Source organism: Limnohabitans sp. Rim8, assembly GCF_945901735.1.
Taxonomy (GTDB): Bacteria; Pseudomonadota; Gammaproteobacteria; order Burkholderiales; family Burkholderiaceae_C; genus Limnohabitans_A.
On sequence record NZ_CAMDLM010000017.1, the window covers coordinates 1 to 56842 of the forward strand.

Annotated in this window: 50 protein-coding genes, 1 tRNA gene and 1 other annotated feature (1 of these 52 cut by a window edge); of the genes, 37 read left to right on the forward strand and 14 right to left on the reverse strand. The window is 60.4% G+C overall.

The window, feature by feature from the left end:
• Nucleotides 1-51 precede the first annotated feature (51 nt).
• Nucleotides 52-1289 (forward strand): IS3 family transposase gene (locus Q0O99_RS09830; protein WP_293750895.1). Its coding sequence is split into 2 segments (ribosomal slippage): nt 52-337 and nt 337-1289, totalling 1239 coding nucleotides; the frame shifts between segments, so codons are not numbered across the junction.
• Nucleotides 333-449: a sequence feature (AL1L pseudoknot), on the forward strand. Its footprint overlaps the gene before it by 117 nt.
• Before the next feature lie 234 nt (nt 1290-1523).
• On the opposite strand, the gene Q0O99_RS09835 is transcribed toward Q0O99_RS09830, so the two are convergent.
• Nucleotides 1524-2108, reverse strand: a complete 585-nt coding sequence (locus Q0O99_RS09835; RefSeq protein WP_293750896.1) for a TetR/AcrR family transcriptional regulator — start codon at nt 2106-2108, stop codon at nt 1524-1526.
• A 142-nt stretch (nt 2109-2250) separates the two neighbouring features.
• On the opposite strand from Q0O99_RS09835, the gene Q0O99_RS09840 reads away from it, so the two are divergent.
• The 6 genes from Q0O99_RS09840 (at nt 2251) to Q0O99_RS09865 (ending at nt 7512) form a co-directional block, all read left to right on the forward strand.
• Entirely contained in the window at nt 2251-3456 is a 1206-nt protein-coding gene (locus Q0O99_RS09840) for an acyl-CoA dehydrogenase family protein (RefSeq protein ID WP_293750898.1), read from the forward strand.
• Nucleotides 3457-3460: 4 nt separating this feature from the next.
• Nucleotides 3461-4588: an acyl-CoA dehydrogenase family protein gene (locus Q0O99_RS09845; protein ID WP_293750900.1), complete on the forward strand. Its 1128-nt coding sequence runs from the start codon at nt 3461-3463 to the stop codon at nt 4586-4588.
• Nucleotides 4588-4764: a hypothetical protein gene (locus tag Q0O99_RS09850; protein WP_293750902.1), complete on the forward strand. Its 177-nt coding sequence runs from the start codon at nt 4588-4590 to the stop codon at nt 4762-4764. The genes Q0O99_RS09845 and Q0O99_RS09850 overlap by 1 nt, the downstream gene beginning before the upstream one ends.
• Before the next feature lie 9 nt (nt 4765-4773).
• Nucleotides 4774-5382, forward strand: coding sequence for a glutathione S-transferase family protein (locus Q0O99_RS09855; RefSeq protein WP_293750904.1), 609 nt, complete (start codon nt 4774-4776; stop codon nt 5380-5382).
• Nucleotides 5383-5651: 269 nt separating this feature from the next.
• Nucleotides 5652-6455, forward strand: a complete 804-nt coding sequence (locus Q0O99_RS09860) for an enoyl-CoA hydratase (RefSeq protein ID WP_293750906.1) — start codon at nt 5652-5654, stop codon at nt 6453-6455.
• A gap of 55 nt (nt 6456-6510) precedes the next feature.
• Nucleotides 6511-7512, forward strand: a complete 1002-nt coding sequence (locus tag Q0O99_RS09865; RefSeq protein WP_293750908.1) for a nitronate monooxygenase family protein — start codon at nt 6511-6513, stop codon at nt 7510-7512.
• A gap of 302 nt (nt 7513-7814) precedes the next feature.
• On the opposite strand, the gene Q0O99_RS09870 is transcribed toward Q0O99_RS09865, so the two are convergent.
• Complete coding sequence (locus tag Q0O99_RS09870; RefSeq protein WP_293750910.1) at nt 7815-8723, reverse strand: LysR family transcriptional regulator; 909 nt, start codon at nt 8721-8723, stop codon at nt 7815-7817.
• Between the two features lie 204 nt (nt 8724-8927).
• On the opposite strand from Q0O99_RS09870, the gene Q0O99_RS09875 reads away from it, so the two are divergent.
• From Q0O99_RS09875 to rng, 8 genes are all read left to right on the forward strand, one after another.
• Nucleotides 8928-10172: a glycine/sarcosine/betaine reductase selenoprotein B family protein gene (locus Q0O99_RS09875; protein ID WP_293750912.1), complete on the forward strand. Its 1245-nt coding sequence runs from the start codon at nt 8928-8930 to the stop codon at nt 10170-10172.
• A complete protein-coding gene (locus Q0O99_RS09880; RefSeq protein WP_293750914.1) occupies nt 10165-11007 on the forward strand; it encodes a TauD/TfdA family dioxygenase in 843 nt (280 codons plus the stop codon). Before Q0O99_RS09875 ends, Q0O99_RS09880 begins: the two co-directional genes overlap by 8 nt.
• Nucleotides 11008-11077: 70 nt before the next feature.
• The gene (locus tag Q0O99_RS09885) at nt 11078-12052 is read left to right on the forward strand and encodes a tripartite tricarboxylate transporter substrate binding protein (RefSeq protein WP_293750916.1); all 975 of its coding nucleotides are present in this window, start codon (nt 11078-11080) and stop codon (nt 12050-12052) included.
• Nucleotides 12053-12230: 178 nt separating this feature from the next.
• Entirely contained in the window at nt 12231-13790 is a 1560-nt protein-coding gene (locus tag Q0O99_RS09890; RefSeq protein WP_293750918.1) for an acetolactate synthase large subunit, read from the forward strand.
• Nucleotides 13791-13841: 51 nt separating this feature from the next.
• Nucleotides 13842-15119, forward strand: coding sequence for a CaiB/BaiF CoA-transferase family protein (locus Q0O99_RS09895; protein ID WP_293750920.1), 1278 nt, complete (start codon nt 13842-13844; stop codon nt 15117-15119).
• 151 nt (nt 15120-15270) lie between these two features.
• The gene (locus Q0O99_RS09900) at nt 15271-15975 is read left to right on the forward strand and encodes a hypothetical protein (RefSeq protein WP_293750922.1); all 705 of its coding nucleotides are present in this window, start codon (nt 15271-15273) and stop codon (nt 15973-15975) included.
• Nucleotides 15976-16827: 852 nt separating this feature from the next.
• The gene (locus Q0O99_RS09905) at nt 16828-17430 is read left to right on the forward strand and encodes a nucleoside triphosphate pyrophosphatase (protein ID WP_293750924.1); all 603 of its coding nucleotides are present in this window, start codon (nt 16828-16830) and stop codon (nt 17428-17430) included.
• 79 nt (nt 17431-17509) lie between these two features.
• Nucleotides 17510-18982 carry a ribonuclease G gene (gene rng / locus Q0O99_RS09910; RefSeq protein ID WP_293750926.1) on the forward strand — a complete coding sequence of 491 codons (1473 nt, stop codon included), beginning with the start codon at nt 17510-17512 and terminating at the stop codon, nt 18980-18982.
• A gap of 6 nt (nt 18983-18988) precedes the next feature.
• Here the strand turns inward: rng and msbA are convergent, their stop codons facing one another.
• Complete coding sequence (gene msbA / locus Q0O99_RS09915; RefSeq protein WP_293751032.1) at nt 18989-20743, reverse strand: lipid A export permease/ATP-binding protein MsbA; 1755 nt, start codon at nt 20741-20743, stop codon at nt 18989-18991.
• A gap of 239 nt (nt 20744-20982) precedes the next feature.
• Between msbA and tolB the strand changes: the two genes are divergently transcribed.
• The 12 genes from tolB (at nt 20983) to Q0O99_RS09975 (ending at nt 31590) form a co-directional block, all read left to right on the forward strand.
• Nucleotides 20983-22212, forward strand: coding sequence for a Tol-Pal system beta propeller repeat protein TolB (gene tolB / locus Q0O99_RS09920; protein WP_293751034.1), 1230 nt, complete (start codon nt 20983-20985; stop codon nt 22210-22212).
• 40 nt (nt 22213-22252) lie between these two features.
• Nucleotides 22253-22801, forward strand: a complete 549-nt coding sequence (gene pal, locus Q0O99_RS09925) for a peptidoglycan-associated lipoprotein Pal (RefSeq protein ID WP_293750928.1) — start codon at nt 22253-22255, stop codon at nt 22799-22801.
• Between the two features lie 8 nt (nt 22802-22809).
• Nucleotides 22810-23619, forward strand: a complete 810-nt coding sequence (gene ybgF, locus Q0O99_RS09930) for a tol-pal system protein YbgF (protein WP_293750929.1) — start codon at nt 22810-22812, stop codon at nt 23617-23619.
• Between the two features lie 6 nt (nt 23620-23625).
• The gene (locus Q0O99_RS09935) at nt 23626-24738 is read left to right on the forward strand and encodes a YeeE/YedE family protein (protein ID WP_293750931.1); all 1113 of its coding nucleotides are present in this window, start codon (nt 23626-23628) and stop codon (nt 24736-24738) included.
• A gap of 44 nt (nt 24739-24782) precedes the next feature.
• Nucleotides 24783-25574, forward strand: coding sequence for a tRNA threonylcarbamoyladenosine dehydratase (locus Q0O99_RS09940; protein ID WP_293750933.1), 792 nt, complete (start codon nt 24783-24785; stop codon nt 25572-25574).
• Between the two features lie 44 nt (nt 25575-25618).
• A tRNA-Lys gene (locus Q0O99_RS09945) sits at nt 25619-25694 on the forward strand.
• 465 nt (nt 25695-26159) lie between these two features.
• The gene (locus Q0O99_RS09950) at nt 26160-26954 is read left to right on the forward strand and encodes a helix-turn-helix domain-containing protein (RefSeq protein WP_293750935.1); all 795 of its coding nucleotides are present in this window, start codon (nt 26160-26162) and stop codon (nt 26952-26954) included.
• Nucleotides 26951-27700, forward strand: a complete 750-nt coding sequence (locus Q0O99_RS09955) for a hypothetical protein (RefSeq protein WP_293750937.1) — start codon at nt 26951-26953, stop codon at nt 27698-27700. Before Q0O99_RS09950 ends, Q0O99_RS09955 begins: the two co-directional genes overlap by 4 nt.
• A complete protein-coding gene (locus Q0O99_RS09960) occupies nt 27697-28908 on the forward strand; it encodes a CoA transferase (RefSeq protein ID WP_293750939.1) in 1212 nt (403 codons plus the stop codon). The genes Q0O99_RS09955 and Q0O99_RS09960 overlap by 4 nt, the downstream gene beginning before the upstream one ends.
• A 10-nt stretch (nt 28909-28918) precedes the next feature.
• Nucleotides 28919-29905, forward strand: a complete 987-nt coding sequence (locus tag Q0O99_RS09965) for a tripartite tricarboxylate transporter substrate binding protein (RefSeq protein WP_293750941.1) — start codon at nt 28919-28921, stop codon at nt 29903-29905.
• A 13-nt stretch (nt 29906-29918) separates the two neighbouring features.
• A complete protein-coding gene (locus tag Q0O99_RS09970; RefSeq protein ID WP_293750943.1) occupies nt 29919-31085 on the forward strand; it encodes an acyl-CoA dehydrogenase family protein in 1167 nt (388 codons plus the stop codon).
• Nucleotides 31086-31104: 19 nt separating this feature from the next.
• Nucleotides 31105-31590 (forward strand): acyl dehydratase, encoded by a 486-nt coding sequence (locus Q0O99_RS09975; protein ID WP_293750945.1) that lies wholly within the window; start codon nt 31105-31107, stop codon nt 31588-31590.
• 121 nt (nt 31591-31711) lie between these two features.
• Here Q0O99_RS09975 and Q0O99_RS09980 read toward each other — a convergent pair whose 3' ends face one another.
• From Q0O99_RS09980 to dapC, 4 genes are all read right to left on the reverse strand, one after another.
• Entirely contained in the window at nt 31712-33790 is a 2079-nt protein-coding gene (locus Q0O99_RS09980) for an ABC-F family ATP-binding cassette domain-containing protein (protein ID WP_293750947.1), read from the reverse strand.
• A gap of 156 nt (nt 33791-33946) precedes the next feature.
• Nucleotides 33947-34834, reverse strand: a complete 888-nt coding sequence (gene prmB / locus Q0O99_RS09985) for a 50S ribosomal protein L3 N(5)-glutamine methyltransferase (protein WP_293750949.1) — start codon at nt 34832-34834, stop codon at nt 33947-33949.
• Nucleotides 34831-35994 carry a succinyl-diaminopimelate desuccinylase gene (dapE, locus tag Q0O99_RS09990; RefSeq protein WP_293750951.1) on the reverse strand — a complete coding sequence of 388 codons (1164 nt, stop codon included), beginning with the start codon at nt 35992-35994 and terminating at the stop codon, nt 34831-34833. Before dapE ends, prmB begins: the two co-directional genes overlap by 4 nt.
• 2 nt (nt 35995-35996) lie before the next feature.
• On the reverse strand, nt 35997-37211 hold the full coding sequence (dapC, locus tag Q0O99_RS09995; protein ID WP_293750953.1) for a succinyldiaminopimelate transaminase: 1215 nt from the start codon (nt 37209-37211) through the stop codon (nt 35997-35999).
• A gap of 161 nt (nt 37212-37372) precedes the next feature.
• On the opposite strand from dapC, the gene smc reads away from it, so the two are divergent.
• The 3 genes from smc to ligA are packed head-to-tail and all read left to right on the forward strand — an operon-like array spanning nt 37373 to nt 44135.
• Entirely contained in the window at nt 37373-40900 is a 3528-nt protein-coding gene (gene smc, locus Q0O99_RS10000) for a chromosome segregation protein SMC (protein WP_293750955.1), read from the forward strand.
• 19 nt (nt 40901-40919) lie between these two features.
• Nucleotides 40920-41993, forward strand: a complete 1074-nt coding sequence (locus Q0O99_RS10005) for a cell division protein ZipA C-terminal FtsZ-binding domain-containing protein (protein WP_293750957.1) — start codon at nt 40920-40922, stop codon at nt 41991-41993.
• On the forward strand, nt 41994-44135 hold the full coding sequence (gene ligA, locus Q0O99_RS10010) for an NAD-dependent DNA ligase LigA (protein ID WP_293750959.1): 2142 nt from the start codon (nt 41994-41996) through the stop codon (nt 44133-44135).
• 38 nt (nt 44136-44173) lie between these two features.
• On the opposite strand, the gene serB is transcribed toward ligA, so the two are convergent.
• The gene (serB, locus tag Q0O99_RS10015) at nt 44174-44890 is read right to left on the reverse strand and encodes a phosphoserine phosphatase SerB (protein WP_293750961.1); all 717 of its coding nucleotides are present in this window, start codon (nt 44888-44890) and stop codon (nt 44174-44176) included.
• Nucleotides 44891-44985: 95 nt separating this feature from the next.
• Nucleotides 44986-45675 carry a response regulator gene (locus Q0O99_RS10020; RefSeq protein ID WP_293750963.1) on the reverse strand — a complete coding sequence of 230 codons (690 nt, stop codon included), beginning with the start codon at nt 45673-45675 and terminating at the stop codon, nt 44986-44988.
• A 117-nt stretch (nt 45676-45792) separates the two neighbouring features.
• Here Q0O99_RS10020 and Q0O99_RS10025 point away from each other — a divergent pair, with 117 nt between their 5' ends.
• The 7 genes from Q0O99_RS10025 to Q0O99_RS10055 all read left to right on the forward strand — a co-directional run bounded on the left by Q0O99_RS10025 (nt 45793) and on the right by Q0O99_RS10055 (nt 53314).
• Nucleotides 45793-47298 carry a sigma 54-interacting transcriptional regulator gene (locus Q0O99_RS10025; RefSeq protein ID WP_293750965.1) on the forward strand — a complete coding sequence of 502 codons (1506 nt, stop codon included), beginning with the start codon at nt 45793-45795 and terminating at the stop codon, nt 47296-47298.
• 210 nt (nt 47299-47508) lie between these two features.
• Nucleotides 47509-48696 (forward strand): substrate-binding domain-containing protein, encoded by a 1188-nt coding sequence (locus Q0O99_RS10030; RefSeq protein ID WP_293750966.1) that lies wholly within the window; start codon nt 47509-47511, stop codon nt 48694-48696.
• A 171-nt stretch (nt 48697-48867) separates the two neighbouring features.
• Entirely contained in the window at nt 48868-49632 is a 765-nt protein-coding gene (locus Q0O99_RS10035) for an ABC transporter ATP-binding protein (RefSeq protein WP_293750967.1), read from the forward strand.
• Nucleotides 49629-50354: an ABC transporter ATP-binding protein gene (locus Q0O99_RS10040; RefSeq protein ID WP_293750968.1), complete on the forward strand. Its 726-nt coding sequence runs from the start codon at nt 49629-49631 to the stop codon at nt 50352-50354. Before Q0O99_RS10035 ends, Q0O99_RS10040 begins: the two co-directional genes overlap by 4 nt.
• Nucleotides 50351-51337 (forward strand): branched-chain amino acid ABC transporter permease, encoded by a 987-nt coding sequence (locus Q0O99_RS10045; protein WP_293750969.1) that lies wholly within the window; start codon nt 50351-50353, stop codon nt 51335-51337. Before Q0O99_RS10040 ends, Q0O99_RS10045 begins: the two co-directional genes overlap by 4 nt.
• A 10-nt stretch (nt 51338-51347) precedes the next feature.
• The gene (locus Q0O99_RS10050) at nt 51348-52451 is read left to right on the forward strand and encodes a branched-chain amino acid ABC transporter permease (RefSeq protein WP_293750971.1); all 1104 of its coding nucleotides are present in this window, start codon (nt 51348-51350) and stop codon (nt 52449-52451) included.
• Nucleotides 52448-53314, forward strand: coding sequence for an alpha/beta hydrolase (locus Q0O99_RS10055; RefSeq protein WP_293750973.1), 867 nt, complete (start codon nt 52448-52450; stop codon nt 53312-53314). The genes Q0O99_RS10050 and Q0O99_RS10055 overlap by 4 nt, the downstream gene beginning before the upstream one ends.
• A gap of 78 nt (nt 53315-53392) precedes the next feature.
• On the opposite strand, the gene Q0O99_RS10060 is transcribed toward Q0O99_RS10055, so the two are convergent.
• The 5 genes in view from Q0O99_RS10060 to kdsA are tightly spaced (at most 53 nt apart) and all read right to left on the reverse strand, a layout consistent with a single transcriptional unit that may run on beyond the window.
• Entirely contained in the window at nt 53393-54073 is a 681-nt protein-coding gene (locus tag Q0O99_RS10060; RefSeq protein ID WP_293750975.1) for an ATP-binding protein, read from the reverse strand.
• A 34-nt stretch (nt 54074-54107) separates the two neighbouring features.
• Nucleotides 54108-54383, reverse strand: coding sequence for a cell division protein FtsB (ftsB, locus tag Q0O99_RS10065; RefSeq protein ID WP_293750977.1), 276 nt, complete (start codon nt 54381-54383; stop codon nt 54108-54110).
• A 10-nt stretch (nt 54384-54393) separates the two neighbouring features.
• The gene (eno, locus tag Q0O99_RS10070) at nt 54394-55677 is read right to left on the reverse strand and encodes a phosphopyruvate hydratase (protein WP_293750978.1); all 1284 of its coding nucleotides are present in this window, start codon (nt 55675-55677) and stop codon (nt 54394-54396) included.
• Between the two features lie 53 nt (nt 55678-55730).
• Nucleotides 55731-56018: a DUF1330 domain-containing protein gene (locus tag Q0O99_RS10075; RefSeq protein ID WP_293750979.1), complete on the reverse strand. Its 288-nt coding sequence runs from the start codon at nt 56016-56018 to the stop codon at nt 55731-55733.
• On the reverse strand, nt 56015-56842 hold the 3' portion of the coding sequence (kdsA, locus tag Q0O99_RS10080) for a 3-deoxy-8-phosphooctulonate synthase (RefSeq protein WP_293750980.1). The gene runs 27 nt beyond the window's last position; 828 of the gene's 855 nt are visible here — the last part of the coding sequence; the start codon falls outside the window, past its right edge — the gene reads right to left on this strand; its stop codon occupies nt 56015-56017. Before kdsA ends, Q0O99_RS10075 begins: the two co-directional genes overlap by 4 nt.

Here is a 56842-nt window from a genome sequence, read left to right on the forward strand (position 1 = left end):
CTGAGTCGCCCCGGATTTTGAGGAGGCTCCACACTTTGAGAAGATGGAGCCATGAGCAAGAAATCAAACCGTTTTTCACCCGAGGTGCGCGAACGCGCTGTCCGCATGGTGCTCGAACACCGAGGCGAGTACCCCTCCCTTTGGGCCACCATTGAGTCCATTGCCCCAAAGATTGGCTGCGTGCCGCAAACCCTCAACGACTGGGTTCGACAGCACGAGGTTGACGAAGGCAGGCGCGATGGTGTCAGCTCTGACGAGCGAGCCCGCATCAAAGACCTCGAGCGCGAAGTCAAGGAACTGCGCAAAGCCAACGAAATCCTCAAGCTGGCGAGCGCTTTTTTTGCCCAGGCGGAGCTCGACCGCCGACTGAAGTCTTGAGGGCGTTCGTCGACAAACATCGCGATATCCAAGGGGTCGAGCCGATTTGCAAAGTGCTGCAAATCGCCCCGTCTGGCTACAGGTGCCACGCTGCCCGCAAACGCAAGCCCGAACTGCTTTGCGCCCGGGCCAAACGCGATGAAGCCCTAATGCCGCAGATCCAAGCCGTCTGGCAGGCCAACATGCAGGTCTATGGGGCCGACAAGGTCTGGCACCAGATGAACCGTGAAGGCACCAAGGTGGCACGTTGTACGGTCGAGCGGCTGATGAAGCGTCTGGGGTTACACGGTGTGCGCAGGGGCAAGGTCGTGCGCACCACGGTGCCGGACAAAGCAGCGCTTTGCCCTCTGGACAGGGTTAATCGCCAGTTCAAGGCCGATCGGCCCAACCAACTGTGGGTGTCGGACTTCACATACGTCAGCACCTGGCAAGGCTGGCAATACGTGGCCTTTGTGATTGATGTGTTTGCCCGGCGCATCGTGGGCTGGCGTGTCAGCAGTTCGATGCGCACGGACTTTGTGCTCGATGCGCTGGAGCAGGCTTTGTTTGACAGGCAACCCGGACGCTCGGATGCCTTGATTCATCATTCGGACAGGGGGTCGCAATATGTCTCCATTCTCTACACCGAACGCCTTGCCCAAGCAGGGATAGAACCCTCGGTGGGCAGCCGTGGTGACAGTTACGACAACGCCTTGGCCGATACGATCAATGGGCTGTACAAGGCTGAATTGATCCACCGCCGTGCGCCTTGGAAAACCAAGGAGGCACTGGAACTGGCGACCCTGGAATGGGTGGCCTGGTTCAACCATCACCGGCTGCTCAGCTCGATTGGGTATATTCCACCGGCTGAAGCTGAGGTGAACTACTACCGGCAGCTAGCCGGGCAGAACGAGACCGAGGTCTCAACTTAAACCAACTGGCCTCCATGAAACCCGGGGCGATTCAACAGAAAAGCCTTTGAAATCATTGGCTTACTGAAACACACCTACGCCAATGCTTGCTCTCCAACCGCCACTTATTGCACTGAAAACGAGAGGACCCCAAGCTGAATGACGGATTCCTGGCACCTCACCTGGCCTCCCCGACGCCGGCAGCGGCTACAAGCTCAGAATCCAGTGCCTCGCCGCTTGGGGCGGACATGTCAGTCATTCGATGTTGCCACGGACAAAACGAAAGGTCGTGGCGATGGTTTGAAGGTTCTGCGCCTCGGGCAGACGGCGGCGGCTGGACACGCGGACACCCTCATTGAACAGCACCAGCATGGCAGCCAACTCCTCGGCGCGCGCCGGTGTTGCGCCTGCATCCTCAAGGCAGGCCTGAAAGATGGGTTGCAAGTCGTCTATAAGCCGGCTGGCGCGCGAGGCGAGGTCATCATCGACTCCAGCCATCTCCAACACAGTGTTCACCAGCATGCAGCCCCAGTGCCCCCTGGCGCTGCCGGCGCCGCGCAGGCTGGTGAAACTGCGCTCGAAGAAGCTCTGCAAGGCGTCGATCGGCGGCATCTCGGCGCAGGCGCTTTGCAGCATCCCCAAGGTGCGCTTTGAAAACAGTTCGAGACACTCGATGAAGAGGCTGCGCTTGTCGGTGAACGTGGTGTAGAAGCTGCTGCGGGCAATGCCCATGGCCGTCAGAAGGTCGGCCAATGACGTGGCTTGGTAGCCTTTGCGCCAGAACAGTACCAATGCGCGGTCTACGGCTTTGGATCGATCGAATTCGAGGGGGCGTGCCATGTTGACATTCTGAACCATTTGGTACAGAATGCAAGCCAGCCCCAAACAAGGCTTGCCACGTATCGGCGGGTGTCACTTGCGCAATACCCACCGCCCGTCGCCTTCGGAACAATGCCCGGGCCAGAACTCGCGGAGAACCACGATGACACTGATGTTGAGCAAGGCGAACCAGGACTTCCGCGACGAGGTGCGGCGCTTTCTCGACGCCGAGCTCACCGACGAGCTGCGCACAGCGGGGCGACGTGGCACGGGCATCTTCTCCGAGATCGGCCCGGGCATGCAGTGGTTCCGCATCCTCGGCCGACGCGGATGGAACGTGCCGCACTGGCCGGTGGAGTGGGGCGGCACCGGCTGGACGCCGGTGCAGCACTACGTGTTCGCCAGTGAACTGGCGGCGGCCGATGCGCCGACCTTCGCCCCGCAGGGGCCGCGCATGGTCGCACCGGTGGTGCTGGCGTTTGGCACGCCCGAGCAGAGGGCAAACCTTCTGCCGCGCATCCGCAGCGGCGAGGACTACTGGGCGCAGGGATACTCCGAGCCCGGCTCGGGCTCGGACTTGGCCTCGCTGCAATGCCGTGCCGTGCGCGATGGCGACCACTACATCATCAATGGCAGCAAGATCTGGACCACGCACGCGCAGTACGCCAACAGGATCTTCTGCCTGGTGCGCACTGACGCGCAGGCCAAGGCGCAGAGCGGCATCAGCTTCCTGCTGTTCGACATGAAGCTGCCCGGCATCACCATCCGGCCGATCATCAGCATCTCCGGCGACCACGAGCTAAACCAGGTGTTTTTCGACGACGTGCGCGTGCCGACAAGTGCATTGCTGGGCGAGGAGAACCGCGGCTGGACGGTGGCCAAGTACCTGCTGCAGCACGAGCGTGGCGGCATGCATTCGCCGATGCTGCGCGCGCGGCTGCGCCGCCTTTACCAAGCGCGCGATGAGGCCTTCGTCGGACGGCCGACGGACGACACCGAGCGGCGCGACATCGGGCTGAAGCTGGCCGACGCCGCATGCCGCGTCGACGCCATCGAGGCGCTGGACTTGCGCACACTCGCGGCTAGCACGCGTGGCGAGGCGCCGAACCCGATTCAACCGTCGATCGGCAAGCTGCTGGGCTCCGAAACGCGGCAGCGGCTCACAGAGCTGAGCCTGCAGATCGCCGGCCTGGCTTCAGCGGCGCGCGTGAATCTTGCCGACGCATCCACGGGCGAGTTGTCGCTGCCTGAGGCGGCGGTGTTCGCGATGAGCAGCTACCTCAACGACCGCGCCGCTTCGATCTACGCTGGCACCAACGAGATCCAGCGCAATCTCATCGCCGGCCAGCTGCTGGGTCTTCGCGGTTGACACCATGAACACACCGCACGACTTCGACGAAACACAAACGCTTCTGCGCGACAGCCTGCAGCGTTGGCTGGAGCAGCGCTTCGCGTTCGAGCAGCGCCTCGCGCTGTTGCAGCGTCCTGACGGGCTTCAGAAGCTTTGGCAAGGCCTGGCGCAGGATCTGGGCGTGCTCGGTTGCGCGTTCCCCGAGCGCGTTGGCGGCACCGGCGGCAGCGCCGCCGAGCACCTGCTGGTGATGCAGGCGTTGGGCAACGCGCTCGCTGGCGAGCCTTATCTCGGTGCCGTGGTGATCTGCGGTGGGCTGCTGGCACGCTGCGGCGCCGACGAGCGGCTGGCCGCGCTGATCGATGGCCGCATCAGACCGGCCTGGGCCGGCGACGAAGCGGCGGCGCGGCATGACCGGCTGCCGACCCAGACTATGCTTAGGGCCCAGGGGCCAGGCTGGCGCCTGCGGGGGCGCAAGTCACTGGTGCTGGCGGCGCCAGGCGCGACGCACTTCATTGTGAGTGCGCAGCTCCACGGCGCCGTTGGCCTGGCCTGGGTGGCGTCAGACACGCCGGGCATCGCGCGCCGCGACTACCGCACAGTGGATGGCGGCTGGGCCAGTGAGCTGGCCTTCGACGTGACCCTGCCGGCCGACGCGCTACTGTGCGAACCCGGAATTGCGGCGCAGCAGGCGCTGGAGCGTACGCTGGACGAGGCCACGCTGGCGCTGTGCGCCGAAGCGCTGGGTGTGATGCACCAATTGCAGCACGCGACCACCAACTACGCGCGTCAGCGCAAGCAGTTCGGGCAGCCGATCGCCGCGTTCCAGGTGCTGCAGCACCGCGTCGCCGACATGCACATCGCACGCGTGCAGGCCGAAGCGTTGACCTGGACGTCGCTGCTGCAGCTCGACGCCGACGCGGTGCACCGCGAACGCGCGGTTTCATCGGCCAAGGTGATGACCTCTCGCGCATGCCGTCTCGTAGGCCAGGGCGCGGTGCAGATCCACGGCGGCATGGGCATGACCGAGGAGTTGGCGGTGGGTCACTACTTCCGCCGCGCGACGATGATCGAGGCGCAGTTCGGTTCCGTGGACTGGCACCTGCGGCGCGTGGAGCAGCGGGCCGACGGCGATCCGCGAAGTGCATGATGAACAAGCCCGTATGCCCGATCCTTGGAGCCGGCGCCGGCGTCGGTACCGAATTGGCCAACACCTGCTTCCACATTGCGCACCAGCACCGCTCGGCTTTGACTTTCGAGATGGATCTGCGCGCGCACTCTGACCTGGCCTGGTGGAACCGTGCCGGCAACCCGGACCTGAAATAGGAAACACCCGTGCTGAAACTGCACCATGCCCCCAACAGCCGCGCCGGGCGCATCGTCTGGCTGCTGGAAGAACTGCAATTGCCCTACGAACTCAATCGTATGGAGTTCAGCCCCAAGGCGTTGAAGTCCGACGAGCATCGCGCGCGCCACCCGTTGGGCCGGGTGCCGGTATTGGAGGACGGCGAGGTGATGATCTATGAGTCGGGTGCGATCGTCGAGTACCTCATCTCACGCCACAGCGACGGCACGCTGAAGCCGGCCGTGAATTCACCGCTGTTCCCGAAGTATTTGCAGTGGTTCCACTACTGCGAGGGCATGGTGATGCCGCCGATCAATACCATCGTCGTCCACACCTTGTTGCTGCCTCCAGAGCGGCGAAACGAAGAGACTCTCGGGCAAGCCAAGCGTCTGTTGGTCAAGGCATTGGAGCCATTGAACGAGAACATGGCCGGCAAGGATTACATGATCGGTGACCTGTCCGGCGTGGACTTCATGCTGGGCCACGCTTGCTACATGTCACGCCGGGTGGGCTGCATGCCCGAAGACATGACCCAACTGCATGCCTACGTCAAGCGCCTGGAGGCGCGGCCGGCGTTCGAGAAGGGTATCAAGACGTGACCAGTGTACAGCATGATGTCGCATCGGCGCGTGAGCGTAGGCCTTGCCCAGTGAGTCCTCCGGAGGATGATTGTGACCAGAACGATTGAACCAATCTTTGACTTTGTCAGCCCCAATTGCTACTTGGCCTGGCAGCCTCTGCGTGCGGTGACCGCACGGCAGGGCGCGCATCGAGATCACGCTGCTGGAAAACAGCTGATCGGTTCAGCATGTCTGCTGGCAGTCCTGAGGTCCCCTTACGAACCCCAATGCAGTTGCGAAGGAACCTTATGAGCCAAGACCTGTTGGAAACGATCGAAGGCGGCATCGCCACGCTGACCATGAACCGCCCAGAGACGCGCAACGCGCTGTCGCTGGCCATGTTTGACGGCCTGTCCGAGGCCCTGCCTCGACTGGCCAACGACCCTGCGGTGCGCTTGGTGGTGCTCACCGGCGCCGGCGCGGCCTTCTGTTCTGGCGGCGACGTCAAGGGCTTCGCCCAGCGCGCTGGCGGCGAGGTATCGGCTACCAGCTTCGACCACAAGGTCACAGATCTACGCACCCGAATGGAAGTCAGCCGGTGGCTGCACGAGATGCCCAAGCCGACGTTGGCGGTGATCCCTGGCCCTGCGGCGGGTGCAGGCCTGTCCTTGGCCCTGGCCTGCGACCTTCGCATCGCCTCCGACGATGCCAAGCTGACCACCGCGTTTTCCAAGATTGCCCTGTCCGGTGATTTCGGTGGCAGCTACTTCCTCAGCCACCTCGTCGGCGCTGCCAAGGCACGTGAGATGTACTTCACCGGCAACGTGATCACCGGAGCTGAAGCCCAGTGCATCGGCCTGGTCCACCGTGCGGTGCCTTCTGCCCAGCTGCCAGAAGCGGCCCGATCATGGGCGGCCGAACTGGCCGCTTTGCCCACCATTGCCGTGGGCTACATGAAGCGCAATCTGAACACCAGCTTGCGTGGAGGCTCGCTGTCCGATGTGCTGGACTGCGAAGCGATACACATGATCCGCACGTTCGAGACGTCCGATCACAAGTCAGCCGCGCAGGCCTTCGTCGGAAAGCGGGCGCCGAGCTTCCAGGGTCGATGAGCGCTGGTTGGCCCGACCCTAACTTTCCATCTTGTTCAACCCTAGTCCTCTGTCCATGACCGCACCTGCCCGCTACCTACCCCCGATCCTCGAGAACCTGAGCTTCCCCGTGATTGGTTCCCCGTTGTTCATCATCAGCAACCCCAAGCTGGTCATCGCGCAGTGCAAGGCAGGGGTAGTGGGCGCGATGCCCGCGCTCAATGCCCGGCCCGCTTCGCAGCTTGACGAATGGCTGGCCGAGATCACCGAAGCGCTTGCCGCGCATGACAAGGCGCACCCGGAGTCGCCGGCTGCGCCGTTTGCCATCAACCAGATCGTGCACAAGAGCAATGATCGGCTTGAGCACGACATGCAGGTCTGCGCCAAGTACAAGGTGCCGATCGTCATCACCAGCCTCGGCGCGCGTGATGACGTGAACCGTGGCGTGCATGCCTGGGGTGGTGTGGTGCTGCACGACGTCATCAACAATACCTTCGCGCGCAAGGCTATCGAGAAGGGTGCCGATGGTCTGATCCCGGTGGCTGCGGGCGCCGGAGGACATGCCGGTGTGAAGAGCCCATTCGCAATCGTGGCCGAGATCCGAGAATGGTTTGGGGGCCCGGTGGCGCTGTCGGGCGCCATCTCGTCTGGCGGCGCCATCCTGGCCGCGCAGGCCATGGGTGCCGATCTGGCCTACATCGGATCGGCCTTCATCGCTACGCCGGAAGCCCGCGCCGTGGAGGGCTACAAGCAGATGATCGTCGAGAGCAACTCCGATGACATCGTGTACACCAACTTCTTCAGAGGGGTCTATGCCAACTACCTCAAAGGCAGCATCCGCAATGCGGGCATGGATCCCGACAACCTGCCGCGGATCGATACGAACAAGATGGACTTCGCAAGCGGCGAAGGCGGGGGGCCGGTCAAGGCTTGGAAGGACATCTGGGGCTGCGGCCAGGGCATCGGCGCCATTCGCGAGGTGCTGCCAGCGGGCGAACTGGTGGCGCGCCTCAAGCGGGAGTATGGCGAGGCCAGAGCGCGCATCTGCGCCCGATCAATTGCAAGGGCCCATGATTGACACGACGATCGCGGCGCAGCTCAGTGCAAACGTCATGGAGCCAGTCGCGCACTGGGAACCGCCATGCCGTAACGCTCGGGTGGACGCACCACGTTTGCCGTTGCCTCATGCACGACGCGCCACGCAGAGTTCACCTAGAAAGGGACTAGCGGCCACTGGCATTGATCGCCATCGAGACGGTGTGGATTGCGACCTTCGTGCTGGCAGCGGTTGTTTGGGTTCGGTGATAGGGTGGATCCTTCCTGCATCTGCACAATTCCGGTACCTCGCACCGTGATCAAATTCGCGTGTTCAGCGTTGCGTCATCCGGTCACGTAGAGCCTTCGAGAGTGCGTCCGCAGGAGCTCGACACACCGATCAACAATCGGCGACACCTCGTCGCTGCGACGATAGAGCGCAATCCTGCGTTGGAAGCGCGCCTGTTCCGCGCTGAAGGTAGTCAGCCCTCGTGCTTGCGGCGTCCGAGTCGCTGCCTCGCCGAACAACGTCAGGAAGTCCGTCCCGGGCAACATGGGCCAGATCTGCGACACAGACTCGGAGACCTCCAACGCGACGACCGGTGGTGGTGCGCCCGCCTCGGCCAGTCGCTCCTCAAGTGCGCGGCGAACCATCGCCCCGGGCCCAGGCAAGATCCATCGGTAGTCGCTGAGCGCGGCCAGTGAGAACTTCCGACGCTGCAACGGGTGGCCACTGCGTGCCACGATGACGATGTCGTCGTCGAACAGCGATTCGGACAAGAATCCTGCTCCGACTTGCGACGTAGAAGCGCAGACCACCAAATCGTAGTCGCCTTTCGAGAGGCCACGCAGAAGCGCGTCCCCGAGTCCCAGATTCAGGCGAATCTGCGCGAGCGGGCGCCCCTGGAGCAGTTCCATCGCGACCGGCGCGACCAGCTGTTGAATGTACTGGGTCGACGCCCCAATCCGCAGGACGCTCAAGGAGCCGAGCTGGATGGCCGCGGCCTCACGCACCGCTTCGGCCAGTCCCTGGTGGGCCAGTTGTGCCCTGCCTTGAAAGCGCCTGGCAACTTCAGTCAGCCGCATCCCGCGGGGGCCCCGCTCGAAGAGCTCGAATCCGACCTCGCTCTCGAGGCGCTTGATCGCCTTGGTGATCGTCGGCTGCGGCACATCCAGGTCCATGGACGCGCGTCGAACACCGCCGCTCGCGGCGACGGCGAAGAAGAGGTCGAGATCGTCCAGTCTGATGCCCATTGCGCCCCCGAATCAATTGCGGCTCACCCGCCAAAGTGCGAAGCGTTCCGATTCCAAAGTGTAATCGCATTCCTTTCGATTGGAATCCCAGCTGGAGGCCCTGCGGACTATGCTTTCTAATGCATAGAGGTCAGTAAAGATGGAGGTTAGTAAGACATGGTGAGGCTCTCGGATCTGTCGAGGTATGACCGCGACCATGTGCTGATGAAGCAGCTCCCGCCGCTCGAGCCTTTCTCCTGGGTCGAGCGCCCCAAACCGGTCAGCGAGATGCGGTTCGCCGTGATCACGACCGCCGGACTTCACGTCCGGGGCGAAGAAAACTTCGAACTGTCAGATGCTTCCTACCGTGTCATTGCCAGCGACCAGGACACGGCCAAGCTCATCATGTCGCACGTGTCGACGAATTTCGATCGGTCCGGATTTCGTGATGACGTGAATGTCGTCTTCCCGCTTGACCGGTTTCGTGAACTCGCGGCGGACGGTGTGATCGGCGGTCTGGCTTCGGCGCACTATAGTTTCATGGGCGGCGGGCTGATGCCGGACGCGTACGAGACATCGGTGCGCTCGCTCGCTTCCCTTCTCAAACGCGACGGTGTGGACGCGGTGTTCATCACACCGGTTTGCCCAAACTGCACGCGTGCCACCTGCGCCATCGCGCACTATCTTGAGTCCGAAGGCATCCTGACCACGGGCATTGCACTGGTCCGCGAAAATGCCACAGCGCTTCGGCCACCACGCCTCCTGTGGGTCACATTCCCATTTGGGTACCCGCTCGGCAAGCCCAATGATCCGGCCTTCCAACGCCGGGTGATTGAGGCGGGCCTCGACCTTCTCAATCGATCGTCCGGCCCCGTCCTGGAAGACTGCGCAGATGAGTTGCCACCGATCGATCTTGAGTCGGTCGACGCCTGCCCGGTCAATTTCTCCCAACCTGGGCGGAATGCGTCCACCTGGCGTGCGCGGTTGGCCAACGAGCGGATGCTGCTCCAGCCCTGGTATGAGATGAGCCTTCGTCGTCGCGGACGGACCATGGTCGGACTGTCCCGGGACGGAATTGGCGACATCCTCGACATGGTCGGAAGCTGGCTCGACGACCGCAAACAACCCTTTCCCAAGACCAAGGTTTTCAAGTTCGGGATCGAAGATGCGAAAGCCTGGTACAGCGAAGCGCTCAGCGCCCAGCCGGGCGAATATGGTCCAGGTCAGGTCGAGCGCGTTCTGTACCACGAGACGGTGCTCGGCGCTGCGTTGAAGGAGTACTTCAACCATTTCGCCACCGACCCCAAGACGATCATTACGGCGCGCCTGATTGCCCCGCGATGGGCGATGGAAGCCTCGACTGGAGCGGGCGCCATCGACAAGCACGGAAACCTGGTGGAACAGCCGGCAGCCAAGGCCATGCGCGAAGCTGAACAGCACGACGCCGGCAAAGGAGACTCACATGATTGAAATCAAACCGATTCGCGAGGGCTTTGGCGCGGATGTTTCCAGTGTCGACCTGGCCAACATCACGGACCAGGAGTTCGAGGTCATCTACAAGGCCTGGCTCGACTATGGCGTTTTGCGCTTCAGGGGCCAGACCCTCGACAAGGCCGGTCTTCAGGCCTTCAGCCAGCGATTCGGTCCGCTTGAGCAAATCCCGATCGGCCGGATGAGCGTAGAACGCCGCGCCAAAATCGACAACCTCTACGTGACAGCGATCTCCAATATCGTCGTGAACGGCAAGCCGATCGGCGGGCTGGGCAGTGGCGAGGCCGAATGGCACTCGGACATGACTTATCTCGACAACCCGCCGCCTGCAAGCGTGTTGCTTGGAGTCACGATCCCGCCGCATGGTGGGGACACCTTTTTTGTCGACCAGCGCGCCGCCTATGAGCGCTTGCCTGACGCGCTGAAGGCGCGGATCGAAGGGCTGACCCTCAAGCACGACGCCGCCCATACCAGCGTCGGCGAGTTGCGGACTGGCTTCGAACCTTTCGACGACCCGCGAGACGCGCCGGGAGCAGTCCACCCGATCGTTCGTGAGCACAGCGAGACCGGCGCGAAGTGCCTCTATCTGGGCCGTCGGGACTGGGCCTACATCCCGGGCTTGTCGCTCGAGGACAGCGAAGCACTGCTCGACGAACTCTGGAGCCATGCCATCCCCGAAGACGTCATCGTTGAGCAGAACTGGACGCCAGGCGACGTGATCATCTGGGACAACCGGCGCTGCCTGCACCGGCGCTCGGAGATCGATCCGACGACACAGAGACTGCTACTGCGGTGCCAAGTATTGGCGCGCTAGACGGCCTCCGCCCGCTATGGCGGGTGATGCAGGCGACAGGGCCGAATCGACTTTATACAAGGAGACTGTCATGACCTTCACCCGCCGCCAGACTCTTGGCTTGGCCGCTGCCGCGCTGCTCACCGGCCCTGTCTCGGCCCAGACCGGCGACTGGCCGAGCCGTCCCATCACGCTGATCATTCCCTTCCTTCCAGGCACCTCACCGGACATCACGATGCGCCCCTTGGTTGAGGCGATGGGGGCGACCCTGAAGCAGCCCATCGTCGTCGAGAACCGGGCCGGGGCCGCTGGGAGCCTGGGAGCCCAACTCGCCGCACGCGCCGCACCTGATGGCTACACCTGGATGTATGCCGCCAATGTGCATGCGGCGACAATGCGCATGCGCAAGAATCCAGGCTTCGACATCCTGAAGGATTTCACCATGGTCGGACGCACTGGCACGGCCGAGATGCTGCTGGTGGCGCCGGTCAATTCTGGCCTGAAGACTTTGAAGGACTTGGTCGACCTGGCGCGCAAGAACCCGGGCAAGCTGAACTTCGCATCGGGCGGCCCGGGTTCGCCAGCGCATCTGGCGGCCGAATTGATGCTCAGCACCGCCGGAGTGACGGCCACCCACATCCCTTTCAAGGGTGCATCGGAGTCGCTCACGGCCGTGATAGGCAAGCAGGTCGACTTCGCGATGATCTTCACCTCGGTAGCACTGCCGCAAGTGAAGGCCGGCAAGGTCGCCGTGCTGGGCATCACGTCGGGCACACGCAATCCGATAGTCTCCGATGTGCTGACGCTGGTCGAGCAGGGTTTGGCCGGCGTCGAGGTGACCGGCTTCGGCGGTCTGGCCGTGCCAGCGGGCACGCCACCTGCCATCGTCAATCGCATCTGGGAGGTGATGCGCGAAGCCTTGGCCCGTCCGGACATTCGCGCCAAGATGGAAGCTCAAGGTAACCCGCCCAGACCGGCCGGCCCCGAGGAGTTCGCGGCGGCAATGCGCGCCGAGATCGTGCTGACCGAAAGGATGATGAAGGTGGCGCGAATTGAAGCAGAGTAGCCATGGACGCTGCCGACGCCCGAACAACGGGCAATGCCAGCCCTGCGGCCGGACCTGACCGGGGGCCCATGCGTATGTCCGACGGCCGACATCGACCACGCCATGCTGCGCTCTTGCGTCGAAATGTCTTTGGTCAAGGACCATGTTGCCTGAACACTTCACTCCGAGAGGAACACCGATGACTCAAGCCAGCGCCGAACGCAGCGGAGCCGTGGCCCTTGTCCAGACCTTCGTCGAAGCAGGTGTCAAGGTTTGCTTTGCCAATCCGGGCACCTCCGAGATGCACTTTGTCGCTGCGCTCGACACCAACCCCGAGATGCGGTGCGTGTTAGGCCTCTTTGAAGGCGTTGTCACGGGGGCAGCCGACGGCTATGGACGGATGACCGGCACGCCGGCCGCGACGCTGCTGCATCTGGGCCCTGGTCTGGCCAATGGTTTGGCCAATTTGCACAACGCCAAGAAGGCGTTCACACCGCTGGTCAACGTGGTCGGTGACCATGCCAGCTATCACCGCAAGTTCGATGCGCCCCTAACCTCCAACATCGAAGGCATAGCTGCGCCGGTTTCGGGCTGGGTACGAGCATCCAGGTCTGCCGATGAGGTCGGCGCAGATGGATCGGCTGCGATCCAGGCGGCCTTGTCACCCCCGGGCCAAGTGGCCACACTGATCCTGCCTGCCGACACGGCTTGGAATACGACCCGCCGCCTCTCCTCGCCTGTGCAGCGACCCATCCCAGCCGCGTTTGATCCCGCGCATGTGGACGCCACGGCGAAGGTGCTGCGTGGCGGCGAACCGGCTGTCATGCTTATCAACGGTCGGCTGGATGCGGGCCGGCTCGTTCTAGCACAGCGCATTGCCAAGGCCAGCGGTGCTCGACTCATCACCGACACCTTCGTATCGCGGCAACAGCGAGGGGCCGGCCGGGTCAGTCCGATTCGACTGCCCTATTTCGGGGAGCAGGCGGCGGAAGTATTGGCGGGTACGCGGCATCTGATCTTGGTGGGCACCCAGGCGCCCGTGACCTTCTTTGCCTACCCTGGGAAACCCTATTGGCTTACGCCCGATAGATGCGCGCTGCACACTTTGGTCGAACGCGAGGCAGACGTCGACGGCGCGCTGGATGCACTCGGCCAGGCCTTGTCCATCCAGGCAACCAAGGCTGACCTTGCGCCGCTCGAACGTTCGCCGTTGGCCAGCGGTGGTCTCAACCCGAAAACCATCGCCGCTGCGGTTTCGCACTACTTGCCTGACAACGCCATCGTGGTGGACGAAGGTGGCACGTCAGGCGCAGCCACAAGCGCCGCGACCCGCACGGCGCCGCCCCATGATTGGCTGCAGTTGACTGGCGGCTCGATCGGGTATGCCATGCCCACGGCCACTGGTGCGGCCATCGCCTGCCCCGACCGAAGGGTGATCTGCCTCCAGGGCGACGGTGGAGGCATGTACACCTTGCAGGCATTGTGGACACAGGCGCGCGAGCAACTCGACATCACCACCATCATCTTCGCCAACCGAAAGTACAGCATTCTTCAGGTCGAGTTGGCGCGTGTGGGCGCCAGGCCGGGTCCGAAGGCCACAAGCATGCTGGAGCTCACCAACCCTGAACTTTCATGGGTGCAGATGGCGCAAGGCATGGGGGTTGCCGCATGGCGCGCGACGAGTGCCGACGAGTTCAACGCCGCCTTGGCGGCCGCATTGCGAACGCGTGGACCGTCTCTGATCGAGGCGATGATCTGAGCTGGGCAGTGCTACTGATCGTGTCAATCAACTTCATTGAATGCCCGGACCATGACGCAGCAATCCGATCCACATGCAGGCGCCGCCGGTGCCAGCCAAGAAGTCCACGGCCCCCTGCACGGCATCCGTGTGCTTGACCTGTCGAGGGTGTTTGCTGCCCCATGGTGCATGCAGATCCTGGGCGACATGGGGGCGGACATCATCAAGATCGAGCGGCCCGGCGTGGGCGACGAGTCGCGCCAATGGGGGCCGCCCTTCCTGAAGGACAAGGAGGGCAATGCGACACGCGAATCAGCCTATTTCATGTCGACCAATCGCAACAAGCGGTCGGTGGCGGTGGATCTGTCCAACCCGCAGGGTCAGGCGTTGATACGCAAGATGGCTGAATCTGCAGACATCTGCATCGAGAACTTCAAGGTGGGTGACCTGGCGCGCTACGGCCTCGACTATGCGTCGCTGGCGAAGATCAACCCACGCCTTATCTACTGCTCGGTGACAGGTTTTGGCCAAGACGGCCCTTGGGCTTCACGCCCCGGCTATGACTATCTGTTCCAGGGTTTGGGCGGGATCATGAGTGTCACCGGCGAGCGCGACGACAAGCCGGGCGGGGGCCCTCAGCGCGTGGGCCTGCCGTTGGTGGACCTGTTCACCGGCATGTATTCGACCGTCGCCATTTTGGGGGCCCTGCATCACCGCGATCAAACCAGTGAGGGACAACACATCGACATGTCGCTGTTCGCGACGGTCATGGCCGTCAGTTCCGGTCACTTGTCGAACTATCTGGTCGGCGGCAAGCTCCCTGGCCGTACTGGCAATGTGTCGCCGAACATTGGTCCGTACGGCGTGTACCCTTGCTCGGACGGCCTGCTCATCATAGCCAGCGCCAACCAGTCGCAGTTTGTGGCGCTCTGCAAGGCACTGGGGCATTCTGAATGGGCGAGCGACCCGCGTTTTGCCGACAACGGCGGACGAATGGCGCATCAAGAGGTGCTGTACGAACTCTTCGCGGAAGTGTTGAAGACGCGCACCCGTTCGGACTGGGAAGAGCTGTTCATGGAAGTGGGCGTGCCCGCTGGCCCCATCAATAACTACCAGCAGGCGCTTGACCATCCGATGGCCAAGCACCAGAAGACCCGATTGAGCCTGAAGCATCCGTTGGGGGTCGAGGCACCCGGCATTGCGAGCCCGCTCAAGTTTTCAAAAACACCCGTGACCTATCGGCGCCCGCCACCGATGCTGGGCCAACACACCAGCGAAGTGCTCAATGAGATGGGCCTGGACCAGGCTGAGATCGATCAACTGGTCAAGAGCGGCGCCATCAGGCTATGAACAAGGGCGAGGGCACTGGCGGTCCGGCCGGGATCAAGCACCAGGGCCAGCAACGTCAAGGGTCGGCTGCGCCTTGGCGGCGTGAGCGTCCTGACGGCCAGGCCACGACGCTTGGCTCTGCCCAACCCACACCGGACCCATCGGAGTGCAAATGAAAGCTGGCTACATCATCTTGGCCCTGCCTATGCCGGCCCTCGCCTCATCCTGCACGACCTTGGAAGGCGTGCAAGACATCATGCGCTACGAGATCAGTCTGGCGAGTTCTGATCAAGCAGACACAACCGTGACCCAGGTGCAGAACAAGCTTCATGCGAGGGGGAGACGGGCCAGTCTCATGGTGGCCTTCTTTGGCTTGGATACCAAGCTGCCCAGGGTCGCTGATCGAGGTGTTAGCCTAGGCGCTGGCGGTAAAGATGGAATGCCGGTCATCTTCTCGCATGAAGTCGACGTCAGCACCATGCAGGCTGGAGACTTAAAGGTCACCACTGCTTCAGGGAAAATCGGTCAGGTTCTGTGTGCATCGCTTGCCCCTGCGGATTATCCGGGCGAGCTCAGAACGGCGCTGCTTGCAGGCGAGTTTGGCAGTCCGGAAGATCAGCCCGCAAAGGTGGAAATCTTGGGTAACATTCTTTCGATCGATCGGTCCGTCAACTTCAAGGGCGAGTCGATGGGTGTCTCCCGACTGGAAGAAGGGGCGACCATTGTTTTCGCTGAGAGCGTTCCGAAAGATCGTTGGGATCTGGGCAAAACCGGCACTCGACTGAGATGGGGGGGGCGGTACGGGATGCCCGTTGGGTGCCAAGAACGTGGTACGGGTCGTCTGGGCCGGGTGCGTTTCCAAACCCGGTGGCGATGAAGCCGACGACAAGGTGCGGGAGCAGTACAAGATGACTCTGAGGACGAGTAAGGGCGCTGCATCTGACGTGGTTCCGTTTGCGCTGGCCGATCAGAATAACTGCGACAACAACCATCTGCTTTGTCTGGATGCGGAAGGGACGCCCGAGTCCGTGTCCTTCCCGGCAGGCTTTCTGGCCGATCCCAGGGGTGATCTGAACCCGAACACGAGAGCAGCGATTTCGAAGTTGTTCGAAGGGAGATCGTTGTTGGCAACTGGCAGGTGTCGTCATTGCCTTGCGTGGCTTCGTGGCGTTCCATCTCTCTCCTCGCCGGCCGCCAAGCCAATTCGCGCGACGGCAAAGCGATTGCATTCATCCAATCGAATCGCTGTGCCGATGACCAACATGCTTCCAGCGCTTGCACCTTAAGGTATCGAGGAAACGGGGTTTTTGCCATTGAAAGGGTTGCGCTGCAGTGATGCCAAATTGCCGTGCAACCATCGAGACGGAGCTGCTGGGCTCGTTGGTTTGTCAGACGATTTCAAGCTTTTGCTCGGAGGTCCAGCACCAGCGGCGCTGAACGCTTGTCACCACTTCAACCCGAGAGGGCGTTGCTGAAGCCATAGTCATATCATGGTCTTATTCCTGTTTTTTAGTTTAAGGAATACCGACGCGACTGTGTTTCAGGGAGGCTAACTCACCGATATCAGGCGACAATACGTAGCACAGTGGGCCTGTTCGTTGCACCCGTAGACTTACACCAGAACTTACACGGGCAGGTTTTGGCTGATTCAGTTAGTGATCGCTACCGTTGAAAGCCATTTAAACCCAACCATATAGACCAAGCCCTTGAAAAAACCTTACCACCGCGAATGAGCTACTTCATTTACCTCGCCTCTCAAAGCCCTCGGCGCAGCCAATTGCTGGAACAAATCGGAGTGGCCCACAAACTGTTGTTGCCCGGGCCTGACGAAGACGCCGAGTCGCTGGAAGCTGTGCGTGGTGCGGAAGCGCCAGCACGCTACGTGGCGCGGGTCACAGGCCTCAAACTCGATGCCGCTGTGCTGCGCTTGCAACGCCAAGCCTTGCCAGACGCGCCCGTGTTGTGCGCCGACACCACGGTGTGCTTGGGCCGCGATATGTTGGGCAAACCGAAGGACAAAGCCGATGCGGTGCGCATCTTGCAGCGTCTAGGGGGCCAATCCCACCGCGTGTTGACCGCTGTAGCCGTGCAACAGGGCGCCCGGCGTGTGGCCGCCGTTTCCGAGTCCTGGGTGCGCTTTGCCCCCATGTCGCTGGCGCAGATCCAGGCTTACGTGGTCACGGACGAGCCGATGGGCAAAGCCGGCGCATACGGGGTGCAGGGCAGGGCGGCTGCCCATATTGAAAAGATCCGTGGCAGTTATTCAGGCATCATGGGTTTGCCGCTGTTTGAGACGGCTGCCTTGCTGCGCTTGCTGGGCGTTCGCTGTTGACCTTTGGCACCTGACGTGACGCGCCTCGGCTCTGCGGCGAACGGTTAGTTGTTGTCACTCCCCCTTTTTGATGCCCCTCATGCAACAAGATATTTTGGTCAATTGGTCGCCCCAGGAAACACGGGTCGCGGTGGTCGAGTTTGGCGCGGTGCAAGAGCTGCATGTCGAGCGCACGCTGGAACGCGGTCTGGTGGGGAATGTGTACTTGGGCAAAGTGGCCCGCGTGCTGCCGGGGATGCAATCGGCCTTCATCGACATTGGCCTCGACAAGGCGGCTTTTTTGCATGTGGCCGATGTTTGGCAAAAACACGCCGAAGGCGAAGCCGCTGCCGCCCGCACGGGCCAGCCGCTGGTGCCCATCGAAAAGCAGGTGTTCGAAGGCCGCGCCATCATGGTGCAGGTGATCAAGGACCCTTTGGGGACCAAAGGCGCGCGCCTGTCCACCCAGATCAGCATTGCAGGTCGGCATCTGGTGTTTTTGCCGCAAGACGACCACATCGGGGTGTCGCAAAAAATCCCTTCAGAGCAGCGCGATGCGCTGCGCCAAAGGGTGCAAGCTTTGGTCGGCCACGCCGGTGGCGGCTTCATTTTGCGCACCAACGCCGAAGACTCGAGCGACGAAGAGTTGCAAGACGACATCGCTTACCTGCGCAAGACCTGGACCCGCATCAAAGAGGCCTCTTTGCGGCGGCCGCCCACCTCCATCCTGCATCAAGACTTGACGCTGTTGCAACGCGTGTTGCGCGACCTGGTGGGCGAGGCCACGCAAAGCATCCGCATCGATTCGCAAGAACAGTTTGCCAAGCTGCAGGACTTTGGGCTCGAGTTCATGCCCAAAGCGGCCGAGCGCCTGCAGTTGTACAAAGGTGAACGCCCGATTTTTGACCTGTATGCCATCGACGAGGAAATTGCCAAGGCGCTGGGCCGGCGGGTGGAACTGAAATCGGGCGGGTACCTGATCATTGACCAAACCGAGGCGCTGACCACAGTGGACGTGAACACGGGCGGTTATGTCGGCGCGCGCAATTTTGAAGACACGATTTTCAAAACCAATTTGGAAGCAGCACAGGCCATTGCCCGGCAACTGCGCCTGCGCAACCTGGGCGGCATCATCATTGCCGACTTCATCGATATGGCCCGCCCCGAACATCAAGAGGCTGTGTTGGCCGAGTTCCGCAAACAGCTGTCGCGTGACCGCGTGAAAACCATGGCCGGGGGCTTTTCCTCACTGGGCTTGCTGGAAATGACGCGCAAGCGCACCCGCGAATCTTTGGCCCACATGCTGTGCGAACCCTGCCCGAGTTGCCAGGGCAAGGGCATTGTCAAGACGCCGCGCTCGGTGGTGTACGACATCTTGCGCGAGATCCTGCGCGAAGCGCGTCAGTTCGACCCGCGCGAGTTCCGCATTGTGGCCACGTCGGCGGTCATTGACTTGCTGCTGGACGAAGAAAGCCAGCACTTGGCGGGCTTGTCGGACTTCATTGCCAAGCCGATTTCACTCCAAGTCGAGGCCGCCTTGGGGCCTGAGCAATACGACATCGTGCTGCTCTGAGGCCACTCAGGCCTGCAGCGCAGGGGCCCATTCGCCTCGGTGGTGCAGTCGCGCATAAGCGCCACCACTTGCCAGCAACTCGGCGGGTGAACCTTGCTCAACAATCTGGCCGCGATCCATCACGATGACCCGGTCGGCATGCTCGATGGTGGACAGTCGGTGCGCCACGATCAAGGTCGTGCGGCCCTGCATTAGTTTTTGCAGGGCGTCCTGCACCAGCCGTTCAGACTCGTTGTCCAGAGCCGAGGTGGCCTCGTCCAGAATCAAAATAGGAGCATCCTTGTACAGAGCCCGGGCAATCGCCAGGCGCTGGCGCTGCCCCCCCGAGAGCTGGTTGGCGTTGTGGCCCAAATCGGTGTCCATGCCTTGGGGCAGGGTTTGCACATGGGACCACAAATTGGCCGCCTCCAGGCATTGCTGCACTTTGTTGCGGTCGGGCGTGTGGCCCAAGCTCACATTGGCCGCCAAGCTGTCGTTGAACATCACCACATCTTGACTGACCATGGCCAGCTGGCTGCGCAAGCTGTCGAGCTGCCACAGCGGCAGGGGCACGCCATCGAGCAGCACCTGGCCAGTGGTCGGGCTCAAAAAGCGCGGCAACAGTTGGATGAGCGTGGTTTTGCCGGCCCCCGACGTGCCCACCAGGGCCACCGTTTCGCCCGGCGCCACGCTCAGATGGATGTTCGCCAATGCAGGTGCACCGTCCGGGTTGAACTGCACGGACACGTCCTGCCACGCCAGGGCGCCGTTGGCCCGCAGCGTTTGGTGTTGGCCTTGGCTTTCTTCGGGCGCGTCGTGCATCAGGGCCAAGCCACGCTCCAGCGCGGCCAAGCCCCGCGTGATGGGGTTGGCCACGTCGGCCAGACGTTTGATAGGCGCGATCAGCATCAACATGGCCGTGATGAAGGCCACAAAACTGCCCACCGTGGTCCCCGATCCGGCTTCGCGGCTTTGCACCAGCGCGATCACGAGCACCAAGGACAGGGCAATCGCCGCCATGATTTGCGTCAGCGGTGTCATGGCGGACGAGGCTACCGTGGATTTGAGCGCCAAGCGCCGCAGGCGCTGCCCCAGCGCATTGAAGCGCCCCATTTGTTGCGCCTGGGCCCCGTGCAAGCGCACCATGCGGTGGGCCAGCACGTTTTCTTCCACCACATAGGCCAGATCGTCGGTGGCTTTTTGGCTTTCCTTGGTCAGCCCATACAAGCGGCGAGACAGCACTTTCATGATCCAACTCAGCCCAGGAGCCACAGTGAACACCACCACCGTGAGCTGCCAGTTCAGCCACATCAAATAACCAATCAGGGCCAGCAGGGTGAAGCCGTCGCGGGTCAAGCCGATCAGGGCCGACACCAGCTGCGATGCACCAATTTGCACTTCATACACCACGGTGTTGGACAAGGCGCTGGCCGACTGGCGACTGAACAGCGACAAATCGGCCCGCACCAGTTTGGCAAACAAGTCGCTGCGCAGTTTTTCCATGCCGTCATTGGTCACACGTGCCAGCGCGTACTGCGCCACAAAGTGCGCCAGACCACGCAGGCCAAAAAGGCCAATGACCACCAGTGGAATGGACCACAGGGGCAAACTGTTTTCGGCGAAGCCGTTGTCCAGCAAAGGCTGGAACAGGGCAGGAATCAGGGGTTCGGTCAGGGCGGCGACCAAAGTGGCCCCAATGGCCAGCGCCCAGACGCCACGTTGCCGCCAAAAATAGGGTTTCAGGCGCAACAAGCGCTGGGCAATGCCAGGCTGTGGGGTCATGCCCGTGGGCGGTGTGGAGGCGGTTGGGACTTCAGACATGGATTTTGCTATTCTAAGAGGCTGTTCTGTCGCCCTGTTCTCTGCAACGCAGTCTTTGCGCTAGTGTGCAGAAATCGGTCAAAAAGAGGTCTGCACGGTGTACGATTGGCGTTTTGATTTGTAATGCCCTGCTGTTGATGCTCATGAATCTGTTTTGCACACCTGTCCGCCGTCTGGGTTCGCTGTTGGTTTGGCTCTGGATGTTGTTGGCCACCAGCAGTTCACTGGCGCAGTTCCGTGTCGAAGTCACGGGCGTGGGTCTGACCCAATTGCCCGTGCTGGTGGCGCCTTTCAAGGGCGAAGCCCAGGCCGGCCAGAAGATGTCCCAGATTGTGCAAGCCGACTTGGCCCGCAGCGGCCAGTTCAATCCTTTGCCTGCAGAAAGTCTGGCGCTCGACGAAATGAGCCGCCCAGATTGGTTGGCCCTGCGGCCCTTGTCGGCCGAGGCCCTGGTGGCGGGATCGGTCACGCGCCTGGCCAACGGCCGCTACGATGTGAGGGCCCGACTGTGGGACGCGGTCAAGAGACAAGAAAAGTCTGATTTCAGGGACAACGTCACCGCTGCAGATCTGCGTTTATCGGCCCACCGTGTGTCCGACTGGGTGTACCAGCAGCTGACGGGCACCCCCGGTGTGTTCACCTCGCGCATCAGCTATGTCACCAAATCCAGTGGCCGCTACAACCTGTGGATTGCCGATTCTGATGGGGAGGGCGCACGCTCTGCGCTCAGCAGTCCAGAGCCCATCATCTCCCCCTCGTGGTCGCCCGCGGGCACGCAACTGGCCTATGTGTCTTTTGAGTCACGCAAGCCCGTGGTCTATGTGCACGAATTGGCCAGTGGTCAGCGCAGGGTGGTGGCCAACTTCAAAGGCTCCAACAGCGCACCAGCATGGGCCCCTGACGGCCGTTCGATTGTGGCCACGCTCAGCCGCGATGGTGGCTCGCAGCTCTACAGGGTGTCCTTGCACGGCGGTGAGCCCCAGCGCCTGACCTCGGGCAACATCAACACCGAACCGGCGTTTTCGCCGGATGGCAACACCTTGTACTTTGTCAGCGACCGGGGTGGTAACCCCCAAATTTACAAAATGCCTGCACAAGGCGGGCCTGCCGACCGGGTGACTTTTTCTGGCAACTACAACATCTCTCCGGCCATCAGCTCCGATGGTCGCTGGCTGGCCTATGTCTCTCGACTGCCTGGCGGCTTCCGCTTGCACCTGATGGAACTGTCCACTGGTCAGGTCACCGCCTTGACGGACACCAACGCCGATGAGCGCCCCAGTTTTGCTGCTAACAGCCGTTTGCTGGTGTATGCCACGCAGCAAGGCGGTGAAGCCTTGATGACCACCACACTGGATGGGCGCATCAAAGCCCGTTTGGCTGTTCAAGGCGGCGACATCCGCGAGCCGCATTGGGGTCCGGTGCGGCCCTGAGTTCTGAATTTCAAATCCGGTTTTATCCATGAGGTTGCATATGAAAAAGCATTTTTGGTCGTTGTTGATGGTCTCTGCGGTTCTGGCCGGTTGTGCCTCGGGCGTCAAGCTCGATGACGTTCCGGTAGAAGACAAGTCCGCAACTTCTGTGGGCTCAGGCCAGGGCGTCGCCATCCAAGGCATTGGCGTGGCTCAGGGTAGCGCGCAGACCGCTGTGGCGTCCGTCGCGGCCAGCCAGGTCAGTGCCGGTCAAGGCCCTGCTGGTATTGCCCATGTGGTGTTTTTTGACTATGACAGCTTTGTTCTTCGCCCCGAAGCCCGTCCCGTGATCGCTTCACATGCCCAGTTTTTGCAAACCAACAAGCAGCGCAAAGCCAATCTGGAAGGCCACACCGATGACCGTGGCGGCCGTGAATACAACCTGGCTTTGGGTCAAAAGCGCGCCGATGCGGTGCGCCAGGCGCTGAGCTTGCTGGGCGTGCCCGAGTCGCAACTGGAAGCCGTGAGCTTTGGCAAGGAAAAGCCCTTGGCCACCGGCAGCTCCGACATCGATCAGGCGCAAAACCGCCGAGTTGAAATCCGTTACTGAGGCCTGCCATGCAACCCGTTCGCTCCGTCTGGCGAAGCGCCGCCATGACCTTGACCTTCTGCTTTGCAAGCTTGTCCAGTCCAGCGCAAGCGGCGTTGTTTGGCGGGGACGATGAAGCGCGTCGGGCCATCCTCGATTTGCGCCAGCGGCTGGAGCAATCCCAAAATGTCACCCGCGCCTTGATCGAGCAAAACGCTCAGTCTCAAAATCAGACACAAATCCAGGCGATTGCCCAGCTGCGCAGTGCGCTGCTGGATTTGCAAGGACAAATCGACCGCCTCAAATCGGAACTGGCGCAAAGCTTGGGCGCACAAGAGCGCTTGGCGCGCGACCTGACGGAATTGCAGTTGCGTCAAAAAGACGTGCTCAGCACTGTCGACGACCGCTTGCGCCGCTTTGAGCCAGTGCTCGCCATCATCGATGGCCGGGAGGTGATGGTCGATCCTGCTGAAAAAGCCGACCATGACAAAGCTATGGCGTTGTTTCGCCAGGCCGATTTTGCTGCGGCGGAGAACGCGCTGACGTCATTTGTGCTGCGGCATGGGGCCAGTGCGTATGTGCCCTCAGCGTTGTTCTGGTTGGGCAACGCCCAGTACGCCAACAAGGCTTACAAGGAATCCATGGCGAATTTCCAGAAGCTGCTGAGCATGGCGCCAAATCACCCGCGTGCGGCCGAGTCCATGCTGGCCATCTCCAACATTCACATTGAACTCAAGGACATGATGGCGGCGCGTAAAACTCTGGAGGATTTGATTGCAACCTATCCTCAGGCCGAAACGGCTGGCACCGCCCGCGAGCGCCTGAGCCGCCTGCGCTGAAATCGGATGGTTTTGTTTTCTGCGGATGAAGTCCAGCATTTGGTCTACGAGGTGCAGGGGGCCAGCTTTGCCATAGCGCTGCTGGCGGGAGTGTTGGTCCATCGGGGGCACTTTTGCACCATGGGTGCCATCAGCGATTGGGTGTTGATGCGCGACGCCACCCGGTTGCGGCAATGGGCACTGGCTGTGGCGGTGGCCACGGCCGGTTTCGGCTTGATGGCTTGGCTCGGCTGGATCAGTCCGCTGAGCACCATTTACGCCTCTTCTCAATTGGCCTGGCTGTCGGCGCTTTTGGGTGGCGCTGTCTTCGGTATCGGCATGGTGCTGGCCTCGGGCTGCAGCAGCAAATCCTTGGTTCGTCTGGCGGCGGGCAATCTCAAGTCTCTGGTAGTCTTGCTGGCCATGGCGGTCTCGGCGCTGGCGGCCATGCGGGGCTTGACGGCGGTGTGGCGCGTGCACGGGATGGACATGGTGGCCATCGATTTGCCGTACGGCCCTTTTGTCGGGCAGTGGTTGTCTGCTTTTTGGGCGGTGGACTTGCACACGGGACTGGGCATCAGCGCGGCGCTGGTGTCCTTGCTTTTGCTGGGGTGGGTAGTCAAAGATCGCCGTTTCCACACGGTGTTCAACTGGGTCACGGGCGCAGGTCTTGGTTTGCTGGTGGTGGCACTGTGGTGGGTCAGTGGTGTGCTGGGTTTTGTGCCCGAACACCCGCAAACCCTGGAGCCGGTGTTCCTTGCCACCCACAGCGGCCGCATGGAGGCGTTCAGTTTCACGGCCCCTGTTGGATACTGGCTCGATGCCTTGCTTTATTACAGCGACGGCAGCAAACGGCTGACCTTGGGCATGGTCACGGTGGCCGGTGTTTTGGCGGGTGCTTGTTTGAGCGCATTGCAGCAAGGCAGCTTTCGCTGGGAGGGCTTCACCCACCGAGCTGATCTGGTGCGCCATTTGTTCGGCGGCGCGCTCATGGGCACAGGCGGTGTGCTGGCCATGGGGTGCACCTTGGGTCAGGGCCTGAGTGGGCTGTCGACCTTGAGCCTGGGCAGCCTGTTGTCGGTGCTGGGCATCTTTGCCGGGGCTTGGGCTGCTTTGCATTGGCAAATGCGCCAGGTCTGAGCCTTCGCGCGCGCCCTTCGCTGCATATTTTGCAAGACCAGTTCATGAGCGAGATGCCACCGATGGAAACAGACGACGACACCCGCCGGTTCGGCGGTCTTCAACGCCTGTATGGCGTGGCCGGTGCGCGTCGCATCCGGCAAGCGCATGTCGTGGTGGTGGGGATCGGTGGTGTGGGCTCTTGGGTGGCAGAAGCCCTGGCCCGCAGCGGCGTGGCGCGCTTGACCCTGATCGACATGGACCACATTTCAGAGTCCAACATCAACCGCCAAATCCATGCGCTCAGCAACACCACTGGCCAATCCAAAGTGTTGGCCATGCAAGAACGCATTGCCTTGATTCACCCGCAATGCCAAGTCGATGCCGTTGACGATTTTGTTAGCCCCGAGAATTGGCCTGCGCTCTTGCCCTGCATGCCCGATGCCCTGATTGACGCCTGTGACCAGGTCAAGGCCAAAGTGAGCCTGGCGCAATGGGCACTGGGTGAAGGCGTGGGCTTCATCACTGTGGGGGCCGCTGGCGGTAAACGCCTGGCGCACAAGGTCGATGTGGACGACCTGTCGCGCATCACCCACGACCCTTTGCTGGCGCAGTTGAGGTACCGGTTGCGCAAACACTATGGAGCCGCCAGGGGCAACAAACACATGGGCGTCCAAGGTGTCTTCAGCCGCGAAGCCGTGGCTCCGCCAGATGCTTCATGCGCCTTGGAAAGCGACGGCTCGCTCAACTGCCACGGCTACGGATCGGTGGTCAGTGTGACGGCCACCTTTGGCATGTGTGCGGCTTCTGAAATATTGAATTTTTTAGCGACCCCCTCTGAGAGGGTCAAAAAATGACGCTATAATTTGAGACTTGCCTAAGTGCACTGCACCATAGCAAAGGGACCATAGCTCAGTTGGTAGAGCAGCGGACTTTTAATCCGTTTGTCGTGGGTTCGACCCCCGCTGGTCCCACCAAAGTAAAACTTAAAACACCTTGTACGAAAGTGCGGGGTGTTTTTTTTCGTCCGTACTTAATAACAAAACACACTGTGGACATCATCAATTCCAAGCGGTAGTGCATCGTTGATAAATCTCAGGCCATTAACGCGTTGAAAAAAACAAGCGGCTTCAACTCACCGCCATGACATCGATGATGTACTCAATTGCAGAGTATTGCTGAACTTGGTGTCGGCGACGCATTTTGGGCTTCAAGTACTTGGTTTTGCAACAACGATTAAATTCTTCACAACCAATTTGGAGACTCATTTGATTGGGAGCCAGCTAGCAGACATGCTCATCTTCTAACAGTGCGGTATCTTTTTACTCAACTTTTGTTATGTCCAAGTTTAGAATCATTTTTTGAATATTTTTTCACATATGTGAAATCAAACTTCACATGCATGTTTTCTCGAATTACATTAGCGTTTTAACGTGTTCATTATGAATGTCAAATCAGCCATCCGCGTCATTGAAGTTTTGGAGTTTTTTGACACAATTCAGCGGGAAGCCAGCCTGAGCGAAATTGCGCGCGAGCTCGGCTACCCCTTGTCCAGCACGTCGGTTTTGTTGCAAAGCTTGGTGGAGCGCGGCTATCTGTCGCAGGGTGACAGGCGGACTTACCGCCCGACACCCAGGGTGAAATTGCTGGGCGCTTGGCTGTCACCCTTGCTAGATGCCAATGGTCCTGTGACATCGATCATGGAATGGGTGGGAGCTCAGTGTCAGCAGCTTGTTGTGTTAGCAGCCCCTGAGCATATGCAGGTGCGTTACATCCGGGTGGTTCAAGCCACAGGTACGGTACGCATGCATGTCATGCCGGGATCGGTACGACCTTTGCCGACCTCAGGCCTGGGACGTTTGTTCATGAGCAGTATGTCCGACGAAGAGGTGGATCAAGTGGTGCGCACACACAATGCCGGATTGGCCCCTGGGATGACCCCACTGAATGTTGGAGCGATTCGACGCGAGCTGCTTGCCATACGTGCAGTGGGATGTTCGGTGTCATTTGATAAGGTCAGTCCCGGCGCTGGTGTGGTGGCTGTGATGGTGCCCACGCCTGTTCACGAAACACCGCTGGCCATTGGTATTGGTGCGCCTAGTGCTTTGATCCGCGCCAATGCCGCGAATTTCAGTGCATTGCTTCGGGAAGCGATCGGCCGCTTTTGCCCGCCGTCGGTTCTGGTGGGTGGCGTTTTCGTCCCGCGCAACAGACATGTTCAAGGAGTGGGGGCATGATCACTATTGGTACCCGGTTTCAGGGGGAAACTCGCCGCAGGCCTGCGCCTGCAATGGGTGTTATTTTTCACAAAGGCGAGTGGATGGATACGGGCGAAGACCCTGTGTTGTCTCCCACTGTGTCCTTGATCGAGCAGCCGCCCGATTTCGAATTCATGCCGCACTTTCATCGTCAGAACCAGTTTCAGGTGTTTGTGGGTGGCTCGGGGGCACTCGGACGTCAAGCTTTGATGCCAGTGGTTGTGCATTACGCCGGGGCCTACACCGGATACGGCCCACTGGTCGCCGGTCCACAGGGCATTCAATACTTCACGCTGCGGCCTGTCAGCGAATCAGGTTTTATTCCGATAGCGCAGCGTCTCGAGCAGATGATCGCAGGACCCAAGCGTCATGCCCAGTCGGCCAACATTTCAGTGGCTTCTGTCGAACACATGCGAACCTGGAGTCAGATCCGAGAAACATTCGAGATTCCCCTGGGCGCCGATGGAATGGGTGTCCGTCTGGTCAATCTTCCTGCGCAAGCCAGTTGGATGTCAACTCACCCGCAGGGCAGCCAAGGACAGTTTTTGTTCGTGCTGCAAGGCACGGCCTTGACAGGCGGCCACGCATTGGGAGTTTGGGAGCAAATGTATGTGAGCCACGACGAGACCATACCCAAGGTTATGGCTGGAGAGCAGGGGGTTCAGTTCATGTGTCTGTATGTGCCCGGCAAGGCCCCCGAATACATGCAAAGGCCTGCCCTGTGAGTTCTCAACTTGCTGCTCGGCCACTGGCCGGTATCCGCATCCTTGACATGACCTCGGTCATGCTCGGACCTTATGCAACCCAGATGCTGGGCGACTACGGCGCCGATGTTGTCAAGATTGAATCACCTGCGGGCGATTCAACCCGCGCCACGGGACCCGCCCTGGAGCCCGGCATGGCTGCCACCTTCTTAGGGGCCAACCGCAGCAAGCGCAGTATCGTGCTCGATTTAAAGCTGAAAGATGCCCGCGAGGCTTTGATGGTGTTGATCGACAGTGCAGACGTGTTGGTCTACAGCATGCGTCCGCAGAAGATGGCGGCGCTCGGCCTGGCACCCGATGTGCTGCGGGGGCGAAATCCTCGAATCGTCGTTGTGGCCATCCATGGGTTTGCCGAGGACGGACCTTACGCCGGCCGACCGGCATACGATGACATCATTCAAGGCTTGTGCGGATTGGCTTCTTTGAGTGAGTTGCAGGGCCGTGAGCCGGCCTATTTGCCAACGGTCATTTGTGACAAGGCCTGCGCCTTGTATGCGACCCAAGCGATCCTCATTGCGCTGCTTGCGCGTGCACAACAGGGGCATGGTTCGTATGTCGAGATGCCCATGTTTGAGGCCATGGTCAATTTCACGTTGGTGGAGCATTTCTACGGCCAGCATTTCAGGCCTCCTCTGGCCAATGCCGGTTACTCGCGCATGTTGACCGTCTGGCGAAGACCCTACCGGACTGCCGATGGCTACATTTGCATCGTTCCTTATTCTGACCAACATTGGTTTCGCTTTTTCACTGAAGCGGGACGCTCGTCCTTGCTAGAAGATGAGCGTTTTCAAGGTATCGCAGCTCGCACTCGCAACATTGATGCCTTATATGCCGAGCTCGCGAGCGCTGTGTCGTTGAGGTCTACGGCCGACTGGCTTGCGACCTGCGAGCGACTGGACATACCCGTGGCACCCTACAACCGCCTTGCCGATCTGGAGCGTGACCCGCAACTCGCCCAAACGGCCTTTTTCACCACAATGGCCGACCCCACAATGGGCGACATCGTGACGCCTGCTGCGCCTTTGAAGTTTGATGGCGTGGCAGCACAGCCGACACTGCCGCCACGCTTGGGTCAGCACACCGTTGAAATTTTGCAGCAAGCGGGTCTGCCCGGACCGCAAATCGAAAAGCTCTTGTCATCGGGAGCCATTATTCAATCAGCCATCTAGGAGACACATCATGCAAAAAATCAATCGTCGAAAAGTTCTCGCTTCCGGTATGGGCCTGCTTGCGGGTGCTGCCACTCAGTTGTCTCTGGCACAAAGCGATGCGTGGCCATCCAAGCCCGTGCAGTTGATATTAGGATTCCCGCCCGGAGGCCCCAATGACTTGGTAGCCCGTGCTTTGGCAATCCGCCTGTCAGAGCAGTTCAAGCAGCAAGTCGTGGTCGAAAACAGGCCCGGTGCCAATGGCAATATCGCCGCAGCCGCCGTGGCCCGTGCTGCACCTGACGGGCACACCTTTCTTTACAACAGTTCTTCGCTGGCTCTTAGTCATGCGCTCAGCAGCAAAAACCTGATCGATCCACGCAAAGATTTGCTGCCCGTCAATGGCACGGCGGCCTTGCCTTTGGTGTTGATCGTCGAGGCATCTTTTCCAGCAAGCAATTTCCGTGAATGGGCTGCGCAGGTGCGGGCCAACCCCGGTAAATTCAATTACGGCAGCCCAGGTACCGGAAACCTGGCCCATGTGGCAGCGGCCATGATCTTGCAGGCCAACGGTTTGAATGCAGTCCATGCTCCCTACAAGGGCAGCAGCGAGGCTTTGCAAGGTCTGATAGGCGGCTCTACGCATTTTCAACTTGATTCGATCAATTCACCCTTGAGTCTGATCAAGGCTGGCCGGATCAAGCCGCTTTTTGTGACATCGCCGCAGCGATCGCACGTACTGCCTGAAGTGCAAACTTTGGTGGAGGGTGGCTCCAGCCCGATTGATGCAGCAGCCTGGCAGGGCATCATGGCGCCCGCCAAGACACCGTCAGCGATTGTCCAGCGCATGGGGGCCGAAATCAGCAAGGCCATGGCCAGTCCGGAAATGCGGGCGGCCTTGGCAGCACAAGGGGCTTATTCGATTGCGACGACGCCAGAACGTTACAGCACTTTCTTCTCGGAAGAAATGGACCGTTACAAGAAAACAGTCGAAGCACTTGGCCTCAAACTGGATTAACAGGAGATAGAAGATGAATTTTGCTTGGACACCAGAACAGGAAGCGATTCGCGAGGGGATATTGCAAGTTTGCAAACCCTTTGATGCTGCTTATTGGCTTGATCGGGACCGCAATGGCGGATTTCCTTTAGATTTTCATAAAGCCATTGCCGATGCCGGCTGGCTGGGTGTTTGCATGCCAGAAGCCTATGGCGGATCTGGCCTGGGCATTCAGGAAGCGGCCATCATGGTGCAGGCCATCAGCGAATCAGGCGCAGGCATGAGCGGTGTCTCCGCCATTCACATGAATATCTTTGGCCTCAATCCGGTGGTGGTTTTTGGTACGGAAGAGCAAAAACGCCGAATTCTGCCGCCGCTGATTGCAGGCAGGGAAAAGGCTTGCTTTGCTGTCACCGAACCCAATACGGGTTTGAACACCACGCAACTCAAAACCTTTGCCAAGAAGACCGCTAATGGTTACCTGGTCAATGGCCGAAAGGTCTGGATCAGCACGGCGCAGGTGACTGAAAAGATGCTGCTACTTGCCCGCACAACGCCTTTAGAGGACGTCAAGAGTCCGACCGATGGTTTGAGCTTGTTTTACACCAACCTGGACAGGCGCTATGTCGACGTCAAAGAGATCGAAAAACTCGGTCGCAAAGCCGTAGATTCGAATGAGTTGTTCATTGACAACCTGCCCATACCCCAAGAAGACTTGATTGGTGAGGAGGGCAAAGGCTTTCGAGCCATCTTGCACAGCATCAATCCCGAGCGTGCATTGGCGGCCGCAGGGGCCATTGGACTAGGGCGCGTGGCGCTCAAGAGGGCCGCAGAATATGCGGGCGAGCGGATTGTTTTTGACCGACCCATTGGGAAGAACCAAGGCGTTCAGCATCCCTTGGCCAAGTGCTGGATGGAGCTGGAGGCGGCCAATTTGATGGTCATGAAAGCCGCTTGGCTTTATGACCAGGGTTTGCCGTGCGGTGCGGAATCGAACGCCGCCAAATATTTGGCCGGGGAGGCTGGTTTCAGAGCTTGCGAAAACGCTGTGCTCACCCATGGGGGCTTTGGTTATGCAAAAGAATACCACGTTGAGCGATATTTCCGTGAAGCCATGCTGCTGCGCATTGCACCAATCAGCATCCAACTCATCATGAGTTACATCGCAGAGAAGGTGCTTGGCTTGCCCAAATCCTACTGATTCATACAAGGAGTTATGCATGAGCGATCTTGGCCGCCTGAGCTGCGCCCTTTATTTTGAAGATTGTCAAATGGGAACCACTTGGCGCAGTGCCGGACGCACCATTCTTGAAAGTGACCTGAGTACTTTCATCAACTTCGCTTGGTTTCATGAGGATCTGTTTACCAACCTGCATGATCGCTCGGCCAATGCCATTGCGGGACGTCCAGTGCCCTTGGCCATGGTGTTGGCCATGTCCGAAGGCTTGATTCTTCCGTCCATCGATGGCACTGGTCTGGCCTTTCTTAACCTCGAGCTTGATGCCAAGGCCCCAACCTGTGTGGGCGATACCATTTTTGTCCATTGCGAGGTAGTGGAGGCGCGGCTGACATCCAAGGGGGACAGAGGCATTGTGCGCACTCAAAACACGGTGAAGAACGCCAAGGGTGACACCGTGTTGGTCTATCGTCCGCAGCGCCTGATGAAGCTGCGCGCTCAGTCTGCTCGGACAGTGAATGAGGATTGACACGAAATCTTGCTTGCCATCGCGCTGGCCTTTCTTTACCGAGTCGGCGGGCGATGCCTGTGCTTTGGTCTGCCCGAAGCCAATCTGGGTTTGTTGTCCTGTTCGCTGGTGACGAGCAGGTCTATAGCGTCGTTTCAGTCTCCTCGAGCAAAGACGTCAGCTCCAGCCAGCGTTCTTCCAGGGCGGCCACTTCGTCGGCCATGGCTTTGAGACGGCGTCCCGCGTCGGCCATTTCAGCGGGGGATACGGGGGTGGTCAGCAGCGCTTCCAATCGGGTTTTCTCGGTTTCGATGTTGGCCATGCGCTGCTCGTTTTGCTCCAGCTCGCGCTTGAGCGGGCGGGTTTGCGCGGCCAGTTGCTGGCGTTTTTGGGCGTCGTGTTTGCGCTGCTCGGCGCTGTTCAGTCCGGTGGTGCCGGTCTGCGTCACGGCCGCACTTGATCCCTTGACAGCAACGGCTGCTGCGGGTGCCGGCGCAGGAGCATCACTCGGAGGGCTTTGGTCGCTGTGCGGCACGATGGCGCTTGCCGCTGGAACTGGTGCCGTGGTCGCCGTGACCACAGCATCGCGGGCCGAATTTTTGGCTTCTTCACGCAGACGTTTGGACTCTTCCAGCAGGTACTTTTGGTAGTCGTCCAAGTCGCCATCAAAAGGCTCGACCTTGCCTCGGCCCACCATCCAGAACTCGTCGCACACAGCGCGCAACAAGGCGCGGTCGTGGCTGACCAGCATCACGGTGCCTTCGAACTCGTTGAGGGCCATGGATAGCGCCTCACGCGTGGCCAAGTCCAGGTGGTTGGTGGGCTCGTCCAGCAGCAGCAGGTTGGGCCTTTGCCACACGATCATGGCCAGCACCAGGCGGGCTTTTTCGCCGCCGCTCATGGAGCCCACAGACTGCTTGACCATGTCGCCACTGAAGTTGAAGGTGCCCAGGTAGTTGCGCAGGTCCTGCTCGCGGCTGGGCTCGTTGCTGCCCAGCTCTTTGGCCAGGCGAATCATGTGTTCCAGTGGGTTGTCGTTGGGGTGCAGCACATCGAGTTCTTGTTGTGCAAAGTAGCCGATGTTCAGGCCCTTGCCCTCGGTCAGCGTACCGGCCAGCAGCGGCATGGTGCGGGCAATGGTTTTGACAAGGGTCGATTTACCTTGACCGTTGGCCCCCAAAATGCCGATGCGCTGGCCCGCCAACACCGATTTGCTCACACCTTGCAAAATGGCTTTGGGCACATCGTCCACCACATAACCAAAACTCGCGTCGCTGATGGCCAGCATCGGGTTGGGCAGGTTGTTGGGTTCTTTGAAGCCAAAGGTGAATTCGGCATCGGCCAGCAGCGGCGCCACTTTCTCCATGCGTTCGAGCGCTTTGACGCGGCTTTGCGCCTGCTTGGCTTTGCTGGCCTGGGCCTTGAAGCGGGTGATGAACTTTTGCAAGTGGGCGATCTTGTCTTGCTGCTTGGAGAACGAAGCTTGTTGCAGTTCCATTTGCTGTGCCCGCAGGATTTCAAAGCCACTGTAGTTGCTGCCGTAACGGGTGAGTTTGGCGTGGTCGATGTGCAAGGTGACATCGGTCACGGCATCCAGAAACTCGCGGTCGTGGCTGATCACGATCATCGTGCCCGCGTAGCGCTGCAGCCAGGCTTCCAGCCAGACCAGAGCGTCCAAGTCCAAGTGGTTGGTGGGCTCGTCCAGGATAAGAATGTCAGACGGGCACATCAGCGCACGGGCCAGCTGTAAGCGCATGCGCCAGCCGCCCGAAAAGCTGTTGACCGGGTTGTTGAGCTCGTCCACCCGAAAGCCCAGGCCCAAAATCAGGGCTTCTGCGCGGGGCATAGCGTCGTGGTCCCCGGCATCGGCCAAGTCGGTGTAAACGTGGGCCATTTCCATGCCGTCGCCACTGGCTTCAGCCACCACCAAACGTTGGCGCAACTCGGCCAATCGGGTGTCACCTTCCAACACAAAGTCAGCGGCGGCTTGGTCGGTCTCGGGCATGTTTTGTGCCACTTGGCCCATGCGCCACTGGCGCGGCATTTCAAAGTCGCCGCCGTCCTCGGTCAAGCTGCCGTTGAACAACGCAAACAAGGTGGATTTGCCCGCCCCGTTGCGCCCCACCAGACCGACTTTTTCTCCGGGGTTGAGGGTGACAGAAGCTTTGTCCAGCAGCACCTTGGTGCCTCTGCGGAGGGTGACGTTTTTAAGATTGATCATGAAAAGCAGTATCCGGAACGGATGCCGGTATGGGGAGCAGGGTCAGTTGGGAGGGACTGACCTCCTAAAGCACAACCCAACATTTTCGCCGATGTGTGTGTCGGTGAGATGGCGTGTTGAAAATTAGCTCGTTTCCCAGGCCAGCAGGCAGGGCATTTACAAGCTGAGCAAGGCTTTGCGGGTGATCAGCAGCACCTGATCGTCGCCCGCGCTGGTGTCCAGCCAAGCGACTTCGAGTTTGGGGAAGGCTGCGATGAAGTGAGCCACCTCGTTGCCGATCTCCAGCACCAAGACGGCGTGTTCGCTCATGCGCCCAGGCGCATCCTTGAACAGTTGCCGCACAAAGTCCATGCCATCGGTGCCGCCCGCCAGCGCCAGTTCAGGCTCGGCGCGGTATTCGGCGGGCAGGGCGGCCATGCTGGCCTGGCACACATAAGGCGGGTTGCACAAGATGAGGTCAAACGGGCCCGGCAATGCACTCAGGCCGTCGCTGTGGATCAGTTGGACGCGCGCATGCAAGTCGTGACGCTCCACATTGATGGCGGCCACGGCCAGCGCATCATCCGAAATGTCCGCCCCGGTGACTTGCACTTCGGGCCAAGCCAGCGCCGCCAGCACGGCCAGGCTGCCGTTGCCGGTGCACAGGTCCAGCACGCGCGTGGTCTGGTCGCTCAGCCAGGCGTCGATGGTGCCGTCCGCCAGCACTTCGGCAATCAGGCTGCGCGGCACGATGGCGCGCTCGTCGATGTAAAACGACACACCCTGCAGCCAGGCTTCTTGCGTGAGGTAGGCGGCGGGCTTGCGGGTGGCGATGCGCTGTTCGATCAGCGCAGCGCAGGCGGCTTGCTGCTCGGGCGAGACTGTATGTTTGGCTTGATCGTCCACTTCGTCCAAGTCCGTGTCCAGCGGCAAGCCCAGACGCCAGAGCACCAGCCAGACGGCTTCGTCAAAGGCGCTCTGGGTGCCGTGGCCGAAGACCACACCCGCGTGTGTGAGCCGCTCGGAAGATGCCGCGATCAAGCCCGAAAGGGTCAAGGTGCTCATGCGCACAGGCCGGCGTTGAGGTGTTCCAGCGTGCGGCGGTAGATGGCCTTGAGCGGCGCGATGTCACTCAGCGCCACATGCTCGTTGACCTTGTGAATCGTCGCGTTGGGCGGGCCGAACTCGATGACCTGCGGGCAAATCTGCGCGATGAAGCGGCCATCGCTGGTGCCGCCGGTGGTGGACAGCTCGGTGGTCAGGCCGGTTTCATCGGCGATGGCTTTTTGAATGGCGGCCACCAAGGTGCCCGGCGTGGTCAAAAACGGCAGCCCGCCAATGGTCCATTTCAAATCGTACTGGAGGCCCTGTTGGTCCAGAACTGCGGTCAAGCGCTTTTGAAGGCTCTCGGGGGTGGATTCGGTGCAAAAACGAAAGTTGAAGTCCACCACGCAGTCGCCGGGGATCACGTTGCTCGCGCCTGTGCCCGAGTGGATGTTGCTGACCTGCCAGCTGGTGGGTTGGAAGAAGGCATTGCCTTCATCCCAACGGATGGCCACCAGTTCGGCCAGCGCTGGGGCCAGCCGGTGGATCGGGTTGTCGGCCAAGTGCGGGTAGGCGATGTGGCCTTGCACGCCTTGGATGGTGAGTTTGCCGCTCAGGGTGCCGCGTCGACCGTTCTTGATCATGTCGCCGGTTTGCTGCACCGAGGTGGGTTCGCCCACGATGCAAAACTGCGGCACATCACCTCTTGCCACCAAGGCTTTGCAGACCACCACCGTGCCGTCGAGCGCCGGGCCCTCTTCGTCGCTGGTCAGCAAAAAGGCGATGCCCAAAGCTGGGTTGGGATTGGCTGCCAGAAACTCTTTCACTGCCACCACCATGGCCGCCAGCGAGGTTTTCATGTCGCTCGCACCGCGCCCAAACAACTTGCCGTCTTTGTGGGTGGGGGTGAAGGGGTCGCTGTGCCATTGCGTGAGTGGCCCGGTGGGCACCACGTCGGTGTGACCGGCAAAGGCCAGGGTCTGGCCCGAGCTGCCCGCGCGCGTGGCCCACAGGTTGCGCACGCGAAAGGTGTCGGGGCCGGAGTCCATGAATTCGCAGACGAAGCCCAAAGGGTTCAAAGCATCGGCGATCAGGTCGAGACAGCCCGCATCCTCAGGCGTGACCGAGGGTTTGGAAATCAACTGCTCGGCCAGTCGCAGGGTGTCGTGACAGGTGGTCATGATCAAGCCTTTTTGGGGTGTGCACGCACAAAACGGGCGATGCGCTCGGCCGCTTCCAGGCATTCGGCCGTCTCGGCCACCAGCGCCATGCGGATGCGGCCCTCGCCCGGGTTGCTGCCGTTGAAATCCCGCGCCAGGTAGCTGCCAGGCAGCACGGTGACGCTTTCGGCCTCGTAAAGGGCCTTGGCAAAGGCCGCGTCGTCGCCTTGCCAACCCGCAGGCACACCGGCCCAAAGGTAAAAGCTGGCGTCGGGCAGTTTCACATCCAGCACCTGGGCCAGCACGGGTGTGACCTGGGCAAACTTGGTGCGGTACTGGTTGCGGTTGTCCACCACGTGGGCTTCGTCGCCCCAGGCGGCCACGCTGGCCGATTGCACCACTGGGCTCATGGCGCTGCCATGGTAGGTGCGGTAGAGCAAGAACTGCTGGATGATGGCCGCGTCGCCCGCCACAAAACCGCTGCGCAGGCCCGGCACATTGCTGCGCTTGCTGAGGCTGGTGAAGGCGATCAGGCGTTTGAAATCGGTGCGGCCGAGCAGGTGGGCGGCTTCCAGACCGCTCAAAGGTGCTTCTTCGCGGAAGTAAATCTCGCTGTAGCACTCGTCCGAGGCGATCACGAAACCGTGCTGGTCGGACAGCGCAAACAGCCTTTGCCATTCCGACAGCGGCATCACGGCCCCCGTGGGGTTGCCGGGCGAGCAGACGAACAGCAGCTGCGTGCGCGCCCAGACGGCGGCAGGCACGCTGTCCCAGTCGTTGGCAAAGTTGCGCGCGGGGTCGCTGGGCACGTAGTGCAATTCGGCCCCGGCCAGCAGCGCAGCGCCTTCGTAGATTTGGTAAAAAGGGTTGGGGCTGACCACCGTCGCGCCGGGTCGGGTGGGGTCGATCACGGTCTGCGTCAGGGCAAACAGCGCCTCGCGCGAGCCATTCACCGGCAGCACTTGGGTGGCTGCGTCCAGCGTCAGGTCATAGCGGGTCTGGAGCCAAGCCGTACAGGCTTTGCGCAAGGCGGGCTCGCCCGCTGTGGCGGGGTAGGCCGACAAACCGGTGGCCACCGCCGCCTTGAGCGCGTCCTGAATGAAAGCCGGTGTGGCGTGTTTGGGCTCGCCAATGCCCAAGCTGATGGGCTTGAAGGCAGGGTTGGGGGTGACACTGGCGAACAGCTGCTTGAGCCGTTCAAAAGGGTAGGGTTGCAGCTTGGCGAGGAGGGGATTCATGCCCCGATTATCCGGGATCAAGGGTGCCCGTTGGTCCTCGTGCTTGTCAGCAGGTTTTTCACCATGCCTGTCGGGTAACATTGACGTTTTGAACGGTGTTGGCCATTTGGGCTGGCCCATCTGGCTGATCTCCATCCGATCCGACCACCAACAAAACCGCCGTGCGCCTCAATTCCATCAAGCTTTCCGGCTTCAAATCGTTCGCCGAACCGACCAACTTTCTGCTCCCTGGGCAGTTGGTGGGCGTGGTCGGGCCCAACGGTTGCGGAAAATCCAACATCATGGACGCGGTGCGTTGGGTGCTGGGTGAGTCCAAGGCGTCCGAATTGCGTGGCGAGTCCATGCAGGACGTGATTTTCAACGGCACCAACACCCGCAAACCCGCCAGCCGCGCCAGCGTGGAGCTGGTCTTTGACAATGCCGATCACCGCGCCGGTGGCCAGTGGGGCCAGTTTGCCGAAATATCTCTCAAGCGCGTGCTGACCCGCGACGGCAACAGCAGTTATTACATCAACAACCAGCCGGTGCGCCGCCGTGACGTGCAGGACGTGTTTTTGGGCACAGGCCTGGGCCCACGCGCCTACGCCATCATTGGCCAGGGCACCATCAGCCGCATCATCGAGTCACGCCCCGAAGAGCTGCGCTTGTTTCTTGAAGAAGCCGCAGGCGTTTCCAAGTACAAAGAGCGTCGCCGCGAGACCGAAAACCGCCTGTCGGACACCCGCGAAAACCTGACCCGGGTCGACGATATCTTGCGCGAACTGAACGCCAATCTGGAAAAGTTGGAAAAGCAAGCTGAAGTGGCCCAGCGTTACAACAACTTGCAAGCCGACAGCATGCTCAAGCAACATCAGTTGTGGTTCTTGAAACGCCGCGACGCTGAGGCCGACCAAGGCCGCATGAAGTCGGACGTTGACCAAGCGGTCAATGCACTGGAATCGCGCATGGCCGATTTACGGCACGTCGAAGCCGATTTGGAAACCATCCGCCAGGCGCATTACGCCGCAGGTGACGAGGTCAACCAAGCCCAAGGCAAGCTGTACGAAGCCAGTGCCGAGGTCGGAAAGCTTGAAGCGGAAATCCGCTTTGTGGTCGAAGGTCGCCAACGCGCAGAACAACGCCTGAAGCAGTTGGTGGAGCAAACCGCACAATGGGACACCCGCAGCCAAGACGCGCAAGCCGAGCTGCAGACTTTGTCAGAGCAAGCGGCCATGGCTGAAGACCAAAGCATGACGCTGGCCGCCCAGGTGGAAGACCAAGCCATGGCCTTGCCCGATCTGGAAGAAGCCCTGCGCAAAGCGCAAAACGACGCCAATACCCAGCGCGCCACGGTGGTGCAGGTGCAGCAGCAAATTGGTGTGCTGGCCGCAGACCAGCGCAACGTTGAAGAGCAATCGCGCCAGATCGACAACCGCCGCGAGCGCCTGCTGACCGAGCGCAACGCCTTGGCCGCCCCCGACGAAGCACGCCTGCAGCAGTTGCAAGAACAGCTGGCCGAGGCCGAAGCCCTGTCTGTTCAATCGCAAGCCCGCTTGCAAGAACTGCAAGAACAGGTGCCCTCGCTGGACGAAGACCGCCGCACCCGCCAATCTGCCGTGAACAATGAGTCGTCCCGCTTGGCCGATCTGAGCGCCCGCATCGAGGCGCTCAAGGCCCTGCAGGAAAAAGTCCGCACCGACGGCAAACTCAAGCCTTGGCTGGCCAAGCACGGGATGGACGGTCTGGAAGGCCTTTGGAGCCGCATTCATACTGCGCCCGGCTGGGAAAACGCCCTCGAATCGGCCCTGCGCGAGCGCTTGTCGGCGCTCGAAGTCTCACGCTTGGACATGGTCCGCGCCTTTGCCAATGACGCCCCGCCTGCCAAGCTGAGCTTTTTCAGCCCACCATTGGCCACCAAGGCCGCACCGCGCAGCGGCATGCCCTCGGGGTGCAAGCCCCTGGCAGACTGGTTGCGCGTGCACGATGCCGGGCTGTCAGCCTTGCTGGCAGACTGGCTGCAAGGCTGCTACACGGCGCCCAACATCGACGATGCGTTGGCCTGGCGCGGCCAACTGCAAGCGGGCGAAACCCTGTTTGTGCAAGCGGGGCATGCCGTGGACCTGAACAGCGTGGTGTTCTACGCGCAAGACTCCGAGCAAGCCGGTTTGCTGGGCCGCGCTCAAGAGATCGAAAATCTCGACAAGCAGCTGCGCGCCCAGACCCTGATTTCTGAAGAAAGCCGCAGCGCCCTGGTGCGGGCCGAGGCGGCCTATGCCGACGCCTCGCAACGCCTGATCACCGTGCGACGCGAAGCCAGCGAAAGCCAGTCGCGCACGCACGAGCTGCAGGTCGAAACCCTGCGCCTGTCGCAGTTGGTGGCGCAAACGCGCGCCCGCAGCGACCAAATCAGCAACGACTTGGCCGAAGTCGAGGCTTTGCTCGACGAATTGCAAGAGCGCCGCGTCACCGCCGAAGCCCGTTTTGAAGAGCTGGACATGCAGCTGGCCGACACCCAAGAGCGCCACGCCCAGCTGGACGAGCGCGTGATCGAGGCCGAGCGCAAGCTGGCCGAATGCCGCGAACAGCAGCGTAGCCTGGAGCGCCGGGCGCAAGAAGCGCAGTTCTCGCAGCGCAGCCTGGACGCCCGCCGGGCCGAGCTGAAGCGCACGCTGGAGACCGCACAGCAGCAAGTGATCAGCATTGACGCCGAAATGCAGCGCGCCCGTGACGAACTCAGCCGCTTGACCGATGCCGCTGCCCAAGCCGGGCTGCAAAACGTGCTGGCCGTCAAACTGGAGCGCGAGCAAGCCCTGGGCGCACGGCGCAGCGCCTACGACGACCTGACGGCCAAACTGCGCGCCAGCGACGAGCGCCGCGTGAGCTTCGAGCGCGAACTCGACCCCCTGCGCCAGCGCATCACCGATTTGCAGCTCAAGGAGCAAGCGGCCCGCCTGGGTCTGGAACAATACACCCAGCTGCTGGCTGACGCCCAGGCCGACCTGGAGGCCGTAGCCACTTCGATTGAGGCAGGCCAGGTGCGCGTGACCGGCCTGCAAGGCGAGATCGACCGCATCCACCGCGAAATCACCGCTTTGGGCCCGGTCAATTTGGCCGCACTCGAAGAGCTCACCACATCGCGTGAGCGCAAGACCTTCCTGGATGCCCAGTGCGCCGACCTGAATGACGCGATGAACACGCTGGAAGATGCGATTCGGAAAATCGACGTCGAAACCCGCGAGCTTCTGGGCGGTACTTTCAAGATCGTCAATGAGCACTTCAGCCGCATGTTCCCTGAATTGTTTGGGGGCGGCAATGCGCGTTTGGTCATGACCGGTGACGAAATTTTGGACGCCGGTGTTCAGGTGCTGGCCCAGCCGCCCGGCAAGAAAAACCAGACCATCCACTTGCTGTCGGGCGGCGAAAAAGCCCTGACCGCGATTGCACTGGTGTTTGCGATTTTTCAGCTCAATCCGGCCCCGTTTTGCTTGCTCGACGAGGTGGACGCGCCGCTGGACGACGCCAACACCGAGCGTTATACCAAGCTGGTTAAGGGCATGGGCAAAGGGACCCAGTTTTTGTTCATCAGCCACAACAAGATCGCCATGGAAATGGCGGAGCAGTTGATCGGCGTGACCATGCAAGAGCAGGGCGTATCACGCATCGTGGCTGTGGACATGGAGTCCGCGGTGTCATTGGCCGATGTGGCCTGAGGAATTTATCTTGGAATCGATGAGCTCATTGCAGTTGAGTCTGGCCGCCATCGGGGCGCTCACCGTGGGTGCCGTGGTGCTCTACAACTACTGGACGTCACGCAAAAACGCGCCTCGACAAGCCGACCCCCATCGCGAGCCTGCGCCCGAGTCGGCTTTGCATGCCATCGAGCCTGTGTTGAACACCGACCCCGCTGTTTCTGGCAACAGCACCGATGCCATTGAGCCAGTGCTGCAAGATGCTTTCTCGCACCTGAGCCAGCCCGATCGCAAGCCCCATTTGGACGCATTGATCGACGTGCTGGCGTCTATCGAAGTGGACCAGGCTGTGTCGGGTGATGCCGCTTTGGCGGCCCTGCCATCCACACGCCGGGTCGGCACCAAGTTGTTTTCTGTCGAGGGATGTGTGCAAGGCTCAGGGAAGTGGGAGGCACTGGCCGCCGGACGGCGCTACACCGCCTTTCAGGCGGGGGTTCAATTGGCCAACCGTGTGGGTGCGATCAACAACATCGAATTTTCTGAATTCGTGATCAAAACGCAGGCTTTTGCAGATGCCATAGGCGGCAGCGCCAGTTTCAGTGACATGCTTGAAGAGGTGACCCGCGCCCGCGAGCTGGACCAATTTGCCAGCGTGCACGACGCGCAGCTGAGCTTCACGCTGTGTGCCCGCACCTCAGCCTGGAGTCCTGGCTACATTCATCAGCATGCGGCCCGCTTGGGCTTTGTTCCCGGTGTCATACCCGGCCGCATGGTTTTGCCAGCTTTGGTGCAAGGCCTGCCGCCAGTTCTTTCACTCAACTTTGACGCCCATGCGGCGATGGCCGACGACCCGGATCTGTCGGCTATTCGCTCTTTTGCATTGAGCCTGGATGTGCCCCAGACCGCCCGCCAAGAGCAGCCTTATGTCCGCCTGCGCGAAGCCGCTGTTTCTCTGGCTGCACAGATGGACGGTGTCGTGACCGATGGCGAAGGCCAGGTGCTCAGTGACGCTACGCTCGACCAGATTGGTCTGGACATGCAGCAGCTGTACGACGCGTTGGATGCCCGCGAGCTGTCTGCCGGATCGCCACAAGCGCGCCGCCTGTTCTCTTGAATGCGCCACACAGCCTTGAGCCCGAACACACCAGGTCTTTTTGACGGCTTGTTTGCCGAACCATCGACGGCTTCGCCTCCTGCCGACAGCCCAGCCAGTCGGGCTCAAGCCCTGCGACGCCAGTTGCACCACCACGCGCATGCCTACTACACGCTGGACGCGCCAGAAATCCCCGACGCCGAATACGACCGTCTGTTTCGCGAACTGCAAGCGCTGGAATGGGCACACCCCGAACTGCTGACACCCGACTCGCCGAGCCAGCGTGTCGGCGGAGCGGTCTTGGACGCGTTTGCCCAAGTCAAGCACCGCGTGCCCATGCTGAGCATCCGCACCGAGACCGACACCGAAGCCAGCGGGGCTGAGGCCTTTGATGCCCGCATTCGCAAAGAGCTGGGGCTGAGCGAGTCTGACCCGTCGGTGGACTATGTGGGCGAACTCAAATTTGACGGCCTGGCCATGAGCTTGCGTTACGAGGGCGGCATGCTGGTGCAAGCGGCGACCCGAGGCGATGGCGAAACGGGCGAAGACGTTACCAGCAACATCCGCACCATTGGGCAAATTCCCTTGCGGCTGCCGACCCACGCCCCCAGCGTGCTCGAAGTGCGCGGCGAGGTCTACATGCGCCGCGACGATTTCGAAACCCTGAACGAGCGCCAACGCCAACGCATCGCCGCAGGCACCAAAGGTGAAAAAACCTTCGTCAATCCGCGCAACGCGGCGGCGGGTGCGGTGCGCCAGCTCGACTCAGGCATTGCGGCTGAACGGCCGCTGAGCTTTTTTGCTTATGGCCTGGGCGACATCACGCCTGCCCACGAAGGCGGTCCGCAGTGGACTTCCCACTACGACATGCTCATGCAACTGAAGGCTTGGGGCTTTCCGGTGGCCGAGCAAACCGCGTGTGTGCAAGGTGCTGCAGGGCTGGTGGCGTTTCACCAGCGTGTGGCCGCCGAACGCGATGCCTTGCCTTACGACATCGACGGCGTCGTCTACAAAGTCAACGGCCTGTCGCTGCAAGCTGGCTTGGGTTTTGTGACCCGCGAGCCACGTTGGGCCGTGGCGCACAAGTACCCCGCGCAAGAAGAAATGACCACGGTGCTGGCCATCGACGTTCAGGTGGGCCGCACCGGCAAACTCACGCCCGTGGCCAAATTGGCCCCGGTGTTTGTGGGGGGGGTCACGGTGACCAATGCCACGCTGCACAACGAACTGGAAGCGCGCCGAAAAGACGTTCGGGTGGGTGACGCCGTCATCGTGCGCCGGGCAGGCGATGTGATCCCAGAAGTGGTGTCGGTGGTGTTGGACCGCCGTCCGTTTGACGCGCCGCAGTTCACCATGATGAGCCACTGCCCGGTTTGTGGCAGCTTAGCCGAGCGGGAAGAGGGCGAAGCCGACCACCGCTGCACGGGTGGGCTGTTTTGTAGCGCCCAGCGCAAACAAGCCATTTGGCACTTTGCCCATCGCCGCGCCATGGACGTGGACGGCTTGGGCGACAAACTGGTGGACCAACTGGTGGACACGGCCCAAGTCAACACCTTGGCCGACCTGTACCAGCTCAAGCTCGACAACCTGGCCAACATGGACCGCATGGCCGAAAAATCAGCCGTCAACTTGCTCGAGGCTTTGGAAAAATCCAAAACCACCACCCTCGGGCGCTTTTTGTTCAGCCTGGGCATTCGCCATGTGGGCGAGGCCACAGCCAAAGAACTGGCCCGCCATTTCGGTCAGCTGGATGCCATCATGGTGGCCAGTGAAGACGCGCTTTTGCAAGTGGCCGATGTGGGCCCTGTGGTCGCGCACAGCATCCGCACCTTTTTTGATCAGCCGCACAACCGCGAAGTGGTGCAAGCCCTGCGCGATGCAGGCGTCACCTGGCCCGAAGGCGATGCCTTGGCGCCCACCGAAATGCCCTTGGCGGGAATCACTGTGGTGCTCACAGGCACGCTGCAAAGCATGGGCCGAGACGAAGCCAAGGAAAAACTCGAAGCCTTGGGTGCCAAAGTGGCCGGTTCGGTCAGCAAAAAAACCCATTATGTTGTTGCCGGGGCTGAATCGGGCAGCAAGCTCGACAAAGCCCAAGCTCTGGGGGTGCCTGTGCTGGACGATACGGGTTTGACTGTGCTTTTGTCAGGCCAAAAGCCTTGAGCTTCGGTCTTCTGGGACGGCGAGGCAGAACAGGCCACCTAGTGAGTAAGAACTTCCAGCAGTCGATCCAAGCCACCTTCATGAATGGACACCATGGCTTGTTCGCGCACTTTGGGCTTGGCGTGGTAGGCCACTGACAAACCGGCCACGCCCATCATGGGCAAATCATTCGCGCCGTCGCCCATGGCAATGGCCTGGTTGGGTGTGATGCCCATCATTTGGCAAGTGGCCAAAAGGGTTTTGCGTTTTTCTTCACCGTCACAAATGTCGCCCCAGGCTTGGTCTACCATGCGACCGGTCAGCACACCATCTGCTAATTCCAGTTCGTTCGAGCGCGTCCAGTCGATGCCCAAGACATCGCGCACATGGTCGGTGAAATAGGTGAAGCCACCCGAGACCAAGAGAACCTTCATGCCCGCAGCCTTGCAGGCCCTGACCAAATCTGCCGCACCCGGATTCAGGCGCAGTCGCGCACTCAACACCTCATGCAGGTGGGCGACTTTCACGCCCTTGAGCAGCGCCACGCGCTGGCGCAGGCTCTCTTTGTAGTTGGTGATTTCGCCACGCATGGCCGCTTCGGTGATGGCTGCCACTTCTGCCTTGCGGCCGGCGGCATCTGCGATTTCGTCCACACACTCGATGTTGATCAAGGTCGAGTCCATGTCGAAAGCGATCAGCTTGAATTGGGACAGTCTCAGGGGCGCAGCAAAACCCTGAATGGTCAGGCCGGGGGCGAATTCGGTCGCTTGAGTCATGGCATCAATCAAATCAATGGAAAAATTTTAGGCTCGCCAGAGTTGGATTTGCAGGTCCGGTGACGAAGTTACGTTGTTATTCTCACTGATCATCTTTATTCCACACGTTTTTTCCCCGTTAAACCTGATGGAGTGGCGCTACCGGGTTGTTCAAAGATGTTCAAAATCTTCTTGTCACCATCCATGGCCAAGTCCAGCAGTTCAGACAGGCAAGTGCACCCCATTTTCTCCAGAACCCGACTTCTGTGAAGTTTGACGGTTGAAGCTGCAGAGCCGTTCAGGTTGGCAATTTGCTTGTTGCCAAAGGCCTTGATCATCCACCCACAAATTTCCCGTTCTTTATCGGTCAAACTGGAAAACAGTTGCCACGCTTTGTCAGCCTTCATTCTTTGCTGAAGACTTGTTTTGTCTTTTTCCAATGCCAAATCGATCGCTTGAACAAGCGCATGAAGTCCGAACGGCTTGAGCAGGAAGTCAATTGCCCCTTTTTTCAAAGCTTCGATGATTTCGGTGGGTTGACTCTCGCCTGAGATGAAAATGATCGGCGTGTCGCATCTTTGGCGTATCAATTCGGTTTGGAGGCTCAGGCCGCTGGTTTCTGGCATGCGGTTATCGAGCAAAATGACAGCCGGGCTGATGGGCAGTGCATCCCTCAGAAAGGCCTTGGGGTTTTCAAAGCTCTGCATAGAGTAACGCAACGAACTGAGACTGAAGGCCAGACTTCTGCGTATGGATGGGTCGTCATCGATCAGGTAGATGTGGCCTTTGAAACCTTCAAAATTCATTCATCACCTGTGTTAATTTGGTTGCACCGAAGCTTAAATTTTTTATTACTTAATTTTGATTATTTAATTGTAAATAATATTTAAATCAATTGAAGTCACCGTGGATGGGGTAGCTGCATGAATTCTGACAGTTTGGGCTATTTAACGGGCTTACCGACCGATGGCCAGAGCATTTTGAGCTTGGCAGCTCGTTCACTGTTTGATGTGTTTGCCAACGCCAGTGAGGGCATGCTGTTGGTGGACCGGTCCGGACGGGTGGTGTGGATCAATGACCATTACCGCCGGTACCTGCCCGCCTTGGGGTTCGAGAAAGAGGAGGATTTTGTCGGCAGGCCTGTGGTGGAGGTGGTGCAAAACACCCTGATGGGCCAAGTGATGGAAACGGGTAAACCCATACTGATCGATCTGCTGAGCAACAAGGCGGGAACTTTTTTGGTCAGCCGATTTCCCTTGCGTGACGATGCCGGATTGGTCATTGGTGCTTTGGGTGTGGTGTTGTTCGATCAGCCCGAAACCAACTTACAACCACTGATGGCCAAATTTGCCTTGATGCAACGGGAGCTGGACGAAGCCCGCGATGCCTTGGCCGCACAGCGTAAAACAGGGCCCGCACTGCGCCAAGCGCGCTACAGTTTTGCCAGTTTTGTGGGCGCCAGTGCGGTCGTGACCGATCTGAAACGCCAGGCCAGGCGAGCGGCCCAAACCCGCAGTCCCATTTTGCTTTTGGGAGAAACGGGTACCGGTAAAGAGTTGCTGGCCCATGCCATTCATGCCAGCTCGCCTCGGGCCAGGGGGCCATTGGTCAGCGTCAACATCGCGGCCGTGCCTGATGCATTGCTGGAGGCCGAATTTTTTGGTGTTGCACCTGGCGCTTTCACGGGGGCAGACCGCAAAGGGCGTGAAGGAAAATTCAAGCTGGCCGACGGTGGTACTTTGTTCCTGGATGAGATGGGTGACATGCCCGTGGGCCTGCAGGCGAAGTTGTTGCGTGCCTTGCAGGAGGGTGAAATCGAGCCCTTGGGTTCCAATCAATTGGTGCCTTTCGATGTTCGGGTGATCGCGGCGACATCCCGTGATTTGGCCAAGCTGGTGGGCGAAGGCTTGTTTCGCGAGGATCTTTTTTACAGACTCAATGTCTTGCCACTTCGCGTGCCGGCTTTGCGCGAGCGTGCCTCTGACATTCCCAACTTGGTCGAGGTGTTGTCGGAGGAGTTGGCTTTGCGCAGTGCAGTGCCACAGCCAGAGTTCAAGAGTGAAGCGGTCGCGTTGCTTTCAGCGCAACCCTGGCGGGGCAATGTGCGTGAGCTGCGCAATGTGATCGAGCAGTTGCTGCTGCGCTGTGAATCGGGTTGTGTGGACGCCTCATCGGTCGAAAGTGTTTTGCGTGAATCTGGCCTCAGTCAGATTGTTCCCGCCCACGTCGAACCTGCAGGTTCTGCCTTGATGGGCCCGCAGCATTTGGCTGACGACCCGTCTGGCGAGCGATGGCCTTTGGCCCCGCGCATCCGTGCGATGGAGGTCCAGGCGGTGCAGGAGGCTTTGAACAAAACCCGGGGCAACAAGGCAGCGGCGGCCCATTTGCTGGGCATATCGCGTGCCAAGCTGTACCAATGCCTTTCGTGATGTGTCTATTTAAAATACAAGTGTATTTTTTATAGACAAAGTCGGTGTATTTTTTTCAAACACATGGGTTAAAAGTATTTTCTAGCGGTCTCATTCCTCAGGCTTGACAAGGGTTTGCGTGACTTTGTCGTGGCTCTTGTGATTGGCATGCAATGTGCTTTTGTATTTTTGCGCCGCAAACCAGCGGTCAATTTACAAGGAGACTCTCGCATGTTCCGTCGACACCTCATTTCCTTGGCCGCACTGGCCGCCAGTTCCGTTGTGATGCCCGCCGCTCTGGCCCAAGGCAAGGACATCAAGATCGCCCACATTTACAGCAAGACCGGCCCGCTGGAAGCCTATGGCAAGCAAACCCAAACCGGTTTGATGATGGGCCTGAGTTACGCCACGGGCGGTACCATGGAAGTGGCTGGCCGCAAGATCGTCGTGATCGAAAAAGACGACCAAGGCAAGCCGGACCTGGGCAAAAACCTGTTGGCTGCGGCCTATGGCGACGACAAGGTGGACCTGGCCGTGGGCCCGACCGCTTCGCCGGTGGCGCTGGCCATGCTGCCGGTGGCCGAAGAGTACAAAAAGATTTTGTTGGTCGAGCCTGCCGTGGCTGACTCGATCACGGGCGACAAGTGGAATAAATACATTTTCCGCACCGGACGCAACAGCAGCCAAGATGCGATTGCCAATGCCGTGGCGGTGGACAAAGACGGTGTGAGCATCGTCACCATGGCGCAAGATTCGGCTTTTGGGCGTGATGGCGTCAAGGCCTTCAAGGACTCGGTCAAAAAAGCCAAGCTGGTGCATGAGGAGTACCTGCCGCCTGCCACCACCGACTTTACCGCCGGTGCACAGCGCATGATCGACAAGCTCAAGGGTCTGCCTGGACGCAAGATCATTTTCATCATCTGGGCCGGTGGCAACCCCTTCAAGATCGCCGACATGGACTTGAAGCGCCACGGCATCGAGATCGCCACCGGTGGCAACATCCTGCCCGCCATGGTGGCCTACAAACAGTTTCCCGGTATGGAAGGCGCGGCTTACTATTACTTTGGCATGCCCAAGAACCCGGTGAACGACGCCATGGTGGCCTCGCATTACCAGCAGTTCAAGTCGCCCCCAGACTTCTTCACAGCCGGTGGTTTTTCTGCCGCCATGGCTTTGGTCACGGCATTGAAGAAGACCAACGGCGACACCAACACCAACAAGCTGATCAGCACCATGGAAGGCATGAGTTTTGACACGCCCAAGGGCAAGATGACCTTCCGCAAGGAAGACCACCAAGCCATGCAGAGCATGTACCACTTCAAGATCAAGGTCGATCCGGCTTTTGCCTGGGGCGTGCCCGAACTGATCCGCGAGATCAAGCCCGAAGAGATGAACGTGCCGATTCGCAACAAACGCTGATCGGGTTCGGCTCATGGCCGTGGCGGTCCTCTGGATCGCCACGCTTCGCTTGCGATGACGGCGGTGATCGTTTGAGTCTTGTAGGTCGGTGGCTTTAGCCCCGACGTGCAGGCTGAGCAAAAGCCTTTGTCGGGGCTAAAGCCGCCGACCTACAAAAAATGATTTGACTCCATGCTTGAAACCCAAAACCTGACCGTGCGCTTTGGCGGTCATGTGGCCGTGAACGCGGTCTCGTGCCGCTTTGAACCCGGCACGCTCACGGCCATCGTCGGCCCCAACGGCGCGGGCAAAACGACCTACTTCAACCTGATTTCTGGGCAGTTGCCTGCCACCGCAGGCGCGGTGCACCTCAATGGGCAGGAATTGACCGGCTTGCCCGCATCGGCGCGCACCCGTGCCGGTTTGGGCAGGGCGTTTCAGTTGACCAATCTGTTCCCCAATTTGTCGGTCCTCGAAAACGTGCGCCTGGCCGTGCAGGCCACGAAAGAAGGCGCACACCGACGGGGCCTGAACCTGTGGAGCATCTGGAGCGATCACGCGGCCTTGACTCAGCGCGCTTTGGAGATTTTGCAATCCGTGACGATGACCGCACAGCAAGACGCCCCGGTGGCCAGTTTGTCGCATGGCGACCAGCGCAAGCTCGAAGTGGCGCTGCTCATGGCGCTGGAGCCTTCGGTCTACATGTTTGACGAGCCCACCGCAGGCATGAGCCACGACGAAGCGCCGGTGATCCTCGACCTGATTCGCCAATTGAAAAAAGACACAACCAAAACCATCTTGTTGGTGGAGCACAAGATGGACGTGGTGCGTGAGCTGGCCGACCGCATCATCGTGTTGCACAACGGCACCTTGGTGGCCGATGGCGAGCCCAATGAAGTGATGGCTTCGCCCATCGTGCAAGAGGCTTACATGGGCAAAGCCAGGGTGGCTGCATGAGCACCCACCTGCTGACCCTCGAAGGCGTGCACACCCACATCGGGGCGTACCACATCCTGCACGGGGTGGACTTGGTTGTGCCGCGTGGTGAACTGACCTTGCTTTTGGGCCGCAATGGCGCGGGCAAGACCACCACGCTGCGCACCATCATGGGCCTGTGGCCCGCCTCGCAAGGGCGCATCACGTTGGGTGGTGAAGACATCACACAGCTCCACACGCCCGCCATTGCGCAAAAAAACGTCGCCTATGTGCCCGAAAACATGGGCATCTTTTCGGACCTGACCGTCAAAGAAAACATGCTGCTGGCCGCCCGCAGTGCCCAGCATGCGGCGCAGATGGACGAAGCGCGGCTGCAATGGATTTTCAAACTTTTCCCACCCGTGGAAAAGTTTTGGAACCACCCGGCGGGCAAATTGTCGGGTGGGCAAAAACAGATGCTGTCCGTGGCGCGTGCCATTGTGGAGCCGCGTGATTTGCTGATCATCGATGAGCCCAGCAAGGGCCTGGCCCCGGCCATCATCCAGAACATGATCGACGCCTTTCAACAACTGAAGGCCAGTGGCGTGACGATTTTGCTGGTGGAGCAAAACATCCACTTTGCCCAACAGTTGGGCGACAGCGTGGCGGTGATGGACAACGGCCGTGTGGTGCATGCAGGCCGCATGCAGGCGCTGACCGAGGACACAGCTTTGCAGCAATCCTTGTTGGGGCTGGCTTTATGAAATTGTTTCAAGACGTGGACATCCGTCCTTTGCTGCTCGTGCCGGTGCTGGCCTTGCTGGCGTTTCCCTTGATCGGCTCGGGCTCAACCTGGCTCACGCTCACGGTGGCGGGTCTGGCCATGGGCATGATCATCTTCATCATGGCCTCGGGCTTGACGTTGGTGTTTGGCTTGATGGATGTGCTCAACTTTGGCCATGGTTTGTTCATCGCGCTGGGCGCTTTTGTGGCCACCAGCGTGCTGGGTGCCATGGGCGACTGGACGGGCTCGGGCGAGTGGTGGCGCAACATGGTGGCGGTGCTGCCCGCGATGCTGATTGCCATGGCCGTGGCAGCCGCTGTGGGGCTGGCATTTGAACGCTTCATCGTGCGGCCCGTTTATGGCCAGCACCTCAAGCAAATTTTGATCACCATGTGCGGCATGATCATTGGCGAGGAACTCATCAAGGTCATCTGGGGGCCGCTGCAGATTGCTTTGCCTTTGCCCGAGGCCATGCGTGGCTCGGTGCTGTGGGGCGACGCCGCGATTGAAAAATACCGATTGCTGGCGGTGGTGGTGGGTTTGGCGGTGTTGGCCCTGCAGATGTGGGTGCTTGGTCGCACCAAGATCGGTCTGTTGATCCGTGCAGGCGTTCAGGACCGTGAGATGGTCGAGTCGCTGGGCTACCGCATTCAGCGCCTGTTTGTGGGCGTGTTCGTGGTGGGCAGTGCATTGGCCGGCTTGGGCGGCGTGATGTGGGGCCTGTACCAGCAAAACGTGGTGCCGCAAATGGGCGCGCAGGTCAACGTGCTGATTTTCATCGTCATCATCATTGGCGGGTTGGGCTCCACGGGCGGTGCTTTGATCGGGGCTTTGCTGGTGGGCCTGATGGCCAACTACACCGGTTTTTTGGCGCCCAAGGTCGCGCTGTTTTCCAACATCGCGCTGATGGCGGCGATCTTGCTGTGGCGGCCGCAGGGGGTCTACCCCGTGGCCAACCGTTGAAGGGCAGGGCATGTTGAACCGTTTGATTTCCAACGACCAGCCGCGCAGCCGTTTGCTCGCTGCGGTTCTGATTGTGATTTTGTTGGGCTTGGCCTTCGCACCTTTTTTGTTCCCGGGGGTCAAGGCCTTGTCGGTGGCGGCCAAGGTGTTGATTTTTGTGGTGCTCGTGGTGGGCTTTGATTTGCTGTTGGGCTACACCGGCATCGTGAGTTTTGCCCACACCATGTTCTTCGGCATTGGGGCCTATGGCATCGCGATCGCGTCGAACACCTGGGGGCCAACGTGGAGCGCTATTGGCTTGGGTTTTGCGCTGTCCTTGGGGATCACGCTGGTTTTTTCTTTGGCCATTGGCTTGTTTTCGCTGCGGGTGCGGGCGATTTTTTTCGCCATGATCACGCTGGCCGTGGCCGCTGCTTTCCAGACGCTGGCCTCGCAGTTGTCGGACTTCACGGGGGGCGAAGACGGCTTGAGTTTCAAGGTGCCCGAACTCCTGTCGCCGGGCACCGAATTCAGTGATGCGCCGTTTTGGGGGGTGTCCCTTGACGGGCGTTTGCTGTCGTACTACCTGTTGTTTGTGCTGGCCTTGGGCATGCTGCTGGCCATGCTGCGCATCGTCAACTCGCCGTTTGGCCGAGTGCTGCAAGCGATTCGCGAAAACGAATTTCGGGCCGAAGCGATTGGTTACCGGGTGGTGGTGTACCGCACGCTGTCGAGCGTGCTGTCGGCCTTGTTTGCCTGCGTGGCCGGTGTCATGCTGGCGCTTTGGTTGCGCTACAACGGGCCCGACACATCGCTGAGTTTTGAAATCATGATGGACGTGCTTTTGATTGTGGTGATCGGCGGCATGGGCACGGTGTATGGCGCGGCCATTGGCTCAGTGCTATTTTTGCTGGCGCAAAGTTATTTGCAAGACCTGTTGCGCCTGGCCAGTGAGGCGGCTGTCGCCTGGCCTTTGTTGTCGGCCTTGTTGTCACCCGACCGCTGGTTGCTGTGGTTGGGCTTGCTTTTTGTGCTGTCGGTTTACTACTTTCCTACCGGGGTGGTGGGGCGCTTGCGCTCTCTCGCCACCTTGAAGATGGCGACCCCAAAGCCAGGCCGGGAGGAGGCGTCATGAGCTGCACGTCCCACTATGTTCAATGCGCCGGGCTGGAAATCCATTACACCGATTGGGGCAAGGCCGAAAAAGGCACGGTGATCGCTTGGCACGGCCTGGCCCGCACGGGCCGCGACATGGACGAGTTGGCCGCGCACCTGGGTGCACGCGGCTGGCGCGTGATTTGCCCCGACACGGTGGGGCGCGGGTTGTCGCAGTGGAGCGCCGACCCTGAAAACGAATACTGCCTGGCCTTTTACGCCCGCCTAGCGCGAGAGCTGATGGAGGGCCTGCAGCTGCGGGCGGTGCATTGGGTCGGCACCTCGATGGGCGGGGCGATTGGTACGCTGTGCGCTGCAGGCCTGGCAGAGCCCACGCTCAAGCACCGCATTTTGAGTTTGACGTTGAACGACAACGCGCCCGAGTTGGCGTCTGCAGCCATTGAGCGCATCAAGACCTACGCGGGCAGTCCGCCGAGCTTTGCCTCGGTGACCGAGTTGGAGGCTTTTTTGCGGCAGGTCTACCAGCCTTTCGGTTGGCTCAGTGATGTGCAATGGCGTCGCCTGACCGAGACCTCGGTGCGACGCCTGCCTAACGGCCGCATCACGCCGCATTACGACCCGGCCATGGCGGTGCAGCTGACGGTGCACCCGAACGACTACCTGATCTGGCCGCACTATGACGCCCTGAATTTGCCCGTGCTGCTGCTGCGAGGCGTGGCTTCGGATTTGGTATTGCCCGAAACCGCGGCCCAAATGCACCGCCGAGGTCCAGGCGCACGCGGTTTACTCCAACACATTGAGGTGCCGGGCTGCGGTCACGCCCCTGCGCTGAATGTGCTGCAACAGTTGGAATGGGTGACCGATTTCATCGAATCGGTGTGAACAGATAGGAATTCAATCGGTGCGGATGGCCTGCTGTGGCGCTCAAGTTCAAGCCCATTGCCAATGCGGTGCTGGGTGTCAGGGCGCTGAGCGCTGCGCCACAAGTCGGCTGAACAACTTGTGTTCGCAGGCGGGGTCGCTGCAGTCGTTGCATTGCCACACGCTGCGGCCCTGGTTGATCGCGAACTGGGCTTGATCGCGGAGGTGTTGAGCAGATGCATCCTCGCCCGCCAAACCCAATGCCAGCAAGGCGTTGTTCAAGCGCTGTGGCCCTTGGCCATACACCACCCGATAGGCCAAGCCTGAGCGCTCCAGCGCTTGCCGCACCAAGGTGTCGACTGGGCCGCGTACCTGGGGGCCATCGCGTTGCAGGCCATCGGCCACCCAAGGCAGGTCCAGCCCCATGACCAAGGTGATGTCGTACAGGGTCTGGTGCGCCAAAGCCATCGGGTAGAGGCGCTCGTCATCAAACAGAAGGTGGCTGTAGACGGCGGTCATCAGGGGCGTGGTGTCAGACAAAAGCCAGGTGTCGGGCGCTTGCTGGGCCATGGGGTGCGCGCAATTGGCTTGCTGCTGCGCGATGGCCATTTGCTCGTGGCGCTGAGGGGTACGGCCTGCGCGGTCGCACCAGTGGCGCAGCACTTCGTCCACCGTGTGCACCGCTTGGCCGCGTGCGCGCAAAACATCCGCCAGTGCCGAGGTGATCCAGCTTTTGCCGGTGCTTTCAGCACCCACAATGGCGACGCGAAGGGCGTTCATGTCGCCGCTGGCATCCGCCCGATGGGCTGGTGGTTCATTTGGCGATCTGCACGAAAATTTCGTTGGCCTTGACCATGCCCAGTTCCTGCCTTGCCCGATCTTCCACCATGTTCAGGCCTTCTTTGAGGTCGTTGACTTCGGCGCTCAGTTGCTCCATGCGGCGGCGGGCTTCTTCGTTGGCCTGCTTTTGCTGCGCCAGCTCTTGCCGCAACTCACGCACATGCGGCAGGCTGCCCGGGCCGAACCACAGTTGTGCTTGCACGATCGCCAGCAGGGCGAACAGCAGGAGCGGGACCAGGCGGGTGCCCATGACTGAATGCTCAGCGCAGGTTGTAAAACGCGCTGCGGCCAGGGTACACCGCCACTTCGCCCAGGTCTTCCTCGATGCGCAGCAGCTGGTTGTACTTGGCCATGCGGTCCGAGCGGCTCATGGAGCCGGTTTTGATTTGACCGGCGTTCAGGCCCACGGCGATGTCGGCGATGGTGTTGTCCTCGGTCTCGCCTGAGCGGTGCGAGATGACGGCGGTGTAACCGGCGCGTTTGGCCATCTCAATGGCGGCAAAGGTCTCGGTCAGGGTGCCGATTTGGTTGATCTTGATCAGGATCGAGTTGGCAATGCCTTTGTCTATGCCTTCCTTGAAGATCTTGGTGTTGGTCACGAACAGGTCGTCACCGACGATCTGCACGTTCTTGGCCAAGCGGTCGGTCAGCACTTTCCAGCCATCCCAGTCGTTTTCGGCCATGCCGTCTTCGATGCTGATGATGGGGTACTTGTCACACCAAGTGGCCAGCATGTCGGTCCACTGCTCGGCGGTCAATTCCAAGCCTTCGCCTGACAACTTGTACTTGCCGTCTTTGTAGAACTCGCTGGCGGCGCAATCGAGGCCGATGGCGATTTGCTCACCAGGGGTGTAGCCTGCAGCCGTGATGGCATCCAGCACCATCTGGATGGCCGCTTCGTGGCTGTCGACGTTGGGGGCAAAGCCGCCTTCGTCGCCCACGGCAATGCTCATGCCCTTGTCATGGATGATTTTCTTCAGGGCGTGGAACACCTCAGCGCCCCAGCGCACGGCTTCGCGGAAGCTTGGCGCGCCCACGGGGATGATCATGAACTCTTGCAAGTCCAGGTTGTTGTTGGCGTGCGCGCCGCCGTTGATTACGTTCATCATCGGCACGGGCAATTGGTTGGCGTTCATGCCGCCAAAGTAGCGGTACAGGGGCAGACCGGATTCTTCAGCGGCTGCGCGGGCCACCGCCATGGACACGGCCAGCATGGCGTTGGCACCCAGGCGTGACTTGTTGTCGGTGCCGTCCAGATCGATCAGGGTGCGGTCCAAAAAGGCCTGCTCTGAGGCATCCAGACCCAGCACGGCCTCGGAGATTTCGGTGTTGATGTGCTCGACAGCTTTGAGCACGCCTTTGCCCAGGTAGCGGCTCTTGTCGCCGTCGCGCAGCTCGATGGCCTCGCGGCTGCCGGTGGATGCGCCAGAGGGCACGGCGGCACGGCCCATGACGCCGGACTCCAGCAGCACGTCGCATTCGACGGTAGGGTTGCCGCGGCTGTCCAAAATTTCGCGGCCGACGATATCAACGATTGCACTCATTTGGGGACTCTCTCAAAAATGAAAAATAAAACGGGCATGCAGCAGCCCAAAAATCAAACGCCTTCGACGGCCACCATCCGCATGATGGCCGCGCCTTCCCGGGCTTCGCGGGCTTTGAGGTATTCGGGCAGTTCGTAAAAAGCTTTGGCGGCTTCAAAAGAAGGAAACTTCAGGACGACGATGCGTTCGGGCGCCCAGTCGCCTTCGAGCACTTGCACTTGGCCACCGCGCACGCAAACTTCTGCACCAGCGGTTTTCATGGCGGCTGTCGACCATTTTTTGTATTCTTCGTACTGCACCGGGTTGGTGACTTGAACGTGGGCAATGACGTAAGCGCTCATGAGAAATCGTCCTCTAAAAATGGGTTCTTTTTGGTGATGGCATCGAGCTGCACCAGCGTCTCGAGCAGGGCTTTCATTTTGCCCAGGGGCACAGCGTTCGGGCCATCGGACCAAGCCTCCGCGGGCATGGGATGGGTTTCCATGAAGAGACCTGCCACCCCCACGGCCACGCCTGCGCGGGCCAGCACGGGCACCATGTCCCGGGCGCCGCCGCTGCTGGTGCCTTGGCCACCCGGTTTTTGCACCGAGTGGGTCACGTCAAACACCACCGGTGCGCCAGTTTTGCGCATTTCGGCCAGGCTCGTCATGTCGGCCACGAGGTTGTTGTAGCCAAAGCTCACACCGCGCTCACAGGCCAGAAAGTTGTCTTCGGGCAGACCAACTTCTCGCGCAGCACTGCGGGCCTTGTCGATGACGTTCTTCATGTCCCAAGGGGCCAAAAACTGACCTTTTTTGATGTTGACCGGCTTGCCCGACTGCGCCACGGCGCGGATGAAATCGGTCTGGCGGCACAAAAAGGCGGGGGTCTGCAGCACATCGACCACGCTGGCCACGGTTTTGACTTGCGATTCGTCGTGTACATCGGTCAGGATCGGAACACCGATCTGGCGGCGCACCTCATCCAAAATTTTCAGGCCCGCATCGATGCCCACGCCGCGCTGGGTATGCCCTGAGGAGCGGTTGGCTTTGTCGAACGAGCCTTTGTAGATGAGCGGGATGCCCAGCGCCGAGCAAGCCTCTTTGAGGCGGCCCGCCACCTCGATGGACATCTCCAGGCCTTCGATCGAGCAGGTGCCCGCGATCAAAAAGAAGGGCCGGTGCAG

Excerpts from the sequence above, each read along its gene's own strand:
- Q0O99_RS09835 (WP_293750896.1), bottom strand. The coding sequence starts at position 2,108 with ATGGCACGCCCCCTCGAATTCGATCGATCCAAAGCCGTAGACCGCGCA.
- Q0O99_RS09840 (WP_293750898.1), top strand. The coding sequence starts at position 2,251 with ATGACACTGATGTTGAGCAAGGCGAACCAGGACTTCCGCGACGAGGTG.
- Q0O99_RS09845 (WP_293750900.1), top strand. The coding sequence starts at position 3,461 with ATGAACACACCGCACGACTTCGACGAAACACAAACGCTTCTGCGCGAC.
- Q0O99_RS09850 (WP_293750902.1), top strand. The coding sequence starts at position 4,588 with ATGAACAAGCCCGTATGCCCGATCCTTGGAGCCGGCGCCGGCGTCGGT.
- Q0O99_RS09860 (WP_293750906.1), top strand. The coding sequence starts at position 5,652 with ATGAGCCAAGACCTGTTGGAAACGATCGAAGGCGGCATCGCCACGCTG.
- Q0O99_RS09865 (WP_293750908.1), top strand. The coding sequence starts at position 6,511 with ATGACCGCACCTGCCCGCTACCTACCCCCGATCCTCGAGAACCTGAGC.
- Q0O99_RS09870 (WP_293750910.1), bottom strand. The coding sequence starts at position 8,723 with ATGGGCATCAGACTGGACGATCTCGACCTCTTCTTCGCCGTCGCCGCG.
- Q0O99_RS09875 (WP_293750912.1), top strand. The coding sequence starts at position 8,928 with ATGAAGCAGCTCCCGCCGCTCGAGCCTTTCTCCTGGGTCGAGCGCCCC.
- Q0O99_RS09880 (WP_293750914.1), top strand. The coding sequence starts at position 10,165 with ATGATTGAAATCAAACCGATTCGCGAGGGCTTTGGCGCGGATGTTTCC.
- Q0O99_RS09885 (WP_293750916.1), top strand. The coding sequence starts at position 11,078 with ATGACCTTCACCCGCCGCCAGACTCTTGGCTTGGCCGCTGCCGCGCTG.
- Q0O99_RS09890 (WP_293750918.1), top strand. The coding sequence starts at position 12,231 with ATGACTCAAGCCAGCGCCGAACGCAGCGGAGCCGTGGCCCTTGTCCAG.
- Q0O99_RS09895 (WP_293750920.1), top strand. The coding sequence starts at position 13,842 with ATGACGCAGCAATCCGATCCACATGCAGGCGCCGCCGGTGCCAGCCAA.
- Q0O99_RS09900 (WP_293750922.1), top strand. The coding sequence starts at position 15,271 with ATGAAAGCTGGCTACATCATCTTGGCCCTGCCTATGCCGGCCCTCGCC.
- Q0O99_RS09905 (WP_293750924.1), top strand. The coding sequence starts at position 16,828 with ATGAGCTACTTCATTTACCTCGCCTCTCAAAGCCCTCGGCGCAGCCAA.
- rng (WP_293750926.1), top strand. The coding sequence starts at position 17,510 with ATGCAACAAGATATTTTGGTCAATTGGTCGCCCCAGGAAACACGGGTC.
- msbA (WP_293751032.1), bottom strand. The coding sequence starts at position 20,743 with ATGACCCCACAGCCTGGCATTGCCCAGCGCTTGTTGCGCCTGAAACCC.
- tolB (WP_293751034.1), top strand. The coding sequence starts at position 20,983 with ATGTTGTTGGCCACCAGCAGTTCACTGGCGCAGTTCCGTGTCGAAGTC.
- pal (WP_293750928.1), top strand. The coding sequence starts at position 22,253 with ATGAAAAAGCATTTTTGGTCGTTGTTGATGGTCTCTGCGGTTCTGGCC.
- ybgF (WP_293750929.1), top strand. The coding sequence starts at position 22,810 with ATGCAACCCGTTCGCTCCGTCTGGCGAAGCGCCGCCATGACCTTGACC.
- Q0O99_RS09935 (WP_293750931.1), top strand. The coding sequence starts at position 23,626 with ATGGTTTTGTTTTCTGCGGATGAAGTCCAGCATTTGGTCTACGAGGTG.
- Q0O99_RS09940 (WP_293750933.1), top strand. The coding sequence starts at position 24,783 with ATGAGCGAGATGCCACCGATGGAAACAGACGACGACACCCGCCGGTTC.
- Q0O99_RS09950 (WP_293750935.1), top strand. The coding sequence starts at position 26,160 with ATGAATGTCAAATCAGCCATCCGCGTCATTGAAGTTTTGGAGTTTTTT.
- Q0O99_RS09955 (WP_293750937.1), top strand. The coding sequence starts at position 26,951 with ATGATCACTATTGGTACCCGGTTTCAGGGGGAAACTCGCCGCAGGCCT.
- Q0O99_RS09965 (WP_293750941.1), top strand. The coding sequence starts at position 28,919 with ATGCAAAAAATCAATCGTCGAAAAGTTCTCGCTTCCGGTATGGGCCTG.
- Q0O99_RS09970 (WP_293750943.1), top strand. The coding sequence starts at position 29,919 with ATGAATTTTGCTTGGACACCAGAACAGGAAGCGATTCGCGAGGGGATA.
- Q0O99_RS09975 (WP_293750945.1), top strand. The coding sequence starts at position 31,105 with ATGAGCGATCTTGGCCGCCTGAGCTGCGCCCTTTATTTTGAAGATTGT.
- Q0O99_RS09980 (WP_293750947.1), bottom strand. The coding sequence starts at position 33,790 with ATGATCAATCTTAAAAACGTCACCCTCCGCAGAGGCACCAAGGTGCTG.
- prmB (WP_293750949.1), bottom strand. The coding sequence starts at position 34,834 with ATGAGCACCTTGACCCTTTCGGGCTTGATCGCGGCATCTTCCGAGCGG.
- dapE (WP_293750951.1), bottom strand. The coding sequence starts at position 35,994 with ATGACCACCTGTCACGACACCCTGCGACTGGCCGAGCAGTTGATTTCC.
- dapC (WP_293750953.1), bottom strand. The coding sequence starts at position 37,211 with ATGAATCCCCTCCTCGCCAAGCTGCAACCCTACCCTTTTGAACGGCTC.
- Q0O99_RS10005 (WP_293750957.1), top strand. The coding sequence starts at position 40,920 with ATGAGCTCATTGCAGTTGAGTCTGGCCGCCATCGGGGCGCTCACCGTG.
- ligA (WP_293750959.1), top strand. The coding sequence starts at position 41,994 with ATGCGCCACACAGCCTTGAGCCCGAACACACCAGGTCTTTTTGACGGC.
- serB (WP_293750961.1), bottom strand. The coding sequence starts at position 44,890 with ATGACTCAAGCGACCGAATTCGCCCCCGGCCTGACCATTCAGGGTTTT.
- Q0O99_RS10020 (WP_293750963.1), bottom strand. The coding sequence starts at position 45,675 with ATGAATTTTGAAGGTTTCAAAGGCCACATCTACCTGATCGATGACGAC.
- Q0O99_RS10025 (WP_293750965.1), top strand. The coding sequence starts at position 45,793 with ATGAATTCTGACAGTTTGGGCTATTTAACGGGCTTACCGACCGATGGC.
- Q0O99_RS10030 (WP_293750966.1), top strand. The coding sequence starts at position 47,509 with ATGTTCCGTCGACACCTCATTTCCTTGGCCGCACTGGCCGCCAGTTCC.
- Q0O99_RS10035 (WP_293750967.1), top strand. The coding sequence starts at position 48,868 with ATGCTTGAAACCCAAAACCTGACCGTGCGCTTTGGCGGTCATGTGGCC.
- Q0O99_RS10040 (WP_293750968.1), top strand. The coding sequence starts at position 49,629 with ATGAGCACCCACCTGCTGACCCTCGAAGGCGTGCACACCCACATCGGG.
- Q0O99_RS10045 (WP_293750969.1), top strand. The coding sequence starts at position 50,351 with ATGAAATTGTTTCAAGACGTGGACATCCGTCCTTTGCTGCTCGTGCCG.
- Q0O99_RS10050 (WP_293750971.1), top strand. The coding sequence starts at position 51,348 with ATGTTGAACCGTTTGATTTCCAACGACCAGCCGCGCAGCCGTTTGCTC.
- Q0O99_RS10055 (WP_293750973.1), top strand. The coding sequence starts at position 52,448 with ATGAGCTGCACGTCCCACTATGTTCAATGCGCCGGGCTGGAAATCCAT.
- Q0O99_RS10060 (WP_293750975.1), bottom strand. The coding sequence starts at position 54,073 with ATGAACGCCCTTCGCGTCGCCATTGTGGGTGCTGAAAGCACCGGCAAA.
- ftsB (WP_293750977.1), bottom strand. The coding sequence starts at position 54,383 with ATGGGCACCCGCCTGGTCCCGCTCCTGCTGTTCGCCCTGCTGGCGATC.
- eno (WP_293750978.1), bottom strand. The coding sequence starts at position 55,677 with ATGAGTGCAATCGTTGATATCGTCGGCCGCGAAATTTTGGACAGCCGC.
- Q0O99_RS10075 (WP_293750979.1), bottom strand. The coding sequence starts at position 56,018 with ATGAGCGCTTACGTCATTGCCCACGTTCAAGTCACCAACCCGGTGCAG.